This window comes from Tardiphaga sp. (genome assembly GCF_041424195.1).
Lineage (GTDB): Bacteria > Pseudomonadota > Alphaproteobacteria > Rhizobiales > Xanthobacteraceae > Tardiphaga.
The window spans coordinates 1-56,664 of the sequence record NZ_JBGMOE010000046.1 but is presented as its reverse complement, the minus strand read 5'-3'; the positions used below and the strand labels follow the sequence as shown (position 1 = coordinate 56,664).

Below are 56,664 nucleotides of genomic sequence, written 5' to 3'. Positions count from 1 at the left end.
CAACTCGGCGATCTTGCGGCGTTGGTCGGCCTTGTCGCCTGACGAGATCGCGTGCTCCACGCAATGTGCGACGTGATCGCGCAGGATCTCCTCCTCGACGCGCCGCAGCGCTGCGCGGGCTGCGGCGATCTGCGTAACCACATCAATGCAATAGCGATCGGCCTCGACCATGCCGGCAAGGCCGCGAACCTGGCCCTCGATCCGTTTGAGGCGTTTTAAACAGGATGTCTTGATCTCGTCGCGCATGAAGTCCATATACCCCCATAGGGTATATGTTTCAAGAGGCGAGGTCGCGATGGCAGAGACAACTCACACGCATACGGGGCACGCTGCCCATGGCGGTCACAAGCATGGCGCATGCTGTTCCCACGACCACCATCACGCCGAGGCTGCGTCGGCCGAAGTGCTCGATCCCGTCTGCGGCATGACCGTCGATCCCGCGACCGCCAAGAACCGCCTGATCTATCAGGGCCATGAGTATTTCTTCTGCAGCGCGCGCTGCCGCGAGCGGTTCGATGCGGATCCCGAGAGTTTTCTGAAGCCGAAGGAGGCCGCGCCGCCGGCGCCGGCCGGCACCATCTACACCTGCCCGATGCACCCGGAGATTCGCCAGGAAGGACCCGGCAGTTGCCCGATCTGCGGCATGGCGCTGGAGCCGGAGCAGGTCTCGCTCGACGACAAGCCTGATCCCGAACTGATCGATATGACCCGGCGCTTCTGGATTGCACTGGCGCTGACCCTGCCGGTATTCGTGCTGGAAATGGGTGCGCATCTCGGCCTGATGCAACTGGTGTCGCCAACAACGTCGAACTGGATTTCGTTCGTGCTGGCGACTCCGGTGGTGCTGTGGGCCGGAGCGCCGTTCTTCGAGCGCGGATGGCGCTCGGTGGTGACGCGCAATCTCAACATGTTCACGCTGATCGCCATGGGTACCGGCGTTGCCTGGATCTACAGCGTGGTTGCAACCTTTGCACCCGGCGTATTTCCCGCCGCGTTCCGCGATCATCACGGCGCCGTCGCCGTGTATTTCGAAGCGGCAGCCGTCATCACTGTTCTCGTCCTGCTTGGGCAGGTGCTCGAATTGCGCGCGCGCAATCAGACGTCAGGTGCAATCCGGGCACTGCTTGGTCTTGCGCCAAAGACCGCGCGGCGCATTGGCAAGGACGGCGATGAGGACGTCGCCCTCGATGCGATCGCCATCGGCGATCTGTTGCGCGTACGGCCGGGCGAGAAGATTCCGGTCGACGGCGTCGTCACCGAAGGGCGTTCGTCGGTGGATGAATCCATGGTGACCGGCGAATCCATGCCGGTGAGCAAGGCTGAGGGCGGGCGTCTCATCGGCGGCACCGTCAACCAGAGCGGCGGCCTCGTGCTGCGGGCTGACAAGATCGGCCGCGATACGATGCTGTCGCGGATCGTCGACATGGTCGCCAAGGCACAGCGCTCGCGTGCGCCGATCCAGCGCCTCGCCGATCGTGTCGCCGGCTGGTTCGTACCGGCTGTGCTGGCCGCGGCGGTAATGGCATTCATCGCCTGGGCGACATTCGGGCCGGAGCCGCGGCTCTCGTTTGCGCTTGTGGCTGCGGTCACCGTGCTGATCATCGCGTGCCCCTGTGCGCTCGGTCTCGCAACACCCATGTCGATCATGGTCGGCGTCGGCCGCGGTGCCCATGCCGGCATCCTCGTGCGTGATGCGCAGGCGCTGGAGCGGTTGGAAAGCATCGACACTATCGTGATCGACAAGACAGGTACGCTGACGGAGGGAAAGCCGAAGCTGGTCAGTATCATGCCCGCGGACGGGTTCAACGAGGGTGACCTTCTGCAGATTGCCGCGAGCATCGAGCGTTCGAGCGAACACCCACTCGCGCAGGCTATCGTCAACGAAGCAAAGCAACGCAATGTGACGCTGAGCGATACCAGTGACTTCGCATCGCCATCGGGCAAAGGCGCCTCGGGCGTCGTCAATGGCAAGCGCGTCGCGCTGGGCAATGCGATGTTGATGAGCGAATTGAAGGTGGATACGACGCGCTCTGACGGCGTCGCCGAGCTGGCGCGGCAGAATGGTGCGACGGCCATCTTCGTTGCCGTCGACGGGAAGGTCGCCGGGGTGATGGCAATTGCCGACCCCGTGAAGCCATCGGCGCTGGACGCGTTGAAGAAGCTGCGCGCCGACGGTCTGCGCATCGTGATGCTTACCGGCGACAATGCGACGACAGCCAAGGCCGTCGCCAGGACGCTGGGCATCGATGAGGTCGAGGCGGGTGTGTTGCCCGAGCGCAAGAGCGACGTAGTCATGCGTTTGCGCAACGAAGGCCGCAGCGTCGCCATGGTCGGCGATGGCGTCAACGATGCGCCGGCGCTCGCTGCTGCAGATGTCGGTATTGCCATGGGAACGGGCACCGATGTGGCGATCGAGAGCGCTGGCGTGACGTTGCTGACCGGTGATCTGATGGGGCTCGTACGCGCGCGCGCACTATCAAAGGCTGTGATGAGCAATATCCGTCAGAACCTGACATTCGCCTTTATCTATAATGCGGCTGGGGTGCCGATTGCTGCCGGTGTGCTGTATCCGATTTTCGGCATCCTGCTGTCGCCGATGGTCGGCGCGGCAGCTATGGCCCTGTCGTCGGTGAGTGTGATCGGGAATGCGCTGCGCCTGGCGAAGGTAAAGCTGGACTAGATGAAAGTGTAGGATGGGTGGAGCGTCTTCGCGAAACCCATCAATCACACGCACTGTCGTGATGGGTTTCGCTCCGGCGTGAACCGCGCCTGCGCTCTAACCATCCTGCAAAATCAAAATCAAAAAAAAGCCGGACTCAAACGAGTCCGGCTTTGAGGTATTGGCCTCGAGAGGCCGACACAATCACCTTCCAAGAGGGATTACTGAGACTTCGCACCACTGGAGGAGGGGGACAAATGCGCAGCGCAAAATCTCAGCGTCTGGGAAGTATGATCCCTGCAGGTGGCATGCAGCAACGCATCACTTGGCATGTCTGACATGCCGGAAGCGTGGGCATGTCTGCCCTGAAATATTGCGGGTTAGGACGGCCAGCGCTGCGCCTTGCTGACGATGAAGTCGCGGAACACCTGCACACGGGCGACCGTCTTCAACTCTTCCGGATAGACAAAATAAGTATCGAGTTGAATCGAGTCCGACTCGCTGAAGAGCTGAACCAAGCGATCGTTCTCTTCGACCAGATAGTCCGGCAATGCTGCAATGCCCAAGCCCTGCTGGCAGGCACGCATCAAGCCCAGGATATTGTTGACCTTGAAGTAGGGCTCGCGCGGCCCCGAGCCGTTGCGCCCTGCATCGATCAGCCAGCTGCGATTTTGCAGGTGCGGGGACACCTGCGCGTCGCTCAGCATGATGATGCGGTGCCCGTCGAGTTCGTCGAGGGTGCGCGGGGTGCCGAAATGCTTGATATATTCCGGCGAGCAATAAGCGTGGAAGCCCATGGCGAACAGCTTGCGCTGGATCAGGTCCGGCTGGGTCGGCTTGCGGGTACGGATGGCCACATCGGCCTCGCGCATCGAAAGGTCGAGTTCCTCGTCGGTAACGATCAGCGAGATGCGGATTTCCGGATAGAGTGCGGTGAATTCACCAAGGCGCGGGATCAGCCAGTTGATGCCGACGCCCGGAGTGGTGGTGACCTTGAGATCGCCGCTCGGTCGCTCGCGGCTGTCGGTCAGCTTCGCGCGTGCCGCCTGCAGCTGCATGAACACGTCATGGGCGGTGCGGAACAGCAGATCGCCCTGTTCGGTGAGGATCAGGCCGCGGGCGTGGCGGTGGAACAGCGAGACCGCCAGTTCCTGCTCCAGCGCGCTGACCTGTCGGGAGACTGCCGATTGCGACAGGCCCAGTTGCTCGCCTGCATGCGTGAAGCTCCCCGCTTCCGCCGCCGCGTGAAACACCTTCAGCTTGTCCCAGTCCATATCTGTAAATCCGTCGCGGGTTCGTTTCATCATTATTCGGCCGCTGCGCGGTCATGAGCATGCGCCGCCAGATAGCGTTCAGCTTCCAGGGCGGCCATGCAGCCCATACCGGCGGCGGTGACCGCCTGCCGATAGGTTTCGTCCGCCACGTCGCCTGCGGCGAACACGCCGGGCATTGATGTTGCGGTGGAATTCGGAGCCACTTCGACATAGCCCGAGGGCTTCAGCTTGATCTGGCCCTTGATGAGTTCGGTCGCGGGCGCATGCCCGATGGCAATGAAGACGCCATCGGCCGGAATCTCGGTGGTGGCGCCGGTCTTGACGTTCTTCAATCGAACATGCGTGACCTTGGCCGGACCTTCGGTGCCGCAGATCTCGTCGAGCGCCGAGTCCCAGACCACCTTGATCTTCGGGTGCTTGAACAATCGTTCCTGCAGGATGCGCTCGGCACGGAAGTGGCCGCGGCGATGGACGATGGTGACCTGGGAAGCGAAATTGGTCAGGAACAAAGCTTCCTCGACGGCCGTATTGCCGCCGCCGACCACGATCACTTCCTTGTTGCGATAGAAGAATCCGTCGCAGGTGGCGCAGGCGGATACGCCGCCGCCCTGGAATTTCTCTTCCGACGGGATGCCGAGCCAGCGCGCCTGCGCGCCAGTGGCCAGGATCACGGTCTCGGCGAGATAGACGTCGCCGCTGTCGCAGGTCAGGCGGAACGGGCGCTGGCTGAGGTCCATATCAGTGACCAGATCGGTGACGATCCTGGTGCCGACATGATGAGCCTGCTTCTCCATCTGCTCCATCAGCCAGGGACCCTGGACGACGTCCGCAAAGCCCGGATAGTTCTCGACATCCGTGGTGATGGTGAGCTGGCCGCCAGGCTGAATCCCCTGGATCAGGACGGGCTCGAGCATCGCGCGTGCGGCGTAAATAGCGGCAGTGTAGCCAGCCGGGCCTGAGCCGATGATGACGACTTTGGCATGGGTGGGGGCGGCCATGGTCGAGTCCCTTTCTGAAGGGAAATTGGTCATTGCTGAGGCGAAATGTGCCGGCGAACACGCCGCTGCGGCGTCGAAAGTCTTGTCTGCTAGTCTAGAATATCTGGCGAGCCATGCAAGAATTGCAATTCATCCCGGCAATTTTTCCCCCGGAGACACTTAATTTCTGCGATGCACGCGCAATAAAATTGCGCAAGTTGCGGCTCCTGCGCTAAGAGAGTTCAAACGGTTTCTTTGAATACCAGCCAGGATCCGCGCCGCGTGCCGAAAAGCCTAGACGACATCGATCTCAAGATTCTCAGCGAAATCCAGGCCGATGGCCGAATCACCAATGTGGAACTCGCCAAACGCGTCGGCATTTCGCCGCCGCCCTGCCTGCGGCGGGTCCGGACCCTGGAAGAAGCCGGCTATATCCAGGGCTATCGCGGGTTGCTGGACCCCCGATTGCTCGGTTTCGACGTGACCGTGTTCGCCTCGGTTCACCTGTCAAGCCAGGCCGATGCGGACCTCAAGGCGTTCGAGGACTTCGTTCGCAAGGAGCCTCTGGTGCGGGAATGCTGGATGCTGTCGGGCGAGATCGACTTCATCCTGAAATGCGTGGCGCCTGACATGGCGACCTTCCAGGATTTTGTCGGCCATCTCACGGCCGCGCCGCATGTCCGCAACGTCCGCACGTCGCTGGTTCTGCAGAATTCGAAATACGCCGCCGCCGTGCCGCTTGAGTTGAAGGCGGCGGACTAAGGGCCGCTGCCACAAGAAAAGGGCGCCCACCTAGCGGTGAGCGCCCTTTTTATTGTCGTATTAATGTCGAGCTCAGCTCTTCTTGCGCAGCATCGCGTCGAGGCTGATCGGGCCTCCGCCGGCGAAGGCAAGATACAGGAAGGTGAAGCAGAACATGATGGCGAGGCTGCCATTGTTCAGGATCGGGAAAAAGCCGCGCGGCGCGTGACCCATGAAATAGGCGAACGCCATTTCGCCGGCCACGATGAAGGCCACTGGCCGGGTGAACAGTCCCAGCACGAGCAGAATGCCGCCGATCAGTTCGAGCGATCCGGCAGCGCCATAGAGCGAGAACAGCTCGACCTTCTCGAACATCGGCACCGGCGGCCACTTGAATAGTTTTGCCAGGCCGTATTGCAGGAACAGCAAGCCGGTCACGAAGCGCAGCAGGCTCAGCACGACAGGTTGGTACTTGGCGGTGATGGTATCGAAGTTCATTGGTAGTCCCCCAGTTAGAAATAGCGAAGGAATGATCAGACGCTACGATGCGTATTTCACGCTTTGGTCCGACCACGGATGAAGGCACTTTTCAAGCCAAGTGCATTCGGAAGTTCCCCCTATACAAACACAGCCGCGTGACAATTATTTCGAATTCTTTCGCAATTGTTTGATCGAGCAACGACGGGGCGGTCAACGCACTGCAATAGAAGAAGCACTGCAACAAAAAAGCCGCGCATCACGCGCGGCTTTCCATCTACGGCAGGCGCTGTCGATCAGCGCCACTCGACCTTCGCGATTTCATAGGCCTTGGCGCCGCCCGGCGCGACCACTTCGACCGACGTGCCCTTGCTTTTGCCGATCAGCGCCCGGGCGAGCGGCGAGGTGATCGAGATGCGGCCCTTCTTGGCGTCCGCTTCGGGTTCGCCGACGATCTGCCAGACGGTCTTCTTCTCGGTGTCTTCGTCGATCAGGGTCACGGTGGCGCCGAACTTGATGGTATCGCCGGAGAGCTTCGAGATATCGATGATATCGGCACGCGCGAGCTTGTCCTCGATCTCGCTGATGCGACCCTCGTTATGCGACTGCTCTTCCTTGGCGGCGTGATATTCGGCGTTTTCCGAAAGGTCGCCGTGAGCGCGTGCTTCGGCAATCTGCTCGATGATACGCGGGCGATGGACCGACTGACGTTCTTTCAGTTCGACCTCCAGCGCGGCAAATCCACCGGCTGTCATCGGGACCTTCTCAACCATTCTCTTCGTCCTTTAACGTCATGCGGCACGCGGCAGCGCGCGCATGAAACCATTTGTTCTGCAAGATGTCGGCTTGGCTGCGCTTGCAGCCAGTTTTTAGATGCCGGCTTCGCGTGCCGAAACAAAACAAAGACGCGACCGGCGAGTTCCGGTCGAGCCCTGCTTATTCCCGATCTCGTCGGACCTGCAGTCCGCCCGAAGTCAGGTCTCGGAAAAGTAACTCTGCAATGTGCGGACCTCAAGGTCCCCGCCCAGATAGGCCCGGACGCCCTGTGCAGCCGCCACGGCACCCGAAAGAGTGGTGTAATACGGCACTTTATGCAAGAGGGCAGCCCGCCGCAGCGAGCGGCTGTCGGCAAGCGCCTGCGGTCCGTCGGTTGTGTTCAGCACCAGGTGGATTTCGCCATTGGTGATCGCATCGACGATGTGCGGCCGGCCTTCCAGCACCTTGTTGATCTTTTCGGCTGGCACGCCGTTGTCGACCAGGAAGCGTTGGGTGCCCGAGGTCGCGAGTACCTTGAAGCCGTTCGACGAGAGCAATTTGACCGCGTCGAGAATGCGGGTCTTGTCGCTTTCACGCACGGACACGAAGACGGTGCCCTTGCGCGGCACGCGGGTGCCGCCGCCGAGCTGGCTCTTGGCGAAGGCGATTTCAAACGATGAGTCGATGCCCATGACTTCGCCGGTTGAGCGCATCTCGGGACCGAGCACCGTATCGACACCCGGGAAGCGCGCGAACGGGAAGACCGATTCCTTGACGCCGACATGGTTGAGCTTGCGCTTCTTCAGATTGAAGTCGGCGAGCTTCTCGCCGGCCATGATGCGCGCGGCGATCTTGGCCACCGGCATACCCACCACCTTGGCGACGAACGGCACGGTGCGCGACGCGCGCGGATTGACTTCGAGCACGTAGATCTCGCCGTCCTTGATGGCGAACTGCACGTTCATCAGCCCTACCACGTCGAGGCCGAGCGCCATGTCGCAGGTCTGCTTCTCAAGCCGTTCGATCATCGCGGCATCGAGCGAATGCGGTGGCAGCGAGCAGGCGCTGTCGCCGGAGTGGATGCCTGCTTCTTCGATGTGCTCCATGATGCCGACGACGAACGTGTCCTTGCCATCGCACAGACAGTCCACGTCAACCTCGATTGCGTCCGACAGATAGCGATCGAACAGCAGCGGATTGGTGCCGAGCACGGTGTTGATCTGGCCGGTCTTGTCGTTCGGATAGCGCGCCTTGACGTCGCCGGGCACCAGCTCCGGCAGTGTGCCGAGCAGGTAGTCGCCGAGCTGACTCTCCTCGCGGATGATCTGCATCGCACGGCCGCCGAGCACATAGGACGGACGGACCACCAGCGGCAGGCCGAGATCGGCCGCGACGAGGCGCGCCTGTTCGACCGAATAGGCGATGCCGTTCTTGGGTTGCTTGAGCTTGAGCTTGTCGAGGATGCGCTTGAAGCGATCGCGATCTTCGGCGAGATCGATGGCATCCGGCGAGGTACCGAGGATCGGCACGTCGGCGGCTTCCAGCGCGCGCGCGAGCTTCAGCGGGGTCTGGCCGCCGAACTGCACGATCACGCCATGCAGCGTGCCGTTCTGACGTTCGGTGTCGATGATCTCGAGCACGTCTTCGGCAGTCAGCGGTTCGAAATACAGACGATCCGCGGTGTCGTAGTCGGTCGACACGGTCTCCGGATTGCAGTTGACCATGATGGTCTCGTAGCCGGCATCGGCGAGCGCGAAACAGGCGTGACAGCAGCAATAGTCGAACTCGATGCCCTGACCGATGCGGTTCGGACCGCCTCCCAGGATAATCACCTTGTTCTTGTCCGACGGCTGGCTTTCGTCGGCGAAGGCACCGGCGAAGGACGACTCATAGGTCGAGTACATATAGGCGGTCGGCGAGGCGAATTCGGCGGCGCAAGTGTCGATGCGCTTGAACACCGGGCGCACGTTGAGCGAACGGCGCAGCGCCTTCACGTCGGCTTCGGTCTTGCCGGCGAGCACCGCGAGGCGCCCGTCGGAGAAGCCCATGGCTTTCAGCGTACGCATGCCGAAGGCGTTGCCCGGCAGGCCGTTGGCCTTCACCTTGGCTTCCATGTCGATGATGCCGCGCATCTCGGCGAGGAACCACGGATCGATCTTGCAGGAGTTGAAGATCTCCTCGTCGGTCCAGCCCAGACGCATGGCCTGGCCCACCTGCAACAGGCGGTCCGGTGTCGGCGTGCCCAGCGCAGCGCGGATCGCATTCTTGTCGTCGCCGCGGCCGAGGTCCTCGATCTCGATTTCATCCAGACCTGTCAGGCCGGTCTCCAGACCACGTAGCGCCTTCTGCAGCGATTCCTGGAACGTGCGGCCGATGGCCATCACTTCGCCGACCGACTTCATCGAGGTGGTCAGGGTGCGCGAGGCGCCCGGGAATTTTTCGAAGGCGAAACGGGGAATCTTGGTGACGACATAGTCGATGGTCGGCTCGAACGACGCCGGGGTCGCACCGCCGGTGATGTCGTTGGCGATTTCATCCAGCGTGTAACCGACGGCAAGCTTCGCCGCGACCTTGGCGATCGGGAAACCCGTGGCTTTCGAGGCCAGCGCCGACGAACGCGAGACGCGCGGATTCATTTCGATTACGACCATGCGGCCGTCGGCAGGATTGACGCCGAACTGCACGTTGGAGCCGCCGGTCTCGACGCCGATCTCGCGCAGCACCGCCAGCGAGGCGTCGCGCATGATCTGGTATTCCTTGTCGGTCAGCGTCAGCGCTGGTGCGACGGTGATCGAGTCGCCGGTATGCACGCCCATCGGATCGAGGTTCTCGATCGAGCAGATGATGATGCAGTTGTCCTTCTTGTCGCGGACGACTTCCATCTCGAACTCTTTCCAGCCGAGCACTGATTCTTCGATCAGCACTTCGTTGGTCGGAGACGCGTCGAGGCCGCGCTCGATGATGTCGAGGAATTCTTCGCGGTTATAGGCGATGCCGCCGCCGGTGCCGCCCATGGTGAAGGACGGGCGGATGATCGCGGGCAGGCCGATTTCGGAGAGCGCCATCAATGCCTGGCCGAGGGCGTGCTCCTGATAGCGCTTGCGGCGGTCGCCTTCCTGCAGGATCCATTGACGTTCGTGCTCGGCAAGCGCGTCGCCGCTGAGCTTTTCCTTCTCAGCGTTGTGCTTGTCGCGATACTGCTTCTTGAGGTCCGACGCGTTGGCGAGACGCGACTTCGGCGTCTCCAGCCCGATTTTCGTCATTGCCTCGCGGAACAGCTGGCGGTCCTCGGCCTTGTCGATGGCTTCGGCAGTGGCGCCGATCATCTCGACGTCGAATTTCTCCAGCGTGCCCTGCTTGCGCAGCGACAGCGCGCAGTTCAGCGCGGTCTGGCCGCCCATGGTCGGCAGCAGCGCGAAGCCCTTGGAGCGATCTCCGCGCTCTTTTTCGATGATCTTGGCGACGATCTCGGGCGTGATCGGCTCGATATAGGTCGCGTCCGCAAGCTCCGGGTCCGTCATGATCGTGGCCGGATTGGAATTGACCAGAACGATCCGGTAGCCCTCTTCCTTGAGCGTCTTGACAGCCTGCGTGCCCGAATAATCGAACTCGCAGGCCTGGCCGATCACGATAGGACCGGCGCCGATGATCAGGATGGTGGATATGTCGGTGCGTTTTGGCATTGAAACTCGCGGTGGTGACAAATCGGCACAAAAAAAGGGCGCGCATATGCGCGTCCCTCGGGCCCGGGCGCCAGACCAGCCAAAGGCTGATCCTCGCGCGCGGCTGTCTTTAGACCACTATAACGGGGCGGGGAAGGCTTTTGAAGGTGCCATCAACCGGCAATTGCTCAGTGATTTGCCATTCATGCGCCATCCGGCGTGTTGGAGGCCCAGCCTGGACTTGAACCAGGATAAAGAGCGATGCATCGCCCCCGCGTAGACATTTCCGCCACCGGGCCGAGCACAGTGTTACCGATCACGGGCCGGTCATCTACCTGAAGTTTCGTGAACCTTTTGTTAACCCTAACATTCCGGGCGACGGTGCCTGGAAACCGTCAAAAGGCGTGGTGGGCGACGAAGGTCATACGCGACGAGTTGTGGCCGATATTGACCGGTGCCCGTGACGCCTGGAAACCGGCCGCCGTCAGTTTGGCCAGCATTTCCGTCTCGCTGTACCGCTGCAGGCCAACTTTGGTGCGCAATTGGCGGTAATCGGAGAGGGCCGTGCGCACCAGGCCGATGAGCGCATCCCAGAGAAAGCCGTGTTCCCGGGCGAGTTTCAGCAGCGCGATGACATCGGTCGCCATGCCGACATCGGGCTGCAGGATGTCGCCGACCACCAGCTTGCCGCCGGGCGCCATCAGCCGCTTGACCACCGCCAAGGCTTCGTCGAGTTCGGGGCTCGTCATGTACTGGGCCACCGAGTTCATGACGACCAGATCGATCGACTGCGCCGTCATGTTGCGCAGCTCTTCCAGCGATCGGACCCGGATTTTGGTGTTGGGCGCGAAGCGGGCGACCAGCCGGCCGCGAACGCCGGGAGCAGGCTCCGCCAGGATCAGCTTGCTGCAGGCATCGGCCACCCTGGCGGCCGAGAGCGCCTCGCCGCAGGCATAGTCGAGCACGACAGCATCTTTAGAGGCGATGTAGCCGATGATGTCGCGGGCGATGACCTCGAAATGCACGTCCCGATGCAGTTTGCTCGCGTAAATCGTATGCGTGGAATCGTAATAGTCGATCCAGTCTTCCATCGTCTGCCCGGCCCGATTGTTGTTCCCGTATCGGGAACCCCTATATTTTTGATGCGTTGGAGTGGTCTAGAGCGTTTTCAGGCGGGGGGGAAACCGCCTTTCCCTCAAGAACCGCAGTTTTCGAGAATTTGCCGCGCTTTCAGCCAAGACCACTCCCTTTTTTCCTGAAATCCTCCGCCCTGAAGACAATCCTCCAGCCATGAAGCCATTCGACACAGGAAGGTAAGTAACGTGAGCACCAAAACACCGAAAATCGCCGCCGAGATGAACACCCCGACCGACCTCTCAGCCGATGCCGTGGACAAGGTTGCCAAGGCGTTGAACGGGTTGCTCGCCGACGCCTTCGCGCTTTACCTGAAGACCAAGAATTTCCACTGGCATCTCAGCGGGCGCCATTTCCGCGATTACCATTTGATGCTCGATGAGCAGTCCGACCAGATTTTTGCGACCACGGACCCGCTGGCGGAACGCGTACGCAAGATCGGCGGGCGCACGCTGCGTTCGATCGGCGAGGTCGCCAAATTGCAGACCATCAAGGACAACGACGAGGCCTATGTGCCGCCTGTGGAGATGCTGCGCGAACTGATGAACGACAACAAGAAGATGGCGGCGGCGATGCGCAAGGCCCACGAGGTTTGCGACGATGCCAAGGACGTCGCCAGCGCCAGCCTGCTGGAAAACTACATCGACGATACCGAGCGTCGCACCTGGTTCCTGTTTGAAGCGTCCCGTCAGGAAGGCGGCAACGAGGCATAGGCCTCGTTCTCGATTGAATGCGTCAAAGCGCCCGCTTCACAGCGGGCGTTTCCATGTTGAGATGCTGTCGTTGAGCGATGGAGTGCAGTGATGGTGCAGTCGATCAAGACCTTCCTGATGTTCGAGGGCAATGCCGAAGCGGCGATGAATTTCTATGTGTCGCTGTTCGGTGATGCGGCCGTCACCCAGGTGAGACGCTATGGTGCCGGGGAGGCTGGCCCCGAGGGATCCGTCTATCAGGCGCACTTCACCATCAAGGGCCAGCCCTTCATGTGTATCGACAGTCCGGCCAGGCACGGCTTCACCTTCACGCCATCGATGTCGTTGTTCGTGGATTGCGATGACGCAGCGGAGGTCGACCGGTTGTTCGCGGGACTGTCAGATGGCGGGCAGGTGATGATGCCGCTGGATGCCTATCCGTTCAGTCCGAGGTTTGCCTGGGTGGCTGACAAATTCGGCGTGTCATGGCAGTTGCATCTGCCCCCGGGCTGAGAGGCGGAGGCAGGCCGAGCGAATATCCCGTGGGCATGAAAAAGGCCTCGCGCGATGTGCAAGGCCTCGGAAGCATGTCTGCAGGATTTGGCAGCCAGAAAATATACGTCAACGCGGCGCCGCCGCCGACTGGCTAGTGACGACCCGTGGCAAAACACGCGTCATCGGTGACATCCGCGAGCGCCGTCCCGGATTCCTGAACGCAGACCTCGATCGGGAGTACCCGGAATCCCTCAAGCAGCCGCAGTGGTCGGCTGGTCGGGTCAAGCCTGATGTCAGGCTCTCCTTCGTTAAGCCGCCGGTCACGGCGCTTCGGCCGAAGACTCTCGTCGGCCTGACGTCGCTCGACGTGACCCGCGCCGTCGCGCAGGTACCCACAGACAACGGCCACCGGGCCGCTTGCAAGACGCTCACAACGGTGCGCTCGGCTGCGAACTCCTCGCCACCTTAGTGCATACAGAGATTTTCTCGCCTCGTAGGAGCCAGCGCTAAAGTTAGCAAGATTCGTTTTTATTCAATGAGCTCCGGCGCCGCTCCCTTTCACTTTGCGTGTCAATAAAACCGCCGCAGCAGCGAGCACGAGCACCGCGCTAATTACAGCAAAGGTGTCGCTGAAAGCCATCACAAGCGCCTGGTGCTTGACGGCCTTGCCGAGCGCAATGATGGATTGCTCACGTGCCGCCGCAGTGTCCGGTACGCCATGTGCCATGAAGTAGTCGGTCATCTGCGCGATCCGATTACGGATTTCCTCCCGGCCGAGCGTCACCGATTGGCCGATGATGTTGGAGTGAAACTGTTGGCGCTTGGTAATCACCGTGGCCAGGGTCGCTGTGCCGATGGCGCCGCCGAGATTGCGCAGCATGTTGCTGATGCCCGATGCCGCGGCCACGTCCTGTGGCGCGATGTCTCCGGTGGTGACCGAGGTGAGTGGTGTGAGCACCATAGCCTGGCCGATAGCGCGCACAATATTCGGAATCCAGAGTTGGTCACCGGCATAGTCGGGCGACATGGCTGTATTCATGAAGCAGCTATAGGCAAAGATGGAAAGCCCAACGACGGCGATGTAACGGGTGTCAAATCGCTTCATCAATCGCGGCACGAGCGGGATCAGGACGAGCTGCGGCAACCCCGTCCAGGCCAATACCGCACCGATCTGTTCGGCATTATAGCCCTGCGCCTGCCCAAGATAGGCCGGCAGGATGTAAACCGAGCCAAACAGCGCGAACCCCAGCAGCGTCATGGCGATGGTGCCGAAACCGAAGTTTCGGCCCGTCAACAGCCGCAGCCGGATCAGCGGTTTTTCGACGGTCAGCTCGATCCATACGAACGCTGCCAGGCTGACAAGCGCTATGGCGGCGAGGCGCAGAATGAACGACGACGCGAACCAGTCATCCTTGTTGCCTTCCTCGAGCACTGTCTGCAGTGCCGAAAGGCCTACGGCCATGGTGAAGATTCCCGCCCAGTCCCCCTCCTTGAGGAGGCCGAGTTGCATCGGCTTGTGTTCCAAGGTCAGGGCGAGCGCGGTCACCATCACGATAGTTGGCAGTACGTTGACGAAGAAGATCGTCTGCCAGCCGTAATTCTCCGTCAGATAGCCCCCGATGGTTGGCCCAATCGCCGGAGCGAACGTTACCGACAAGGCAAAGATCGCCAATCCGATCGGCTGCTGCGCCTTTGGCAGTTTCGTAAGCACCAGAGTAAATGCCATCGGGATCAGAACGCCACCGGCGAAACCCTGCAGGCCGCGCATGGCGATCATCGATGGCAGGTCGTGGGTGAAAGCGCAGGCAACTGAAAAGAGCGCGAACGATGTCGCGCTGGCCAGCATGTAGCGCCGGAACGAGAACACACGGCTGAGATAGTCGGTGAGCGGGATGACAACGATCTCGCCGATCAGATAGGAAGTCGAGATCCACGACCCGTTATCGACGCCAGTGCCGATACCTCCTTCGATATTGAGCAACGAGGCGTTGGTGATCTGAATGTTCAAGATCGCCATGAACGAGCCGATCATAGAGGCCAATACCGCGACCCAGATCGTCAGACTGGCGCGGTCAGGATCGGCCGCAGGCTCAAATCTGCCGCGCGAAGTCGGCAATGCGGCGATCGAGGCTGAGGGGATCGGATTTGACATGACACGAGGCTCCAGAGATTTTGGATGACGTTTTGGTCGTCGCCACGGTTTGACCGTCCCGTGCGGAGCCTCGCGTCTCAATGGTCGGGATCACCGACATGCCTGGTCGCAACTCGATCAGTGCGCTGTTGCCGCGATCCAGCGCAATCTTCACCGGAATTCGCTGCACCACCTTGGTGAAGTTTCCGGTGGCGTTGTCGGGTGGTAGCAACGCGAATTCCTGGCCGCTCGCAGGTGCAATGCTGTCAACATGACCGTGCACGACATGACCCGGAAACATGTCGACCTCAATATCGACAGGCTGGCCCTTGCGCACATCGGTCAGCTGGGTTTCCTTGAAGTTCGCGACGACGTAGGCGCCGTCGAGCGGCACCACCGACATCAGCTGTGTCCCGGCTTGCACATATTGGCCGGTGCGCAGCGAGCGGTTGCCGACGACGCCGTCCACGGGAGCTACGATAGCGGTGTAGCCAAGATTAAGCCGGGCCTGGCCTTGAAGCGCAATAGCGCGCGCCCGGCTCGCGGTGGCCTGGACGATCCCGGCATTGAGCAGGTCGACCTGCTTCTGCGCGGATACCAGATTGGCCGCATCTCGTTCCAGCACGGCTTGCGCGCTGGCGATGCGCGACTGCGCTTGCTGCGCGTTCTGCAGGCTCCCCGAACCGGTGGCGGCGAGGTCGGTGTATCGCTTGCTATCTTGCGCGGCGAAGGTCAACGCCGCACGATCGACGCCAAGGGTCGCGATGGCGGCGTTGATGACGGCCTGCTGCACTTCAAGCTGTGCCCGCTTGCTGGCGATTGCCGCTTCCGCCGCGGCGACATCAGCATCTGCTTGGTCGAGTGCGATCTTGAAGTCGCGGTCGTCGATCCGTGCCACGATCTGGCCAGCCTTCACGCGCTCGTTGTCGCCAACCAATACCTGATGCAGATAGCCTGAGACCTTGGGGGCGACAGTGGTGTTGTCCGCCTTGACGTAGGCGTCGTCGGTTGAGACCAGATACTGGCCGACGGTCCAGTAGTTCCAGCCATACCACGCCGCTCCGGCTACCACAGCCAACGCAGCGCCTGTCATTAGCAATCGGCGAAGGTTGAGTCTGGCAGCACCCGGCGCGGTAGTGGCATCATCTGCCATTTTTTCGGTGACGGGCTGCAGGCTGCGGGCCGCGTCGCCGGAGATTGGGCCGTCGATTGTGGGGAAAGATGGCGAATGACTGTTCATGGCGGTTGTTCCTGGAGCTTCTGTCCGTCCGACGCTTGAGCCGGATATTTAGGAAACTTGATATTTTCCAAACTAGGATTTATCTTTCAGGTGTCAATGGAATGACAGGCATCATTTAAAAGCATGGCTCGTACCAGAACTCCCTCTGATCGGCGCGACCGGGGGCGGCCGCAACAGCGGCCGGACGACGAGACGCGCAAGGTCATCTATGAGAGCGCGCGACACGAATTTGCGCGCAGCGGGTTTGCTGCCACCAGCATGGAGGCCGTCGCTCGCCACGCGGGCGTCTCCACCAAAACTCTGTACCGGTTGATTCCCAGCAAGGCCGCTCTGTTCGAGGGCATGGTGTCCGAGCGCCTTGATCGCGTCCTGACTAGCGTCAGCCTGCCGACGGGCGCGCATGCGGGCCTCGAGCACGCCCTTCGTCATGCGCTGACGGTTTGCGCAGAGTTGGCTCTAGACAAAGAGGTGGTAGCTCTGCAGCGCATGGTGCTGCAGGAAGCGGGCAAATTCAGCGATATCGCGGGTACGTTCTATCGCAACGGAATGCAGCGCATGGTCGATTCCCTGGCAGGCTGGCTACGGGTACAACGTGACTGCGGCGCCATCGCCCTGGAAGACGTCGATGAAGCTGCCGGAATTCTCATAGGGATGATCGCGTCAGCGCCGCAACGCGCTGCTATTTTTGGTGGCGCGCCGCTTCCGCCGCGCCGGGAGATCGAGGCCCGCGTCCGTACCTGTGCCGCTCTCTTTCTGAGGGGGTGCGAGGTTCGGAAGACGTAAGCAAGATCAAAAATCCAGGACTTCGACCTTCCTCGACAAAAAGTCTTCGCGAACGCCTGTCACGACGGCTGCTGGGATCGGTCCAAATCGATCTTCGGTCCCGCACAATAAGCGGCGCCAATCAGGCGTGTGGGTCAAGCACTACGACGCCTTGCACCTCGCGCCGCTCCAGCAACCCGTGCGCCTCGGCCGTACGGCTGCCTAATCAGAGCAGCGTGTTGCAACGGGTTCTGGTTTGGTCAGCGGACGCCGGACTATGTGTCAGCCCGTGACCCCCTTGGCATGGCTGCTCGTGGCCCAAACCGCCTTTGAAATGTCGCGCGCCCGGCAGGTGGAGCGGGAGGGGGTCCGAAATCGCCATTGACAGGTTCTAAAAAAGAACTGACTAATCCAGGCGTCGGCGCTCAGCCGAAAATCGCGATCCAATGATCGCATGCCGCCGTACCTGTCACTCGGCGAGCTTCAGGGGAGGATTACGATGCGTCGAATATCGACTGCGTTAGCGATGTCGCTTGCCTGCTTGTTTGGCTGCGTGGAGGCCCGCGCGGCAGACGCTCCCGGCATCACGTCCGGAGAGATAAAGATCGGAGGCGTATACCCGTTCAGCGGTCCAGCCTCCTCCATCGGACTAACGGGCAAAGGCTTGGTCGCCTACGTCCAATCGATCAACGATCGCGGAGGCATCAACGGCCGAAAGATCAACTACATCGCTCTCGATGATGCCTACAGCCCGCCGAAAGCCGTCGAGCATGTCCGGCGTCTCGTCGAGAGCGACGAAGTGTCCTTCATCTTCGGCCAGCTCGGGACAGCGGGAAATACTGCCGTCGCCAAGTACCTCAAAGGAAAGGGCGTACCCAGCATTGCCGTGGTGAGCGGTTCAAGCAAGTTCACCGATGGGAAGGAGTTTCCGCTGACCACAACCGGCCTGGTCAGCTACGACACCGAAGGTAAGATCTACGCGAAGTTCTTGAACAAGGCGCTACCGACGGCGAAATACGCGATCCTTTACCAGAACGACGACTTGGGGAAGGACTACGTGAACGCTTTCCGCTCGTTCATGAAGGCGGATTTCGACAAGCGCGTCGTAACTGCTGCTTACGAAGTATCGGAGCCGACGGTCGACTCGCAGGTCGTCAATCTCAAGAGCTCAGGTGCCGAAGCGCTCTTCATCGCCGGCACGCCGAAGTTCGCCGCACAGGCCATCCGAAAGGCTTCCGAGATCGGCTGGAAGGCGACGGTTGTCATCAATTTTCCGTCAAGTTCGGTCGGAGGCACGCTGCGTCCGGCGGGACTGGACAAATCCGTAGGCGTCGTCGTCGGCACCATCAGCAAAGACCCTTCGGACGTGCGATGGGAGAACGACGAAGGTGTGAAGGCTTACAAGGCCTTTTTCGAAAAGTATCTGCCCGGCTCGGATTACAGCAACACCAGTTACCTGACGGGTTACATGCAGGGCATGATATTGGAGCGGATCCTCAAGCAATGTGGTGACGATCTGTCGCGGAAGAACATCGTGATACAGGCAAAGGCCATCCGCGACATGGCGTTGCCGGTGGCCGCACCCGGCATCCGGATCAACACCAGTCCAACCAATAACATGGTCTGGACACAGCTGCAGTTACAGCGCTGGAGCGGGACGAGCTGGGAGCCGTTTGGCGAGGTGCTGGACGCAAGCTCGGAGTGACCGGGCTATTTCCTTGGTCCGTCCCAACAGCGGGCGGATGGGCCAAGGAATCAAGCGGCGCTTGCTTTAGTCTTTCTTCCTTTGGATGCAACGGCCTCGCGAGCTCCGGGACCTGGATGGACGTGGACTTCCTTGGCGAGCACCGGCTCACCGCACTCCGAGCAAATCATAAGCGGGTCGAAATACTTGCCGCATGTTTTGTGTTCATGAAGCATCGGCCTGCCGCGCGAGTCGACCATATGGATGTTGCCCCAATGGACGATCGACATGATGATCGGGTAGAGGTCGAGACCCTTCTGCGTCAGAATGTATTCGTACCGCTTGGGTGCTTCCATATAAGGAATGCGTCGCAGAACGCCGAAGCGAACGAGCTTCTTGAGCCGGTCGGCCAGCAGATGCCGCGTGATGCCGAGCGACGCCTGAAAAGCATCGAACCTGCGCTTGCGCAGAAAGCACTCGCGCAAAATCATCAGGCTCCAGCGGTCGCCAATGACTGCGACAGTGCGTGCCAGCGAGCACGGCTCCTCCTCAAGTGCATCCCATTTCATTTAGTCTCTCCGGACAGCGTATTCGATACATTCTATTTTGGTACGTACCTCAAAACAATAGAGATATTGCCCTCGTGCCCCGGTAATGGTTCTGTCGATTGACAGTTCTAAAATAGAACTATAGCGTGAATGTAAGGGCGGACGCTCGATCGCGCCCACGAAGATCGAAGAGGAGGCGTGTGTGACCGACCGATTGAAGCCAGAATTCCATTTCGATTTTGGTAGTCCGAATGCCTATCTTGCAGAGGCAGCGCTGCCTGGCATCGAGCGTCGCACCGGCATTAAATTCGAGTACGTTCCCGTCCTGTTAGGGGGCATTTACAAGGCCACCGGCAACATGTCGCCCGCAGAATCCCTGCGCGGTATCAAGAACAAGCCTGAATACCAGAAGCTGGAGTCGGAGCGGTTCATCCGGCGGCACGGCATTACGAAATTCAGGAGCAACCCTTTTTTTCCGGTCAACACGCTGATGTTGATGCGCGGCGCGGTCGCGGCCCGGTTCGAAGGCGTGTTCGAGCCGTATTTTACCGCGGCCTACCATCACATGTGGGAAGAGCCGAAGAAGATGGATGACCCCGACGTCTTTGTCGCGGCCTTCAAGTCCTCCGGCATCGACATCGACAGGTTGATCGCCCGGGCGCAGCAGGACGACGTCAAGCAGAAACTCATCAAGGACACGAATGACGCGGTTGCTCGCGGGTCGTTCGGGTCGCCAACCTTCTTTGTCGGAAGCGAGATCTTCTTCGGTAAGGACAGTCTCAGGGACGTCGAAGAAGCGATCGTCGAGCAGAGGTCCGCGCTCAGGTCGAGAACAGCCTAGGTCATTCAATCACCGATAGAGGCCGCGCCAAAGCGGCTCTTCCCAGGGAGGACAAAAATGTTGAAGACGGTTGAGCCGGACGACGCGACCCGCATACTTGCCTCGCTACCTCGCCGCATCCACAGCGTCATCGATCGACATGCAGCGGAAACGCCGACCCGGGTCGCGCTGGTCGACGATGGGGGATCCTGGACCTACGGCCACCTGCGCGACGCGGTCGCCGACATCGCGCGGGATCTGACGAAAATCGGCATGAGGCCGGGCGATCGCCTGATGATCGTCAGTGAAAACAGCATTGCTCTCGCTGGCCTTCTTCTGGCGGCGAGCCGTCTCGATGTCTGGGCCATCGTCGTGAATCCGCGGCTGTCCGCACGCGAACTGGATCAGATCAGGGATCACAGCGGCGCCAGGCGCGTGCTGCTTACCGTCGGCGTTTCGAAGGAAGCGGCCACCCATGCCACGCGATACGAGGCTCAGGTCCAGACAATTGGCCCTCTTTCCGAGGTCGCGATCACGGCACTTAATGAGGAGACGTCTCCCGAACCGGTCGAGGAACGCGCGAAGGACCAGGTCGCCGTCCTGATCTACACGTCGGGCACGACCGGCACGCCGAAGGGCGTGATGCTGACGCATGAGAATCTCCTCGTCAGCGCAAAGACGACGGCCGAAATTCGTCGCATGACACCCGCGGACAAGCAGTACATCGTGCTGCCGATCTCGCACATCGTCGGGATATCGTTGCTGGTCATGACGCTGATGACCGGCGCCACTGTCAGGCTGGTCGCCAAATATGATCCAGCCGCGCTGGCGAAGGCGATCGCGGAAGAGGGCATCACCATCCTCAACGGCGTTCCTGCCACCTATCAGCGGCTGTTGGAGTACAAAGCTGTCAACGGTCTGGAGAGGCTCGATCCAGGTTCGCTGCGCCTCATTGCCGTGGCCGGGGCGCCGCTTGATCTCGAGCTCAAGTCCCGAGTGCAGCAGGAGCTCGGGCTTCCGTTGCTGAACGGTTACGGGATCACCGAGTGCTCGCCCGGCCTGTCGGGGGTACGCATCGATGCCCCGCGCGACGACCAGGCTGTGGGGCCACTGTTGCCTGGCATCGAAGCGAAGATCCTGGGAATGGATGGCGCGGCGAAGCCCGCGGGTGAGGTCGGCGAGCTTCATGTCCGTGGTCGCAACGTGATGCGCGGCTACTACCGCGCGCCTGACCTCACGGCAAAGGCGATCGATCCGGACGGATGGTTCAACACGGGTGACTTGGCGCGCTTCGAAGGCGACTGCCTTTATATCGTAGGCCGCACGAAAGAAATGATCATCCGGTCAGGCTTCAATGTCTACCCGGCGGAGATCGAAGCGGTGCTAAGCACGCATCCCTCCGTGGTGCAATGCGCGGTCGTCGGCCGACCCGTCGAGGGCAACGAGGAGGTCGTGGCCTTCGTGCAGCTTCTTCAGGGTACCGAGACGACCGCCGACGACCTGATCGCACATGTCAGCCCTCAACTGACATCCTACAAACGCCCCTCCGAGATCATCGTGCTGCCGGCGCTGCCGGCCACGTCCACTGGCAAGATCCTCAAACACAAGCTGGCGGAGTCGCTGCGCAGCTAATCAGATCGCGGCGGCTGTCGTCGCGCCAAACTCGCTTCCGGGAGAACTCAGTTGGAAAAACGCAATGCAACGGTCGCCGTCGTCGGCGCCGGCGACTTCATCGGCGGTGAAATCGCCAAAAAATTCGCAGCCGAAGGCTTCACGGTATTCGTAGGCCGGCGCCAGGGTGAGAAGCTGGAGCCGCTGATCAAGGAGATCGAGGCTGCCGGTGGGACCGTGTTTGGACGGGCTCTCGATGCGCGCAAGGAAGATGAGATGGTGAAATTCATCTCCGATGCCGACGCCCATGCTCCTTTGGAAGTGTGCGTTTTCAATATCGGCGCCAACGTCAATTTTCCGATCGTCGAGACCACGGAGCGGGTGTTCCGCAAGGTCTGGGAAATGGCGTGCTATTCGGGATTCCTCGCTGGGCGCGAGGCAGCCCGGGCAATGCTGGCACGCGGGAAGGGGAACATCTTCTTCACCGGAGCGACGGCAAGCCTGCGCGGCGGCAACGGTTTCGCAGCCTTCGCGAGCGCCAAGTTCGGTCTCCGGGCCGTCGCGCAATCGATGGCCCGGGAACTCGGGCCAAAGAACATTCATGTCGCGCACCTGATCATCGACTCTAGCGTGGACACGGAATGGGTGCGGCAGTTGATCACCAGCCGCGAAGGGCCGAAGGCGATGGAAAACCTCGATCCGAACCGGCTCATGCGGCCGGCGGCGGTCGCCGAGGCATACTGGTCCCTCTACCAGCAACCGCGCGACGCGTGGACCTTCGAGCATGAGATTCGTCCATTCGGCGAGAAGTGGTAGCTCGCCATGGAGCTCAACCTCTCGGCCGAAGACGCGGCATTCCGTGACGAAGCTCGCTCCTTCATCGCAGAAAACTACCCGAAGGAAATGCGTGTCGCGAATCCCGAGACGGATCTCACGAAAGAGCAATCGCTCCTTTGGCACAGGATCCTCCATCAGAAGGGCTGGATCGCGCCGCTCTGGCCGAAGGAATATGGCGGCCCCGGTTGGTCGCTGACCCAGCGCTTCATCTGGGAGCAGGAGACCTCGCGTACGGGAACGCTTCCGCCGCTCGCCTTCAGCGTGACCATGGTCGGCCCGGTCATCTACACCTTCGGGACGGACGCGCAGAAGGCGAGGTTCCTGCCACGCATATTGTCAGGCGAGGACTGGTGGTGCCAAGGTTACTCGGAGCCGGGTTCGGGGTCGGATCTAGCGTCCGTCAGGACCAAGGCGGTTCGCGACGGCGATCACTACGTCGTCAACGGACACAAGACATGGACTACTCTCGCGCAGCACGCGGACTGGATCTTCTGTCTCGTCCGCACCGATCCGTCCGCAAAGCCCCAGGCGGGTATCTCCTTCCTGTTGATCGACATGAAGACGCCCGGCGTCACCGTGCGCCCGATCATCACCATCGACGGCTCACATGAGGTCAACGACGTCTTCCTTGAGGACGTGCGGGTGCCGATCGAGAATCTGATCGGCGAGGAGAACAAAGGCTGGACCTACGCAAAATTCCTCCTCGGCAACGAACGCACCAGTATGGCGGGTATCGGTCGTTCGACCCGGTACCTGCGGCGGCTCAAGGACATCGTCAGGGCTGAAATTCCCGAGGACGATCCGAGTTTCGCGGAGTTCATCCGTGAGATCGCCCGTGTCGAACTGGATGTGCTGGCCCTCGAAGCGACGGAATTGAGGGTCGTCGCGCAGATGTCGCGCGGTATCGATCCCGGCGCGGCCGCATCGCTCTTCAAGATCAGAGGCACCGAGATCTTCCAGCGCATTACCGACCTCACGCACCGCGCGATGGGCAACTACGGCGTCGCTCTTCGGGAGCATCCCGTCAGTAGCAACCGTTTCATGCCCGGGCCTGAGTATGGGCATACGTCGGCTGAAAAATACCTCAACTCGCGCAAGCTCAGCATCTACGGCGGATCCAACGAGATTCAACGCAACATCATCGCGAAAGCCGTGCTCGGTCTTTGACCCGCACCAGGAGAGGCGTCCATGGACATCGAACTGACCGTAGACCAGGAATTGCTCCGCAACAGCGTGCAACGCTTCCTGAAGGATGAATACGGCTTCGATGACCGAGCGAAGATCGTCGCGGGCGAAGATGGTTGGAGTCGCGCGGTGTGGGCAAAGTTCGCCGACCTCGGTCTTCTGGCGGCACCGTTCGCGGAGGAACATGGCGGCCTTGGAAACGGCCCGTTGACGACCATGATCGTCATGCAGGAGTTCGGCCGCAGCCTTGTCGTCGAGCCATATTTCGAGACCGTCGTGCTGGCGGGAGGGCTGATCGAGGCTTTGGGCACCGATGGTCAACGCCAGGAGTTGCTCGCCGAGATCGCCGCGGGGGAAGCGACATGGGCGCTGGCCTGGGCCGAACCCGGATCTCGCTACAATCTCAACAAGGTGTCGGTGTCCGCCGACCGACGTGGCGATGACTACGTCCTGTCGGGAACAAAAGCCGCCGTGATCTGTGCTCCGTGGGCCGACCGATTGATCGTCTCCGCAAGGACGTCCGGCCGGGACGGCGATCGCGACGGCGTGTCCCTCTTCATCGTCGACAGCCGGGCGGCCGGTCTGCACATGCAAGGCTACCGGACGATCGACGGCAGGCGGGCGGCCGAGATCACGCTGAAGGATGTCCGAGTCCCGGCGAGCAACCTGCTCGGACGCGAAGGCCAGGGGAGTGCTGCACTCGAAAACTGCCGCGACCGGGCCATCGGCGGATTGTGTGCCGAGGCCATAGGCGCGATGACCGAATTGAACGCGGCGACACTCGACTACAGCAAGACCCGCAAGCAGTTCGGGGTGACGCTCGGATCATTTCAGGTGCTGCAGCATCGAATGGTCGACATGTTCATCGCGCTGCAGGAATCCGTCTCACTCATGCAGCATCTGACCCTGACGCTGGCGTCCAACGACGCCGATGTCACGAAGCTCGCCTCCGGTGCGAAGACAAAGGTCGGATATGCTGCGCGCTTTATCGGCGAACAGGCGATCCAGCTGCACGGTGGCATGGGCATGAGCGACGAGCTCAAGGTCGGTCACTATTTCAAGCGGATCGGCGCCATCGACATCCAGTTCGGCGACCCCGCTTTCCATCTGATGCGATTCGCCCGCGCAGCGTGACACTCAGTCACGCCCGTTCCATGCAGCAAAGGAAATAGTAAATGACCGAAGCCGTAATCGTATCGACCGCTCGCACCCCGATCGGAAAGGCCTACAAGGGCGCGCTCAACAATACCGAAGGTGCGACCATGATGGGACACGCCATTTCGGCGGCGCTCGCTCGTGCGAACATCGTCGGGGGAGAAGTCGAGGACGTGGTGATGGGATGCGCCATGCAGCAGGGCACGACGGGGTCGAACATCGCGCGTAAGGCTCTGCTTCGCGCCGGTCTTCCCATCACGGTCGCCGGCACCACCATCGACAGACAGTGCGCGTCGGGGCTTCAGGCGATCGCGCTTGCCGCTCGGTCGGTGATCTTCGATGGCGTGGAGGTCGCGGTCGGTGGAGGCGGTGAATCCATAAGCCTCGTCCAGAATGAGCATATGAATCAGTGGCACGCGGTTGACCCAGAGCTGCTGGCGATCAAAGGCGACGCTTACATCGCCATGCTGGATACGGCCGAAAACGTCGCAAAACGCTACAACATCTCTCGGGACGCGCAGGACGAATACAGTCTCGAAAGTCAGCGCCGTACCGCGGCCGCGCAGCAGGCCGGCCGCTTCAATGACGAACTGGCGCCGATCAAGACGACGATGGCCGTGACGAACAAGGAGACCGGCGCCATCTCCTACAACGAGATCACGCTCTCGACAGACGAGGGCCCGCGTCCCGACACCACCGCCGAGGGGTTGGCCAAGGTGAAGCCCGCGAAGGGCCCCGGCTACACGATCACCGGCGGCAACGCGAGCCAGCTATCGGATGGTGCCAGCGCCACCGTTATCATGAGTGACAAGCTCGCCGCCCAGAAGGGCCTGAAGCCACTCGGGATCTTTCGTGGCTTCGTCTCGGCGGGTTGCGAGCCCGACGAGATGGGCATCGGTCCGATCTTCGCCGTCCCGCGTCTCCTCAAACGTCATGGTCTTACGATCGACGACATCGACCTTTGGGAATTGAACGAGGCATTCGCGGTTCAGGTTATCTACTGCCGCGACAAACTCGGCATTGATCCCGAGAGGCTCAACGTCAACGGCGGCTCCATCGCGGTCGGTCACCCCTATGGCATGACCGGCGCGCGATTGACGGGTCATGCGTTGATCGAGGGGCGTCGTCGCAAGGCGAAGTACGCGGTGGTGACGATGTGCGTCGGCGGCGGGATGGGTGCCGCGGGTTTGCTCGAGATCGTTCACTGATAATCAGAAACCTAAACAGCGAGAGTCGGAGACGATCATGAGAACCGCGATCACAGACCTGTTCGGGATCGAACATCCCATCATTCAGGGCGGCATGCACTATGTAGGCTTTGCCGAACTCGCCGCGGCCGTCTCGAATGCCGGCGGCCTCGGCATTATCACCGGATTGACCCAGCGCACGCCCGAGAAGCTCGCGAAGGAGATCGCGCGCTGTCATGACATGACCGACAAGCCGTTCGGTGTGAACCTGACATTTCTTCCGACGTTCGACGCGCCGCCCTATCCAGAATACATCGCCGCCATTAAGGAAGGTGGCATCAAGGCGGTGGAGACCGCAGGTCGAAGCCCTGAGCAATATATGCCAGCCCTGAAAGAGGCGGGGATCAAGGTCATCCACAAGTGCACTTCCGTTCGCCATTCGTTGAAGGCGGAGAAGATCGGCTGCGACGCCGTCAGCGTCGACGGCTTCGAATGCGGCGGCCATCCCGGCGAAGATGACATGCCAAACATGATTCTGCTGCCGCGTGCTGCCGAAGAGCTGAAGATCCCGTTCGTTGCATCGGGAGGGATGGCCGACGCGCGTAGTCTGGTTGCGGCGCTCGCGATGGGCGCTGCGGGCATGAACATGGGCACCCGGTTCGTGGCAACCAAAGAGGCGCCGGTCCATCAGAACGTCAAGGATGCGATTGTGAAGGCGTCGGAACTCGATACGCGTCTGGTGATGCGCTCGCTGAGGAATACCGAGCGCGTTCTCAATAACGCCGGAGTCGAGCGGCTGATCGCAACCGAACGCGTTAAGGGCGACTCATTGGTCATAGGCGACATCATCAACGAAGTGGCGGGCGTGTATCCGAAAGTCATGGTCGACGGTGACATGGACGCCGGCGCCTGGAGCTGCGGCATGGTTGCGGGCCTCATCAACGACATCCCGACCGTCAAGGAACTGATCGATCGCATCATGGCGGACGCCGAAAGCATCATCCGCCAGCGCTTGACCGGTTTTCTCGACGCCTCTGCCCGCGAACCCCTGCGCGCCGCAAGCTGAGGACCATGGTATGACGGATCATGTGAAGACGGACGTCGTCGATGGCGTGATGACGCTCACGATCTCGCGCCCCGAGAAGAAGAACGCGCTGACCGGAGCGATGTACAACGCGATGTCGGAAGGCCTCGAACGCGCCGAAAGGGATCCCGCCGTCAAGGTCGTTCTGTTTCAGGGCGATGGCGACAGCTTCACCTCCGGCAACGACCTGGCGGACTTCGCGGCCCAGTCCAAGGCAAACGAAACCAGCGACAGTCCCGCTTTCCGGTTCATCGGCAATCTAGCAAAGGCGACCAAGCCGCTTGTCGCGGCCGTCCAGGGAAACGCCGTCGGGGTCGGAACCACAATGCTCCTGCATTGCGATCTCGTATACCTGGCGGACAATGCGCGCCTCATCACGCCTTTCGTCAATCTGGCGCTGGTGCCCGAAGCCGCGTCGAGTTGGTTGCTCCCTTCGCGGATCGGGCACGTGAGGGCCTATGCCATGTTCGCGTTGGGAGAGCCGATGGATGCCGCAACTGCACTTCAATGCGGACTTGCCAATGCCGTTGTCCCTCTCGGCGAGGTTCGTGGGAGGGCGGCGACCGCCGCCCTGACATTGACGCAGCGTCCGACGGGCGCACTTCGCCATACAAAGCTTTTGATGCGGGAGCAGCAGGAAATGGTCGAAAGGATTGCGGAGGAGAGCGCTCTTTTCAAGGAGCGGCTTCAGAGCGCGGAAGCCCGCGAGGCCTTCTCTGCCTTTATAGAGAAGCGAAAGCCCGATTTCACGAAAGTCTAAAGATCTATCGGATTCCGGACACGCGCCATTCCTGGAGGAAGCGCAGCGGTTCAACCGTGACCTGGCCGATTTTAGGGAAGCGATCTCGACGCGCTAAAGATAATGGTGAGGGTGGGCTGACGGATCCAAGCTGTCAGCCACCTCGGTACAGCGCAAAAATGCAGAAAACCCGCTCGGTGGCAGGCTTCCTAAGATACTGTGAACAAAGGAGAAAATTGGTAGCGAGGAGTGGACTCGAACCACCGACCCCAGGATTATGATTCCCGTGCTCTAACCAACTGAGCTACCCCGCCACGGTATCCGGAGGGGACAAATTGTCCCCCGGCGAATGCGCGGCATATAAGAAGTCGGGGGACTCGATGTCAAGCAAGGCAGCGTCTGAAATCGGTGCCTGAAATCGATGTTCCTGCCACCCGGCCTCCGATTTTGGGGCCGGGCCGCTATCGCCGCCCGATCAGGCATTTATGACCGGGATCTAGCCGCCATCGAAGGCCTTTTTCAGCGCGGGCAGGTCGAGTTTGACCATGCCCATCATCGCCGTCATGGCGCGTTTCGACCCTTCGATATTGTCGCTGGCGACCATCTCCGTGAAGCCCTTGGGCACGATCTGCCACGGAACGCCCCAGCGGTCGTTAAGCCAGCCGCATTGTTGCGGCTTGCCGCCATTGGCGAGGAGGGCATCCCAGAGCCGGTCGGTTTCTGCCTGATCGTCGCAATGGACGGTGAAGGACACCGCATGGCTGAACTGGGCGGGCGAGCCACCATTCAGGCCGATGAAGCTTTGACCGGCCAGTGTGAAGCCGACCACGAGGACGTCACCGGCCTTGCCGGACGGCGTGTCGATCGGGCTGCGCTGCACGGTGTCGACAGACGAGTTCGGCAGTAGCGAACAGTAGAACTTCGCGGCCGCTTCGGCCTCGTTCACGTACCAGATGCAGGGGGAAATCTTCGACATCGTCGTTCCCTTTCTTGCTTGCTCAGTCCGCCATCGCAGCCTGCGCCGCGGCCATGTCCATCCACATCACTTCCCAGATATGGCCGTCCGGGTCCTCATAGCTGCGGCCATACATGAAGCCTAAATCCTGCACCGGCGTCGGATCCAGGCCGCCGCCGGCGGCCTTCGCCTTGGCGACGAGGCCGTCGACTTCGTCGCGGCTGTCGGCGGAGAGGCAGATCAGAACTTCGCTCGATGTCTTCGCATCGACGATCTTTTTCGAGGTGAACTGGCGATACTTGTCATGGGTCAGCAGCATCGCGTGGATGGTGTCGGAGAACACCATGCAGGCAGCGGTGTCGTCGGAGAATTGCGGATTCTTGGTGGCACCCACCGCTTCATAGAAGGCGACGGCGCGGGGCAGGTCGGTGACTGGCAGGTTGACGAAGATCAGTTTGCTCATCGGAAGGACTCCAGTGGGTATGCGTTCTGAATGTTCTCTTTAGCGATTGTCCTGCAAAGGACGTTTGGGCCGGCCGCGATCCGACATCGCCCGTGACATTCTTTCAGTTATTTTTGCAGGCGGAATTTCTCTCCGCCGCGATCAATATTCCAGTCCGGCGATCTCCGCGTGCAGACGGAATGTCGCATGGTCTATGCGCATTGCGAATTGCGGCGGCGACCAAATCATCGTTGATTGCAAGTGACGCCAGACGCGTGCGCAGTCGGTTCGGAAACATGTCCTTTTCTTGGGTTTGTTCCGCGCTAGACTGAACGACGACAATAAAAATACAGCCGGTCCGGGCATCACCCCGGAATCGCAGAGGGAGAAATACATGTTGCAACGCAATCGCTTTGCTTTGTCCGCTGCCGTCGCGCTCGCCGCGGCCGCCACCATGTTCGGCGGTGCAGTCCAGGCACAGGAATATCCCACCAAACCGATCACGCTGATCGTGCCGTGGCCGGCCGGTGGCTCCACCGACATTTCGATGCGTGCGATTGCCGATGCTGCGTCCAAGCATCTCGGCCAGCCGATCGCCGTCGACAACAAGGGCGGCGGTGGCGGCACAGTCGGTCCCGCGACCATGGCGGCCGCGGCGAAGCCGGATGGCTACACCATCTCGCAGATTCCGATCACGGTGTTCCGTCTGCCGCTGATGCAGGAGGTGTCGTGGAATCCCGACAAGGATTTCAGCTACATCATCCATCTCACCGGCTATACTTTCGGCATCACCACCAATGCGGAGTCGCAATTCAAGACCTGGAAGGACGTGGTCGATTTCGCCAAGGCCAATCCCGGCAAGGTGACCTATGCGACGCCGGGGACCGGCACCTCGTTGCATGTGGGCATGGAGCAGATCGCCGCATTGGCCGGCATCAAGCTCACGCAGGTGCCGTTCAAGGGCGGCGCGGAAACCAATGCCGCCGTGCTCGGCAATCACACCATGCTGCAGGCGGATTCCACCGGCTGGCGGCCGCTGGTCGATGCCGGCAAGCTGCGCCTCCTGATGGTATGGACCGACAAACGTTCGCCGAACTTCCCGGATGCGCCGACCTTGAAGGAGAGCGGCTACCCGATGGTCTACGACTCGCCGTTCGGCATCGCCGGGCCGAAGGGCATGGATCCGAAGATCGTCGCCAAGCTGCACGACGCCTTCAAGAAGGCCATCGACGATCCCGCTGTCATTGCGACGCTGGCGAAATACGACATGGTGCCGAACTACAAGAACACCGAGGACTACAAGAAGTTCGTCGTCGAGGTCACCAATTCCGAGCGCAAGGTGATCGAGAGCATCGGCCTGGGCAAGAAGGCGAATTGATCGTCGCGTAACGACATCGGGCGCATGCGATGAAACCATCGCATGCGCCTTCATTTCAATTTGATTTCCCGGGACAGAAGCGATGACTGACCAAACCCGCCCGCCATTCCGGCTCAACAATTCCGAACTGTGGACCGGCGTGATCGGCATTGCGCTTGGCGTGTTCGTCATTCGCTCCGGCCTCAAGCTGAAGCTCGGTACCATCAACGACCCCGGCTCCGGCTTCATGCTGTTCTATATCGGCCTGCTGATGTGCGCTTTCGCCGTGACCATCGTGCTCGCTTCGATCACGGAAGGCGGCCCGACCTTCGGCTCGCGCTGGGAAGGCGCAAGCTGGAGCAAGCCGGTCGCGATCATCGTCATCCTCTCGGCCTATGCCTTTGCGCTTGAGCCGCTCGGCTTCCTGATCTCGACCATTCCGTTGATGCTGCTGCTGTTGCGCGTCATCGATCCGGTGCGCTGGACGCTGGCGATCCCGCTCGCGGTGCTGGCGCCGCTCAGTGTGTGGTGGGTGCTGAAACACGCCCTGCTGATCCAGTTGCCTTCGGGCATGTTCGAAATCGGCTGACGGGAAACACGGATCATGGATGTTCTCGTCAATGTCATGCACGGCTTCGGCATCGCGCTGCAGCCCGTCAATATCCTCTATTGCTTCATCGGTGTGTTCATCGGCACGCTGGTCGGCGTGCTGCCGGGCATCGGCCCGATCTCGGCAATGTCGCTGCTGTTGCCTGTCACACTGTCCGGCACGCCGGAGTCCGGCATCATCATGATGGCCGGCATCTATTACGGCTCGATGTATGGCGGCTCGACCACCTCGATCCTCGTCAACATCCCCGGCGAAGCCGCCTCCGTGGTCACCTGCATCGACGGCCACCAGATGGCGAAACAGGGGCGTGCCGGCCCGGCACTCGGCATTTCCGCGCTCGGCTCGTTCATCGCCGGCACCTTCGCGCTGGTGATGCTGATGCTGGTGGCGCCGTCGCTCGCCTCGGTCGCCATTGCCTTCGGCCCCGCCGAATATGCCAGCCTGATGGTGCTTGGCCTCGTCGTCCTGACCTTCCTCACCCAGGGCTCGATGGCCAAGGCGCTGCTGATGGCCTGCATCGGTATCGTGCTCGGTCTTGTCGGCCTCGACAGCATCACCGCGCAGCCGCGGCTGACCTTCGGCCGCATCGAACTGATCGACGGTATCGGCCTCGTACCTGTGGTGATGGGTCTGTTCGGGCTCGGCGAAGTGCTGCTCAACACCGAGCAGGCCATCAAGCGCGACATCATCAATGCGAAGATCACGCAGCTTCTGCCCGACAAGGAAGACTGGAAAGCCAGTGCCGGGCCCATCGGGCGCGGCACCATCCTCGGCTTCTTCCTCGGCATCCTGCCGGGTGGCGGCGCGGTGGTCGCATCCTTCGCGTCCTATGCGCTGGAGAAACGTCTGTCCAGAACGCCGGAGCGTTTCGGTCATGGCGCCATCGAAGGCGTCGCCGGACCTGAGGCCGCGAACAACGCGGCGGCCGGTGGCGCGTTCATTCCGCTGATGACCCTCGGCATTCCGCCCAATGTGGTGATGGCGCTGCTGCTCGGCGCCTTCGTGATCCACGGGCTGCAGCCCGGCCCGCTGCTGATCACGCAGAACCCCGGCCTGTTCTGGGGCATCGTCGCCAGCATGTATATCGGCAACGTCATGCTGCTGGTGCTGAACCTGCCGCTGATCGGCATGTGGGTGAAGCTGCTGAAGCTGCCTTACAACGTGCTATTCCCGCTCATCATCCTGTTCACCATCATCGGCGTCTATTGCAGCAGCAACAATGTGTTCGACGTCTATGTCATGGTCGGCTTCGGCGTTATTGGCTACTTCATGCGCAAGTTCGGCTATGAGCCGGCGCCGCTGGTGCTGGCCTTCGTGCTCGGTCCGTTGCTGGAGAACAATCTGCGCAAGTCGCTGATCCTGTCGCAGGGCGATCTGATGACCTTCGTCGAGCGGCCGATCTCGGCGGCCTGTCTCGTGCTGGCCGTCGTGCTGCTGATCGCGCCCTTGCTGCCGGCGCTGCGCAGGAAGCGCGAGATGGTCGCACTCGACGAGGGCGCGTAGCCGGAGAGCGTCATCATGGATACCGAACTGGCCAGGACATTCCTTGCGGTGGTGAGCGCGGGGAATTTCGCGGCCGCGGCGGACAAGCTCCATGTCACGCAGTCGACGGTGAGCGCGCGGATCCAGACGCTGGAGCAGTTGCTGCGCGTGACGCTGTTCGTGCGCAACAAGGCGGGGGCCGCGCTGACGCCGGCCGGCCGCCAGTTTCAGAAACACGCGTCCACGCTGGTGCGCACGGTGGAACAGGCGCGGCAGGATGTGGGCATCGCCAGGGGGTTCAGCGGTACGCTGACCGTGGGCGGTCGAATCGGATTGTGGGAGGAGTATCTGCTGCACTGGTTGCCGCTGATGCGCGCGAAACATCCGGATATCGCGATCCGCGCCGAGAGTGCCCTCGAACCCGAATTGATGCAGGGCCTCGTTGAAGGTCGTATCGATATCGGTGTGATGTATACGCCGCAGAGCCGGCCCGGGCTCAAGGTCGAGCAGTTGTTCGAGGACCATCTCATCCTGGTGTCGACCAGCAGGAACAGCGCGCCGTTGCCGCAGCCGGGTTACGTCTATATCGACTGGGGTCCGGAATTCTACGCGCGCCACATGGCGCTGTTTCCGGATTTCGCAGGGCCATCGCTCACTGCCAATATAGGCTGGCTCGGCTTGCAGCATGTGCTGGAGAATGGCGGCTCCGGATATTTTCCGCGACGCATCGTTACGCCCTTGCTGAAGGCTCGGCGATTGCATGTGGTCGCAAACGCGCCGGTGTTTTCGATGTCGGCTTATGTCGCCTATCCCGGGGATCGCGACGACACGGTCATTGCCGAAGCGGTCACACTCATGCATCGCCTCGCGCGTGACGCGGCCAACAATAAGCCCGCGCCTGCAGGGCAGGCGCGAGCGCCGAAACGTCCGGCAAGGAGGACGTGATGCGAGGCGTCGGTTCGGCTAGGCGCCGGACGGATGTCCCGATGTCGCAACGATTGCCGCGATCTCATCGGCATTGTGCCGAGATCCTCGGGCATTGGTCAGGCGTGCGACGACCGCCGCAGCAAAGGCGAACAGCGCGAGAGCGACCGATACGTCGGGGCGAATGATCATTTTCATGGTCGGCTCCTGCATGATCGAGGGGCGGGCGTCGCCGCCCCGGAGTGCCACCAAGCCTAGGTCCGCCCTGAATTTTGACAAACGAATGTTATTGGTGCTTGCAATCGGATTTCCCGATTTGAAATGAGCCGCTCACGCGGCTGTGGGCGCCCGCATCGGGGAGCCGGGCATCAGATCAAACGGCTGCTCGATGACGATGCTCGGACAGCGCAGCGACGCTGCGACCTGGCTGGTCGAGGCAACCACGGCATGGTCGATCTGCGAGCCGGGAATTTGGGCGACGATCAGCTGCGCAATGCAGAGCTGGTTGCAGCCGCGCAGGTCGAGATCGACGCGGTAGGCAAACAGCGCATGGACGATGTCGCGCCGGTCGCGGATCACGATCAACCCGTTGTCGCCGGAATCGGCATCGGTCCGCCGGCGCACGAAATCCAGCCATGCATCCAGCGTAATGCTGGCATCGTGCAGATAGACGAGCGGATAGGCGGCCCGGGCATCGGCCCAAGTCATTGGTTGCGCCTGATATTCCTCATTCATGGCTGGATTCCCGCATGGCCGGCAAAATTGGCGGGGATGGGCTGTTCCGGCATTGATATGGGTCAAAGCGTCCGGGATTGATCCATGTCAAATGGTGTAGAGTGATTATCAGCCTCGCAAGACGAAACCAGAGATGGACACTGCCATGACCTTCGCAGAGCCAGCGGTCGAGACCTGTGCCGGAGAGCACGACTGCAAGCACGGCCGCGGCGGAAACGGCTGCGACGACTGCAAGGTGCGCCTGTTCAGCGTCTGCGGCGCCCTGGAGCCGGCGGAACTCGACGAGCTCGACCGCCTCAGCCAGGTCAAGAATTTCCCGGCCAAGACCATGCTGTTCGACCAGGGCGCCTTGGCCGGCAGCGTGTTCAATGTCACCGAAGGCATCGTCCGGCTGTACAAGTCGCTGCCCGATGGCCGCCGTCAGATCGTCGGCTTCGCGCTGCCGGGCGACTTCCTCGGACTTGCGCTGATGGACCGCTACGGCGTCGCCGCCGAGGCCGTAACGCCCGTGCGCGTCTGCCGCTTCAGCCGCGCCGCTTTCCTGACCTATGTCGACGGCAAGCCGCATCTGCTGCGCCGCCTGCATGAATTCGCCGGCCATGAACTCAGCCTTGCGCAGGACCAGATGCTGCTGCTCGGCCGTCGTACCGCCGACGAGAAGGTCGCCGCCTTCCTGCTGAACCTGCAGGCCCGCTATGGCCGCATCGGCGCGAAATCGGTCAACATTCCGCTGCCCATGAGCCGGCAGGACATCGCCGATTATCTCGGCCTGACCATCGAGACCGTCAGCCGCACGCTGACCAAACTCGCCAGGGAAAAGACCGTGGTCGTGGTGCCCGATGGCGTGCGCCTGCTGTCCACCGACCGGCTGGATCAACTCGCCGCGGCCTAGCTTCGTTTTCTTACCTCGCCCCGCTTGCGAGGAGAGGTCGCCTTTCATGCGAAGCATGTGGAGGGCGGGTGAGGGGGAGTCTCAACTGAAACTCCCCCTCACCCGTCTCGATCCACCCTCTCCCCGCCTAGCGAAGCTTTGCTTCGCGCGGCGGGGCGAGGGCAGCGCCGCATCTCCCACCGCAATCTTGATCCATCTCAAATGCGTAGGATGGGTAGAGCGCAGGCGCGCTTGCGCCGGAGCGAAACCCATCATTTGTACGCAAGAAAGCGATGGGTTTCGCTTCGCTCACCCTATCCGACGTGGTGCCGCTTCAAACATACGCCTTTGACCCATCTCAAGGCGCAGTCATCGCGCGAGGCTCACACTCTTCTCCATCACTCAGGGAGAAGAGAAATGCCTTTCGACAGTATGCTGGTTGCCGCCGCCGTGGTCGCAATGTTCGTCTGTTTCGCCGTCCCGCTGGCATGGGTCTCGCACCGGACCTTCGGCCGGTCCTGAGCCCCGTTGCGGGCCACAGGCGCCTCGCAAACAGCTGATTTGTCCTCCAAAACATGCCAAGAGTCCTGATCCCCGGCGGCGGCTCCGCCGCTTCAGGGCTCTAGCTGTACGAAGGAGAACAAATGGCTGCCCATGTGAGTCCGCTGGCCGGCAAAACCATCGATCCGTCCCTGCTGGTCAACGTGCCTCGGCTGGTGACGGCCTATTTCGCCGGCAAGCCGGACCCCACGATTCCCGCCCAGCGCGTTGCTTTCGGCACCTCCGGCCATCGCGGCTCCGCGCTCCATAATTCCTTCAACGAGAACCACATTCTCGCCATCAGCCAGGCGATCTGCGATTACCGCAAGAGCGCCGGCATCGACGGCCCGCTGTTCATCGGCATCGACACCCATGCGCTGGCTGAACCGGCGCTGGTCAGCGCGCTGGAAGTCTTTGCCGCCAATGGCGTTCATGTGATGATCGACGCGCAGGACGGTTACACGCCGACGCCCGTCATCTCCCATGCCATCCTCACCTACAACAAGGGTCGCACATCGGGCCTCGCCGATGGCGTCGTGGTCACGCCGTCGCACAACCCGCCGGAAGATGGTGGCTTCAAATATAATCCGCCGAATGGCGGCCCGGCCGATACCGACATCACCGGCATCATGGAGAAGGCTGCCAAAGGCTTCCTCGAGCGCGACTTGGCCGGCGTCCGGCGCATCCCGATCGCGCGCGCCCGCAAATCCGAATTCGTGAAGCGCTACGATTTCATCACGCCCTATGTGAGCGACCTCGCCAATGTCGTGGACATGGACGCGATCCGCGGCTCCGGCGTCAAGATCGGCATCGATCCGCTCGGCGGTGCCGGCGTGCATTACTGGCAGCCGATCATCGAGCGCTACAAGCTCGATGCGACCATCGTGAATACCGCGATCGATCCGACCTTCCGCTTCATGACGCTGGACTGGGACGGCAAGATCCGCATGGACTGTTCATCGCCCTATGCGATGGCCAAGCTCATCGGCATGCGCGACAAGTTCGACGTCGCTTTCGCCAACGACACCGATGCCGACCGCCATGGCATCGTTACCCGCACCGGCGGGCTGATGAATCCGAACCATTATCTCGCAGCAAGCATCGACTATCTGTTCGTACACCGCCCGAACTGGCGCAAGGATGCGGCGGTGGGCAAGACCATCGTCTCCAGCGCCATCATCGATCGTGTGGTGAACAAAATCGGTCGCAAGCTCGTCGAGACGCCGGTCGGATTCAAGTGGTTCGTCAACGGTCTCGTCGACGGTTCGTTCGGCTTCGGCGGTGAGGAAAGCGCCGGCGCCTCGTTCCTGCGCAAGGACGGCACCGTGTGGGCCACCGACAAGGACGGACTCATCTTGGGCCTGCTCGCCGCCGAGATCACCGCGGTAACCAAGCAGAATCCAAGCCAGCGCTTTGAAAAACTCACAGAGGAATTCGGCGTGCCCTATTACGAGCGCATCGACGCCGCGGCCACGCCCGAGCAGAAAGCTGTGCTGAAGAAGGTTACGCCGGAGCAGATCGGCATGCTTGAGCTCGCCGGCGATGCGGTGACCAGGACCGAGAGCAAGGCGGCGGGCAACGATCAGTCGTTCGGCGGCATCAAGGTGTCGACCGCGAATGGCTGGTTCGCCGCGCGGCCGTCCGGCACGGAAGACGTCTACAAGATCTATGCGGAGAGCTTTCGTAGCGAGGATCATCTCAAGCAGATCCAGGCAGACGCGCAGGCGGCGATCTCGAAGGTGTTTGCGAAATAGCCCAACACACGCAATCACAAACTCGTCGTTCCGGGGCGCGCGCCTCTTCGCGCGCGAACCCGGAACCTCGTGGTGTTTGGCGCGATCAGAGATTCACGAAACGACGAGTATGTTTCTCAATGCCCGCTCGTCCGCCATCGCAGCAGTCGCGCCTCGACCAGCGACATGGCCAGTGCGGTGACATAGCCGATCACGCCGAGCAGGATTACGCCGGCGAACAGATCCGGCGAACGAAACGCGCGCGCCGACAGCAGCACCCAGTGGCCAAGTCCGTCGAGCCCCGCGAGGATTTCGCAGACCACCGCCAGGATCAGCGACACGGTCAGGCTCAGCCGCATGCCGGAAATGATGTCGGGGCTCGCAGATGGCAGAGCGATCTTGAAGATCACAGCAAGGCGCGACATGTGCAGCGAGCGCGCGACCTCATAGAGGCGCGGCTCCACTGCACCGAAGCCGTGAACGGTCGCAAGCAGCATCGGCCAGATCGCGCCGAAGGCGATGACGAACAGTGCCATACCCTGGGTCAGCCCGAACAGCGCGATGGCGACGGGAATGATCGCCGATACGGGCAGTGGCCGCAGGAATTCCAGCGACGGGGCGACATAGCTGCGCATCGCCTTCGACGAGCCGATCATGGCGCCGAGTGCGATGCCGACGACGGATGCGACCAGCCAGCCATAGAACATGTGTTCGAGAGTGCCGATCGTCTTGTCCAGCAGCGTGCCATTGCTGAAGCCGCGCATCAGCGCGGCCCAGGCGCGATCGGGGCCCGGCAGGAACACCGGCGAGACCAGTTTCAGATTGGCGATCAGCTGCCACAGCGCAATCAGGCCTGCAGCCACGGCGAAGCTGGCAAGGCGCCAGAGGGTGAGTGTCCAGTTCATCGGACCTCTCTCGCCAGCGCTGCGGGGCCAAACAGGTGCTGCTGCGCGGCCAGCAATCCGGCATTGAGCGCGTAGCCGATCAGGCCGATCCACAGCAGATAAGCGAGCATCAGGTCCGGGCGCAGCGCCTGCTGCGCGATCATGATGCCCGCGCCGAGCCCGATGGGATTGATCGCGATTTCCACGGTCACCGCGACGATCAGCGCGATGCCGGCGGCGAGGCGGAAGGCGAGAAAGATGCGCGGCAGTGCCGCGGGAATGATGATCTTGCGGATACGGTCGCCTGGCGACAGCCGCAGCGCGCGGGAGACTTCGATCAGTCGCGGCTCGATGCTGCGCACGGCAGCGCGGCTGAGGATCAGGATCGGCCACACGCAGGCAAAGGCGACGATCACAATTTCCATGGGATAGCCGAAGCCGAGCGCGATCAGCGCGATGGGTAGCAGTGCGATGGAGGGGATCGGCCGCAGGGACTCGATGGTGACTTCCATCAGCCGATCCAGCGGCTGGAAGATACCCAGCGCAATTCCGAGGAACAATCCGATGGCGCCGCCGACCACGAGGCCGGCAAAGGCCGAAGCCAGCGTGTCACGTGTGGCTGACAGGATGGAGCCGTCGCCGAACGCCTGAAACAGCGCCAGCATCACGGCGCTTGGCGGCGCCAATGCATCGCTGTGGATGTCGACGGAGCGCGCCCAGGCTTCCAGCACGATGAGCAGGCTCATCGGAAGGATCGCCGCTTTCAGGCGTTCGGATCTCATGCTTCCGATGCCTTGATGAAGTCGAACAATTCGCGGCGCAGCCGCAGGAATTCCGGGTTCTCGCGCGTGGTCAACTGATCGCGCGGGCGCGGCAGGTTGATCGGAAGATCGATGCCGATGCGGCCGGGATGCGGCAGCAGGCCGACCACGCGGTCGCCGAGATAAATGGCTTCTTCGAGATCGTGAGTGACGAAGATCACCGTGGCCTTGCTGGCATCGAGCAGGGACAGCACCTCGTCCTGCAGGCCCTGCCGGGTCATCGCATCCAGCGCGCCGAACGGTTCGTCCATCAGCAGCGCTTTCGGCTCCTGCGCCAGACATCGCGCGATTTGCAGTCGTTGCTGCATGCCGCCGGACATCTCGGCGGGATATTTCGCGGCGTGATGGGGCAGGCCGACTTTCTTCAGCAACGCGTCGATGCGCGCCGGGCGCTGGGCCTTGGGCATGCCGATGGTTTCCAGCGCCAGCGCGACATTTCCGGCGGCGGTGCGCCATGGCAGCAGTGCCTTGCCGTAATCCTGAAACACGATGGCGACATCGCGCCGCGGCGCGCGCATCGGCTCGCCGTCGAAGCTGACGTGTCCGGATGTCGGCTGGTACAGGCCGGCTGCGAGGCGAAGCGCCGTGGTCTTGCCGCAGCCCGAAGCGCCGATGATGCAGAGAAACTCGCCGGGCTTCACGTCGAGGCTGATGTCTTCGATAATCGTCTTGCCGCCCAGATCCAGCGTGACATGGGAAAACGCGATCTGCGATTTTTCGAGTTGGGTGGACGGCATGTCTTTGCGAAGGGCAATGGATGTCATCGCGCTCAATCTCCCTGTCCGGGCGGATAGACGTAAGCGAGCGTCGAGTGCAGATGCGACGTCAGCATCGCCTGTGCGCGACCGGTCTCGCGAGCAAGCACGCGATCGGCCAGAAGCTGATGGGCTGCGACAAAGCGGCTGCCGCTGTCGAAGCCGCGCATCATCACCCGGCGGTAGCGATAGGCCTGATCGTAAAGCTCCGAATGCGCCGCGAGCAGGCGCTTCGATCCGCATGCCGCCAGCAGGGCGGTATGAAATCCCTTATGGAGCTTGTCGAAATCCGGTGCTCCTTCGCGGAATTCATCGCCGGTCCGGTCGATATGCCTGCGCATCTGGTGAAGCGCGCCGAGGATACCGGCCTCCCAGGCATCATCGCCATGTTCGATGGCCAGCCGCAGCGCCTCCATCTCCACCACGCTGCGCATCCGTGTGATGTCGGCCAGGTCCTCCCGGCTGATGTCGGCGACGCGAAAACCGCGCTGGCCGATGCCGATAATCAGGCCGCGTGAGATCAGGCGCGACAGTCCTTCGCGCATCGGCGTGGCGCCGATCTCGTAGCGCTGCACGAGATCGACGATGCCAAGCCGCGTTCCCGGGGCGAGATTGCCGGCAATGATGTCATGCTGAAGCAGTGTCGCTGCACGTTCGCTCAGCGTATCCGAGCCGGATACATCGATTGGACTGCTAAGGGACTGGCCCGCCATTCAGTTCGCCCTATTTCAGAATCAATTTGTTGAGATCGAGCCTGGTCTCCAGCATTTTCTGCGAGGACATGACATCGATCCACCATGCCAGTTGCTCGGGCTTCAGCACCGGCTCCGACTTGTTCGGCGGCGAGGCCTTCACCAGTTCGATGGTCTGTTTGGTGAATTTGGCAATCGCGGCCGAGGTCTTATCCTTGTCGCTGTTCACGATCGCCGCAGCTTCGGCGATGGCAGCGCGAAATTTCCCGATGGTGTCGGTATTCTTCTCGGCCCATTCGCGCGAGGCCGCATAGAAGATGATCGGCTCGGTGCGCTCGAGCTCCGATGCGTAGCGCGCGCCGATGCTGCCGCTGCCGGCCGCCAGCATGCGCGATACCGTCGGCTCGGCAGTCAGCACGGCATCGACACCGCCGGACTTGATGATGTCCGGCATGGTCGGGAAAGTCACTTCGACGAAATTGACCTTCCTGGGATCGACGCCCTTGTCGACCAGCCATTTGACGAACAGCACGTGAAGAAACGCACCGAGGCCCGGTGCGCCGACCTTCTTGCCGATGAAATCCTTCGGCTCCTTGATCGTGATGCCGTTACGCACGAAGGCGGTGATATTGGCGTTCGATATCGGGCTCATCACCGTTGCGCCGGCGACCGCGACGAGATCGAGGCCGCCGTCGGCAGCCTGCAGGAAGACGGTGGAGGTCGGTCCGCCGATCTGGATCGAGCCGGACAGAATGGCCGCCGGGATATTGGAATTGATGCCGATGGGGATCATCTCGGCATCGAGCCCGTGCTTCTTGAAGATGCCGTCATCGACCGCGACCATGGCCGAGGCGCAGTCCGTTGTTGCAGTGCAACCGATCTGGAGCTTGCTTTGGGCATGCGCGGTGCCCGTCACAGCGAGCGTGGCCAACAGGGCTGCCACCGTCCATCTGGTCATGGTCGTCTCCCTCACCGAGCATTTTTCGATCCCGAAGCAATCTTTGCGATCGCCTCTTGTTTATCGATATTTTTTTTGATCATATATTTTATCGAAGAACAAAAGCAAGTGGGAGACGCCAGTGAAACTCGCGACATTTCGTGCCGGTGGTCAGGACAAGGTCGGTATCGTTCACGCCAATGACGGCAGGCTGTTCGATCTCGCCGGCGCCGCGGCCCGCGATGGCGGAAATCCCGCCTTCGGGTCGATGCTGGCCCTGATCGATGCCGGCGAGGCCGCACTCGATGCGGCGCGCAGCGTATTCGAGAAACATGGCAGCGATGCATCGTTGTCAGTGAATGTCGCCGGCACAGACATTCTCGCGCCATTGCCCGAGCCGCGGCAGATGCGCGACGGTATGTCGTTTCCGCTGCATATCCTGCAGGCGCCGCGCGGCCAGTTGAAGCTGGCCGCCCGTGCGAAGGGGGACATGGAAGAGCTGGCCCGGCTGGAAGCCGAGCCGCTCGGCGAACTGCCCGAAGTCTATCGCCGCCAGCCGATCTACTACATCACCAACCGCTTCAGCGTGCGCGGCACGAATACGACGGTGAAGTGGCCGCGCTACAGCAAGGTGATGGATTACGAACTCGAATTCGGCATCGTGACCAAAAACAGGGGCGCGAATATTTCCGCGGCCAGGGCGAAGGATCACATCTTCGGCTACACCATCTTCAACGATTTCTCGGCGCGCGATGCCCAGCGGCTGGAGATGGAGGGCCGCCTGGGTCCCGCCAAGGGCAAGAGCTTCGACGGCGGCAATGTGCTGGGCCCGTGGATCGTGACGCCCGACGAGATCGGCGATCCCTACAGACTGAAGATGGAATGCCGCGTCAACGGCAAGGTGCGTTCGTCCTCGACCAGCGAGGGTATGCTGTTCTCCTTCGAGGAGATCATCGCCCATGTGACGCAGGACGAGACGCTGATGCCGGGCGAATTCATCGGCTCCGGCACCGTCGGCAACGGCTGCGGCCTCGAACTCGGCTGGTATCTCGAACACAATGACGAGATCGAACTCGAGGTCGAGAAGATCGGTGTGTTGAAGAACAAGGTGGTGCGGCAGGACGTGTGAGACGGCGTCGTCACATTGGCGCGCGCCTGCCACATACTGTCATTCCGGGTTCGGCCTCGTCGCCCTCGGCGCCGGCCCGCCCCGGAATGACGACAAAATCAAAAGAACAAAACCAACGAGGAAATCCCATGGCGCGTCGCCTCATTGATATCTCCGTCCCCCTGCAGAACGACGTCCCTGCCGATCCGCCGGGCAATCATCCCACCATCAATTATGTCGATCACCAGCAGGGCCTGCCGCGGATGCTGCAGTTCTTCGACGGGCTGAAGAAGGACGACCTGCCGGATGGCGAGGGCTGGGCGGTGGAGCTGGTGCAGCTCTCGACCCATAACGGCACGCATCTCGATGCGCCCTATCATTTCCATCCCACCATGAATCGTGGCGAACGGTCATGGACCATCGACGAGGTGCCGCTGGACTGGTGTTTTCAGCCCGGCGTGAAGCTCGACTTCCGGCATTTGCCGGACGGCTATGTCGCGACGGCGAAGGATGTCGAGGACGAGCTCACGCGCATCGGCCATACGTTAAGCCCGCTGGAGATCGTCGTCGTCAACACATCCGCCGGCGTCAAATACGGGCAGCAGGACTACGTCACCTCCGGCTGCGGCATGGGCTATGAGGCCACCATGTATCTGCTGGAGAGGGGCGTGCGCCTCACTGGCATCGACGGCTGGAGCTGGGACGCGCCGTTTGTCTACACTGCGAAGAAATATGCCGAGACGAAGGATGCCAGCCTGATCTGGGAAGGCCACAAGGCCGGTCGCCATATCGGCTATTGCCATCTCGAGAAGCTGCATAATCTTGAGCAGCTGCCGTCCACCGGTTTCATGGTGTCGTGCTTCCCGGTGAAGATCGAGAAGGCGTCGGCGGGATGGACAAGGGCGGTGGCGATTATTGACGGGTGAACCACACACTGTCATTCCGGGTCTGCACTCCAGCCTGCTCCGCAGTCTTACGTGCATCCCGGAATGACGAGCGTGTGGGCTCAAGGCAGAAAAGCAGCCGCGCCGCTACACCGCCGCCGCGTCCTCATGCCCGAAATAGGCCCGCTCCAGCCGCTGCGGCAGATTCGCTTCCGACGTCGTCGCCTCCAGCACGATCCGCCCCTGCGACAGCGCATAGACGCGATTGGCAGCAGCCAGCGCCTTCTCCACCAGTTGCTCCACCAGCAGCACGGCAGTTCCCTGCTTCTGCAGTTGTGCAATCACGGACAGGACACGGTCGACCAGCACCGGCGAGAGTCCTGCAGAGGGCTCGTCCAGCATCAGCAGCCGTGGTCGCCGCACAAGCCCCTGCGCGACCGTCAGCATCTGCTGCTGTCCGCCCGAAAGCGACGCCCCGCGTTCATGGCGCTTCTGGGCGATCTCCGGAAAGAACGAAAGCGCCTCATCGACGCGGGCATTGCGCTCGCCGCGCGGCAGGTCATAGGCGGCGAGCAGCAGGTTTTCGGTGACCGTTTGCTGCGTAAACACGCGATGGCCTTCGATGACATGCACGAGGCCCGCACGCGCAGCCTCGCGCGGCGTGCCGTTGCTGATGTCACGGCCGTCGAAACGGACGCTGGCGGCGTTGACCGGGAGCAGGCCGGAGATGGCGCGCAGCAGCGTCGACTTGCCGGCACCGTTGGGGCCGAGCAGTGTGACGACCTCGCCTGCGGCGATATGCAGGTCGATGCCATGGAGCACGCGGATCTTGCCGTAGCCGGATTCCAGCGCGGTGACCCTGAGCAGCGGTTCAGCCTCCGAGGTAAGCACTGACCACCTCCTTGTGAACGCGGATTTCGGCCGGCGTGCCGGCGGCGAGGATCTTGCCGAGATTCAGCACCGTCACCTGATCGCAGATGTCGAAGATCAGGTCGGCGTGATGCTCCACAAGCAGCACGCCGGTGCCGCGGCGGCTGATGGCCTTGATCAGCGCACCCAGCCTGATGATCTCGTCGCTGGAGAGACCGGCGGCAGGCTCGTCGAGCAGCAGGAAGTCGGGCTGCAGCATCAACGCCCTGGCGATCTCGATGAAGCGCAATTCGCTGTGTTGCAGGCGATCGGCGCGGACGTCGGCTAGGGATTCCAGCCCGACCACGCCGAGCATGGCGCGTGCCTGGGCCGTCAACTTGCGTTCGTCGCGATGATGCCGCGGCAGCGACAGCAGCGCCTCGGCAAATGTCGCCTGACCCTCGATGGTGCCGCCGACCATGACATTCTCAAGCACCGAGGCCTCGCCGATCACCCGCGGGGTCTGGAAGGTGCGGGCGATGCCCATGCCGGCGCGGAGCTCCGGCATGCCGGGCGGCAGCGCGTCGTCGCCGAGCGTGATGGTGCCACCTTTGGCCGCGTAATAGCCGGAGATCACGTTCAGCGTGGTGGTCTTGCCGGATCCGTTGGGCCCGATCAGGCCGTGGATCTGGCCGGGTTTCACATCGAGATCGAGGCCGTCGATGGCCCGCACATTGCCGAAGGTCAGGACGACATCGCGTAGCGTGAGCGTGCTGGTGGTGGCCGTCTTGCGCAGCACCTCGGAGAGCCCCGCGATGCGTGGCACGATAGCGCGATTGCTCGCGAGCGGCCGGCGGTTCTTGAAATCCAGCAGCGCCGCGATGCCGCCGGGCATCACCAGCACGATCAGGAGTAGCAGCACTGCATAGAGGAATGTCGACCACGCGGCCAGAGGGGCCGCTATCTCCGGCAGGATGGTGAGGATGATGGTGCCGAGCATCGGGCCGAGTATCGAGCCGCGGCCGCCGATCAGGATGGCGATGAAGAACAGGACCGACAGATCGAAGGTGAAGGCATCCGGGGTGATATAGGTCTGCAGGCTGGCGAACAGCCCGCCGGCAAAGGCCGCCATGGCGCCGGCAAGCAGGAAGACCGACACCAGCAGTTTCGGCTTGGAGATGCCGGTGGCTTCCGCGGCCACATCCGCATCGCGGATCGCGATCAGCGCGCGGCCGAACCGGCTATAGGCGATATTGGCGCTGAGCCATGTGGCCACCGCCGCGAAGCCGATGCACAGATAATAGAACCCCCATGGCGTATTGAACGGTGCGCCGAATTCCGGCCCGACAATGCCGATGCCGCCGCCGGTCACGCTCTGCCAGGCCAGTGCGATCTGCGTCACGATGGTGGCGAAGCCGAGGGTGGTCATGGCGAAATAGAAGGTGCGCAGCCGCATCGCCGGCAGGCCGACGATGACGCCGAATACGGCGCCGACGGCGCTTGCGGCGATCAGTGCGACAAAAATCGGGACGGGCGGCAGCACATTGCCCGCGACAAGCACGCTGGTGGTATAGGCGCCGAGCGTCAGCAACGCGACATAGCCGATGGCGAGATGACCGGCGAAGCCCACCACCAGATTGAGCCCGGCGACCAGCACCCAGTAGATCGCGGCGCGGGTGCCGATCAGCGCCCAGTAGTCGTTGCTGACAAAGGGCAGGATCATGGCCAGCGCGAAGACGCCGACGAATGGCAGCAGCGCCGGCAGTACGGAATGCTTCGTCGTGATCTCGGGGGCTGCTGATGTGTCGGTCATCACTGTCATCACACCCTCCGCGCCGTGGCGGAGCCGAACAGGCCCTGCGGCGCCGCCAGCAACACGATGATGAAGATCGCGAATACCGCGACCGAGGAGAAGATGCCGCCGACCAGGAAATTCGCCGCCTGCTGGAACAGGCCGAGCGCCACGCCGCCGATCAGCGCGCCGCGATTGTTGCCGAGGCCGCCGAGCGCCACCGGCACGAAACCGTAGAAATTCAGCAGCGCGCCATTGGCGAAGAAGGCGAGCATCAATTCGCCGCCGGCAAAGCCCGCGACGCCGCCGATCACGCCGGCCAGCGCGTAACTCGCCACGCGCAGGTTGCGCTCGGGCAGGCCGAGCGCACGCGCCGCGAAGTTATCTTCGGCGATGGCCATGAAGGCGTGGCCGACCAGGGTGCGGCGATAGAGATATTCGAGGCCGAGAATAGTAAGGCCGCAAGCCACCACCGGCAGCCAGAATTTCTCGTCCCAGATTCCGGTACCCAGTCCGACGATGCGCGGGAACGGTTGCGGCTCGGTGCCCCATTTGATCGCGGTGACCTGCTGGATCATCAGTGCGAGCGCCAGCGTCGACAGCACATAGAGATGCTGCTCGAGGCTTTTCAGCACCGGCCGCACCGCGACGAATTCGGTGATGACACCGATGATCGCGCAGGCGATCAGTGTGAGGGCAAAGCCGACCAGCGTCGGCATCCCCATTTTCAGCATGAACAGCGAGCCGAACACGCCGCCGAGCATGGCAAGTTGCCCGGCGGTGAAGCTCATCACCCGCGAGGTCGAGAACATGGTGTTGTAGGTGATGCCGACGAGCGCGTAGATCGCACCCGCCGCGAGGCCGGAGGCTATGATCGAGCCGAGCATGGCGGGTGCCCTCCCGCCGGCCTATGAGTAGCCGGGGGCGAGGGCGAAGGTGCCGTTCTTGGCAGAGCGGGCTTCCGACATCACGATCTCGTCGGTCGGATAGCCGTTGTGCTGGGTGGGCGAGAACGAGTAGTTGCCGAAATAGCCGGGATATTTCGACAGCGAGTTCCAGTATTTGACGATCCCCTCGCTGTCGGTCGATCCGGTGGCCTCGACGGCCTTGGCGATCAGTTCGACGGCGTCGATGCCGCCGGCAACCCACCACAGCAGCGTGTCGTTGAGCGCGACCTTCGCCTTGGTGAGCCGGTCGACCAGATCCTGGCTCTTGGGCGGTAGCTTGCCGGCGGAGTCATAACTGCAGCTCTTGTAGCCGATGGCATAGACCTTCTCCCAGTTGGCGGGTTTCTCGACCAGGCTGGCCAGTTCGCCGGAGGCCAGCGAGGGATGGCCGACAAAGGCGACGTCCCAGCCCATCGATGCGCGGGTGTTGAACATGCGCGCTTCCATGCCGGTGGAGACGCTCCACACCACGATCACCTGCGATCCCGCATTCTTGGCGCGCAGCATGTCGGGCGTCATGTCGGGCTGCGTGGCGTCGATATTGGCACTGTAGACCACATCGGCGCCGTCTTTCTTGAAGGCCTCGACCGAGGCTTTCACCGCAGTGACGCCATAACCTGTCGTATCGCCGATCACCGCGATCTTGCTGACCTTCAGCACCTTGAGGCAGTAGTTGCGCACGGCATCGTCCCACTGGCCGTTCGACGGCGCGATGCGGAACGCAGCCGGGAATTTCGCGGGATCGATCAGCGTGTCGACGACGCAGGGATGCAGGTCGGGCATCTTGGCACGCGCCATCAGCGGCGTGGTCGCCAGCGCCTCGCCGGAATTCACCGGCCCCCAGATCGCATGGACCTTGGCCTGGCTGATCAGCTCCTGCGTGGCGTTCACGGCCTTGGTGGGATCGCCCTGCGTATCGCGGGTGATGATCTCGATCTTGCGGCCCTTGACGCCCCCGGCGGCATTGATGGCTTCGGTGGCGAAGACAACGCCGCGGTTGAAGCCGACGGTCGGCGCCGAACTCGGCCCGGTCATGGCCGCGAGCCAGCCGATCTTGATCGGTTCGGACGATTGCGCGATGGCGGGACGTGCGAGTGGAAAAGTTGCCGCGCCGAGTGCGCCTGCGCCGCCCAATAGAATACCACGACGAGAAATGCTCATCTTGACTTCCTCCCTGTGTTTTCCCTTGCGGTGCCTGTCATTGATGCAGGCATCCGTTTCGTCCGCCCGGTCGCTGCCGGATATTCGTGATCGTTGGTCGGTCAGATACTCCGGATCGTCATGACGTGTGTTGATGACGTGCAGCGGCACAGCGCGAGGTGCTGATCCATCGCCATCGCTTCAGGCTGGCCTGTCGCGATGGGTTTGGCAATCGGCTTGTGATCTTTGACGATAGCACCGGCGTTGCCAAGGGCTTGGGAGTTGCAAGTCGCACTCGCTGCCGCGCCCGCACTCTTCTGTTGCAGCGCAATGATGCGCGGGTGTTGTCAGGTTGCGCTGAAGCCGCCATCCGCCGACAATACGTGGCCGACAATATAGCCGGCGTCGTCGGAAGCCAGCCACACCACGGCTTCGGCGACTTCATGCGGCTGTCCCATGCGGCGGATTGGCAGGCCGGCCGCGACCGCCGACATATCAGCTATGCCGGAAGCCAGCATCATATCGGTCACCACGCGGCCCGGCGCCACCGCATTGATGCGGATACCGCGCGGCCCGCATTCCATCGCCGCGGAGCGCATCAGCGAGATCACGGCCGCCTTCGATGCGGAATACAGCGCGAGGCCCGGATTGGGGTTGCGGATGCCGCTGACCGACGCGTTGATGACGATGCGGCCGCCGCCATTCAGCTCCATGGCAAGGATCTGATACTTCAGGCTGAGAAACACCGAACGGACATTGGCGTCGAACACGGTGTCATAGACCGCGCTCGTCTGCTGCTCGACCGGCGCGCGCCGTTCCTGATGTCCGGCATTGTTGAAGGCCACATCGAGCCGTCCGAATTCGTCCATCACTGTTCGGACGAGGCCGGCGACCTCCGCCTCATCCGTCACGTCGGTGCGCACGAACAGCGCTTTCGCGCCAAGCCGGCTGCATTCATCGGCCGTCGATTGTCCTTCGGCTTCGCGGCGGCCCGCGATCACGACGGCAGCGGCGCCTTCCTGCGCCATCAACAGTGCCGCCGCCCGCCCGATGCCGCTGCCCCCGCCGGTGACGAGGCAGATGCGCCCGGCCATGCGGGCATAGGGGCGGCGTTGGACAGCGCTGGTTGTCATGGTCATTCCCTGCACGGATTATGCTAACACCGGCCTCATTCACCACGGTTAATATAGTTGTATTATGCAACTATCGTCAAGGAGCCCGCGATTGCCCGATATCGACGCCGATCTGATCGATCACATCCGTGCAGCGTCGCGCCTGATGGTGCGCGAGCTTGGCTTCATGCAGGCGACCGTTGCCGCCACCGATTATCCGCCATCGGCTGTTCACGCGCTGCTGGAGATCGGCGAGCGCGAGGCGATGACGGCAGTCGAATTATCGGTGTTTCTCGGTCTGGAAAAATCGAGCGTCAGCCGCATGATCCGCAAGCTGATCGAGGCGGGTGAGCTCAGGGAGGCTGCCAGTGCCGGCGATGGCCGGATCAAGCGATTGCTGCTGACCGCCAAAGGCAGGCGGACCCGCGAAGCCATTCAGGCTTTTGGACGTCAGCAGGTGACGAACGCACTGGCGCGCCTGACGCCTGCGCAGCGCCAGAAAGTGGCCGAAGGCCTTGCGCTCTACGCCCAGGCGCTGGAGGCGCATCGGAAGGCGTAAGCGGGCACACCCGACCTGCGGTCGGTCAGGCTCCGTTATCGTCAGTCGCTGAGATATTCCGGATGTCGCATCCGGATTTTGTCGACGTCGCGCAGCGTGCCCGACAAATGCGCGCGCAGATGCTTCTGCGCCTCGTCGGGCTGGCCCGTCGCGATGGCTTTGGCAATCAGCTTGTGATCCCGCACGATCGCCTGTGCCTTGCCGAGAGACGGCAGATGCAGGCGACGCAAGCGGTCGATATGTCCGCTGCGGCTGCGGATCAGATCCCACAGACCGCGCTTGTCGGCTGCGTCATACAGCTTCTGGTGAAATTCCGTATCCGCCGCCATGAAGCGGGCGAAGTCGCCGGCCTTCGCAAATTGTTGCTGCAGCGTAATGATGCGGTTCAGATCGATGATGAGCGCGGCGTCAGGCTGCAGCGCGAGGATTCTGACAATTTCGAGTTCGAGCGCCTGACGCAGAAAATGCGCCTGTTGCGCCAGGCCGACATCGACCTTGGAGACCACCGTTGCATATTGCGGGAAGACCTCGACCAGGCCTTCCTTGTCGAGCCGCATCAACGCGTCGCGGATCGGCGTCGAGCTGACGCCGAACTGCTCCGCGAGTGCTGCGCGCGACAGCGCAGAGCCCGGCGGCAGGGCAAGAGAGATGATCAATTCGCGCAATCGCTCGAATACCTGCGGCGCCGCCTGACGGTCGCGGTCGAGCCGCTCGGCAGAGCGCGGTGCAGTACGGCGGGACGCGGTGGTCGGTGCAGGCATGATGAAGCCACTGAAATGCGAATGCGAAAAAAGGGGTCACAGAGAAATAAACAGCCGCAGCTTGACCTTCGATGCACTAATGTATTAGTGCCTTGGGTCAAGACGGTCAACAACGTCAACACAGCGGAGGATACGATATGAACAAGATGTGGGCTGCCTGTTCAGGCGCCGTGGCGGCGCTCGGCCTCGTGATGTCGGTATTTCCGGCGCAGGCGCAGCAGAAGACCGAGATTTCGCTGTCGCGTCAGCCGGGTATTTTCTACATGCCGACGCACATCATCGAGAAGCAGAAGCTGATCGAGAAACATGCCGCGGCGCTGGGCCTGCCTGGCATCACCACCAAATGGATCACCTTCAGCGGCGGCGGCGCGCAGACCGATGCGCTGCTGGCCGGCGGTGTCGATATCCTCAACACCGGTACCGGCAATCTGCTGCTGCTGTGGGACCGCACCAGAGGCGGGGTGAAGGGCATCGTCGCCACGTCGGCGCAGCCGATGACGCTGATCAGCCGCGACGCGCATATCAAGTCGATCAAGGATTTCGGGCCGGGCGACAAGATTGCCGTGCCGACGGTGAAGATCTCCACCCAGGCGATCGTGCTGCAGATTGCTGCATCCGAGGCCTTCGGTGCCGATCAGTGGTCGAAGCTCGATGCCAACACCGTGCAGCTCGGCCATCCCGACGCTTATGCCGCGCTGTCGAATACGCAGCACGAAGTGCGCAGCCACTTCTCGATTCCGCCGTTCACCTTTCTTGAAATGAAGAACGTGCCCGGCGCGCACGTGGTGCTGAATTCGCCTGACGTGATGGGCGGGCCGCTGAGCCAGTCGCAGTTCTTCACCGCCACCAAATTTGCCGATGCCAACCCGAAAGTGATTCAGGCCGTCCGCGATGCCGCCAAGGAAGCGCAGGACCTGATCATGAACGACACCAGGGCGGCGGTGGAGATCTACAAGGAAGTCACCGGCGACAAGACGCCGACAGATGACATCCTCGGCTGGCTCAAGGAGCCCGGCATGATGGAATACAATCTGGCGCCGCAGGGCACCATGAAGTTCGCCACCCATCTGTTCAAGACCGGGACGCTGAAGACCCAGCCGAAGGCCTGGACCGATTACTACCTGCCTGCTTCGGCCGATCTCAAGGGTAACTGATGTCTGCACTTCTCGACGTCAGCGGCGTGACGCTGCGCTACAAGACTTCCAGCGTGGTTGTCACCGCTACTGACAAGGTCAGTTTCGAAGTCAATCGTTCCGATCGCTTCGTGCTGCTTGGTCCATCGGGCTGCGGCAAGTCCACGCTGCTCAAGGCTGTCGGCGGGTATCTGGCGCCGAGCGAAGGCAAGATGCGGATCAAGGGGCGGGAGATCACCGAGCCCGGCGCCGACCGCATGATGATCTTCCAGGAGTTCGACCAACTGCTGCCGTGGAAGACGGTGCTGGAAAATGTGATGTTTCCGCTGCTGATGACGCGGAAGCTGAACAAGAAGGACGCCGAGGCACGCGCCCGCGCCTATATCGAAAAGGTCAGCCTGACGCGTGTGGTCGACAGCTATCCGCACACATTGTCAGGGGGCATGAAGCAGCGCGTCGCCATTGCGCGCGGCATGGCAATGGAGCCGGACATCCTGCTGATGGACGAGCCGTTCGCCGCACTGGACGCGCTGACCCGCCGGACCTGTCAGGATGAATTGCTGCAGCTCTGGGAAGAGACCAAGTTCACCGTGCTGTTCGTGACCCATTCGATTGCCGAAGCGATCAAGATCGGCAACCGCATCCTGCTGCTGTCGCCGCATCCCGGCCGCGTCAAGGCCGAGATTATCGACGTCGATCAGGTGTCCACCGAAGACGGCAGCGCCGGACGGCTGGAGAAGCAGATCCACGATCTGCTGTTCGCGTCCACCGACACTGCGCATTGAGGAGACCCGCCATGGGCGAAGCCAAAATCCTGATGCGCGACGAGGCGGCGGTTGCGACCCTCGTTAAACCCGCGGAGCTCGAGCGAAAGCTGAGCGTTCTCGAATTGCTGTGGAATGATGGCTTCGTCCGCAAGACGGCGATTATCATCTTCCTGTGCGCCGTGTGGGAAGCCTACGGCGTCTATCTCGATAATCCGCTGCTGTTTCCGACCTTCCACGACACCGTCCTGACCATGTTCGACAAGGTCAAGGACGGCACCATTCCGATGCGCGCCTGGGCGTCGCTGAAGGTCCTGTTCATGGGCTATGGGACCGGCATCGTGCTGGCCGCGGTCTTCACGATCCTTGCCATCAGCACCCGCATCGGGACTGACTTTCTCGAAACCATGACAGCCATGTTCAATCCGCTGCCGGCGATCGCGCTGCTGCCGCTGGCGCTGATCTGGTTCGGGCTCGGCAATGGCAGTCTGGTGTTCGTTCTGGTGCATTCGGTGCTGTGGCCGGTGGCGCTCAATACCCATTCCGGCTTCAAGAGCGTATCGAACACGCTGCGGATGGTGGGCCGCAATTACGGCCTGCGCGGCCTGCCCTATGTGGGCCGCATCCTCATTCCCGCAGCCTTCGGCTCGATCCTCACCGGCCTCAAGATCGGCTGGGCCTTCGCCTGGCGTACGCTGATCGCGGCCGAGCTGGTGTTCGGTGTGTCGTCGGGGCAGGGCGGTCTTGGCTGGTTTATTTTCGAGAACCGGAATTTGCTCGACATCCCCGCCGTGTTCGCCGGCCTATTGACGGTGATCGTCATCGGACTGATCGTGGAAAACCTGATCTTCCGCACCATCGAGCGTAACACCGTACAGAAATGGGGCGTGCAGTCGTGATTTCCCTGAAGGTGCTGACATGAGCCACAAGAAAAAGACCCCCGATCAACTTCGCAGTGCGCGCTGGTTTGCACCTGACGATCTCCGCGCCTTCGGTCATCGTTCGCGTGCGATGCAGCAGGGTTATGCGCCGGTGGAGTGGAAAGACCGTCCGGTCATTGCGATCCTCAACACCTGGTCGGAAGCGCAGCCCTGCCACATGCACTTCAAGAGCCGCGTTGACGACGTCAAGCGCGGCATCCTGATGGCTGGTGGCTTCCCCATGGAGCTGCCGGCGCTGTCGCTGTCGGAGAGTTTCCTGAAGCCGACCACCATGCTCTATCGCAACATGCTGGCGATGGATGCTGAGGAATTGTTGCGCGGCCATCCCGTGGATGGCGTGGTGCTGATGGGCGGTTGCGACAAGACCACGCCGGGGCTGCTGCTCGGCGCCACCAGCGCCGGCTATCCCGCGATCTATCTGCCCGCAGGCCCGATGCTGCGCGGCAACTGGAAGGGCAAGACGCTCGGCTCTGGCTCCGACGCCTGGAAATACTGGGACGAACGCCGCGCCGGCAAGATTTCCGACAAGGAGTGGGTGGAGGTCGAAGGCGGCATCGCCCGGAGCTACGGCACCTGCATGACCATGGGCACCGCGTCCACCATGACGGCGATCGCGGAATCGATCGGCATGACGCTGCCCGGGGCGTCGTCGATCCCTGCGGCCGATGCCGGTCATATCCGCATGGCCAGTGAATGCGGCCGCCGCATCGTCGAGATGGTGTGGGAGGATCTCACCCCGCAGATGATCCAGACGCGCAAGGCCTTCGAGAATGCCATCACCGTGGCAATGGCGATGGGCTGCTCGACCAATGCGATCATTCATCTGATCGCGCAGGCGCGCCGCGCCGGACAGGATATCGGTCTCGACGATTTCGAGATCGCCAGCCGCAAGGTGCCTGTCATCGCCAATGTGCGGCCGTCGGGCGACAAATATCTGATGGAAGACTTTTTCTATGCCGGCGGCCTGCCGGGGCTGATGAGCCGCATCAAGGAGCATCTGCATCTCGATGTGATGACGGTTACCGGCAAGACGCTGGGCGAGAATATCGCCGGCGCCGAAGTCTATAACGACGACGTCATCCGCACGGTGAAGGACCCGATCTATGCGGAGGGCGCGCTGGCCGTGTTGAAGGGCAATCTCGCGCCCGATGGCTGCGTCATCAAGCCGTCGGCCTGCGAGCCGCGCTTTCTCAAGCATACCGGCCCGGCACTGGTGTTTGACGACTATCCCAGCATGAAGAAGGCGATCGACGACGAGAGCCTCGACGTCACAGCCGATCACGTGCTGATCCTGCGCAATGCGGGTCCGCAGGGAGGGCCGGGTATGCCGGAATGGGGCATGCTGCCGATCCCGAAGAAACTGGTGAAGCAGGGCGTGCGCGACATGGTGCGCCTGTCGGATGCGCGCATGAGCGGCACCAGCTATGGCGCCTGCATCCTGCATGTCGCGCCGGAGTCTTACATCGGTGGCCCGCTGGCGCTGGTCGAGAATGGCGACATGATCACGCTCGACGTGGATGCGCGCACCATCAATCTCGACATCTCCGATGCGGAGATGGAGAAGCGTCGCGCCGCTTGGAAAGCCCCGGAGCGCAATTACGAGCGCGGCTATGGCTGGATGTTCACCAAACATATCCAGCAGGCCAATGAAGGCTGCGACTTCGACTTCCTGCGCACCGACTTCGGCGCGCCGGTCAAAGAACCCGTGATTTATTGAGTGAGTGATCCCATGACCAAACTCAGCGACGCGACCCGCGCCAAACTCAAGACCATCTCCACCGCCACGGTGGCCACCGCGCTCTACAAGCGCGGCTTCCGCAATCAGTGCGTCCAGGATGTCCATCCGCTCGGGCCGGACCAGCCGACGCTGGTCGGCGAGGCCTTCACATTGCGCTACATGCCGGCGCGCGAGGATCTCAACAAGCTCGACGTGTTCCGCGATCGCAGTCATCCGCAGCGCAAGGCCGTGGAGGATTGCCCGCCCGGTGCCGTGCTGGTGATGGACAGCCGCAAGGATGCGCGTGCGGCGTCCGCCGGCGCCATCCTGATCAACCGGCTGGCGCAGCGCGGCGTTGCCGGTGTCATCACCGATGGCGGCTTTCGCGATTCCGCCGAGATCGCCAAGCTCGGTTTTCCTGCCTATCACCATCGCCCGAGTGCGCCGACCAATCTGACGCTGCATCAGGCCATCGAGATCAACGGTCCGATCGGCTGCGGCGACGCGCCGGTGTTTCCCGGCGACGTGATCCTCGGCGACAGCGACGGCGTCATCGTGATCCCGGCACATCTCGCGGATGAGATCGCTGATGAAGCCTTCGAGATGACGGCGTTCGAGGATTTCGTCACCGAGCAGGTCCAGAACGGCAAGGGCATCTTCGGGCTCTATCCGGCCACCGACGAGCAGACGCTGGTGGATTTCGCTGCGTGGCGGAAGGTGAAGGGGCGATAGGGCGCGCGTCGCCGGCGATGCCGGCAGAACGCGACTTCAGCCGCTCCAAGCGGAGTGGCTGAAGTTTGGTCCCGTCTCCTGCGGCGCCGTCCCGCCCCCGGCATACCAATTGGTGTGCCGGGGATGACGCGTGTGGGCTGCAAGACAGCACCAAAACATTTTTTCCTATCTCTATTGACAGTATCCCCATCTTGATTATTTTCCCCCTCGTCCTGCCCCACCGAGAGGGGCGATCGCGATCGTCACGATTGCGGGGCGGGATGCGGTGGACGCCGGAGATGCGGCGTCACGGGATGTGTGGGTACCGGCTGTCTGCGGGCAGGCCGCATCGCCTGTGGTCAGGATACCACTGGGACAGGCGGCACGGCCTGGTTGCGGATGGAACGGGCCCGCGGATCAAGTGACGGACGACCAGATTCGAAACGCGTCCGGCCCAAGAGCTGCGCTCCCCCGGCCCTGTCGCGCAGGGCCAAACAAGGGTGACCTTGATCGGTTGCTTGGGCAAGCATCGGCAAGCCGACAAAACACCGCAGGCGGAACGCCGGGCAGTCGCCCGTGCTTTCCGAAAGTCCTGATGCATACCCTTGCGGACGACCGCATCGGCATCAGGCCCAGGGGTGCATCGGGCACCCGGCGT

General features: G+C 62.0%; 54 protein-coding genes and 1 tRNA gene (1 of these 55 only partly in view). 29 read left to right on the top strand and 26 right to left on the bottom strand.

The genetic code is table 11. From position 1 onward, the window contains the following. On the bottom strand, nt 1-246 hold the 5' portion of the coding sequence (locus ACEK02_RS06890; protein ID WP_371421111.1) for a metal-sensitive transcriptional regulator. 30 nt of this gene lie to the left of the window's left edge; only the first 246 of its 276 coding nucleotides appear in the window; it begins with the start codon at nt 244-246; the stop codon falls past the left edge of the window. A 49-nt stretch (nt 247-295) separates the two neighbouring features. Between ACEK02_RS06890 and ACEK02_RS06885 the strand changes: the two genes are divergently transcribed. After that, on the top strand, nt 296-2,680 hold the full coding sequence (locus ACEK02_RS06885) for a heavy metal translocating P-type ATPase (protein WP_371421053.1): 2,385 nt from the start codon (nt 296-298) through the stop codon (nt 2,678-2,680). A gap of 359 nt (nt 2,681-3,039) precedes the next feature. Here the strand turns inward: ACEK02_RS06885 and ACEK02_RS06880 are convergent, their stop codons facing one another. Beyond that, nucleotides 3,040-3,963 carry a LysR family transcriptional regulator gene (locus ACEK02_RS06880; RefSeq protein ID WP_371421110.1) on the bottom strand — a complete coding sequence of 308 codons (924 nt, stop codon included), beginning with the start codon at nt 3,961-3,963 and terminating at the stop codon, nt 3,040-3,042. A gap of 2 nt (nt 3,964-3,965) precedes the next feature. Continuing rightward, on the bottom strand, nt 3,966-4,931 hold the full coding sequence (trxB, locus tag ACEK02_RS06875; protein ID WP_371421052.1) for a thioredoxin-disulfide reductase: 966 nt from the start codon (nt 4,929-4,931) through the stop codon (nt 3,966-3,968). 261 nt (nt 4,932-5,192) lie between these two features. Here trxB and ACEK02_RS06870 point away from each other — a divergent pair, with 261 nt between their 5' ends. After that, nucleotides 5,193-5,672 carry an Lrp/AsnC family transcriptional regulator gene (locus ACEK02_RS06870; RefSeq protein ID WP_092146177.1) on the top strand — a complete coding sequence of 160 codons (480 nt, stop codon included), beginning with the start codon at nt 5,193-5,195 and terminating at the stop codon, nt 5,670-5,672. A 72-nt stretch (nt 5,673-5,744) separates the two neighbouring features. Here ACEK02_RS06870 and ACEK02_RS06865 read toward each other — a convergent pair whose 3' ends face one another. The 4 genes from ACEK02_RS06865 to ACEK02_RS06850 form a co-directional block, all read right to left on the bottom strand. Then, entirely contained in the window at nt 5,745-6,149 is a 405-nt protein-coding gene (locus tag ACEK02_RS06865; protein ID WP_371421051.1) for a DoxX family protein, read from the bottom strand. A gap of 275 nt (nt 6,150-6,424) precedes the next feature. Then, nucleotides 6,425-6,901: a transcription elongation factor GreA gene (gene greA / locus ACEK02_RS06860; protein ID WP_371421050.1), complete on the bottom strand. Its 477-nt coding sequence runs from the start codon at nt 6,899-6,901 to the stop codon at nt 6,425-6,427. A gap of 201 nt (nt 6,902-7,102) precedes the next feature. Beyond that, a complete protein-coding gene (carB, locus tag ACEK02_RS06855; protein ID WP_371421049.1) occupies nt 7,103-10,567 on the bottom strand; it encodes a carbamoyl-phosphate synthase large subunit in 3,465 nt (1,154 codons plus the stop codon). Nucleotides 10,568-10,941: 374 nt separating this feature from the next. After that, nucleotides 10,942-11,637 (bottom strand): class I SAM-dependent methyltransferase, encoded by a 696-nt coding sequence (locus ACEK02_RS06850; protein WP_371421048.1) that lies wholly within the window; start codon nt 11,635-11,637, stop codon nt 10,942-10,944. Nucleotides 11,638-11,901: 264 nt separating this feature from the next. Between ACEK02_RS06850 and ACEK02_RS06845 the strand changes: the two genes are divergently transcribed. From ACEK02_RS06845 to ACEK02_RS06835, 3 genes are all read left to right on the top strand, one after another. Continuing rightward, the gene (locus ACEK02_RS06845) at nt 11,902-12,393 is read left to right on the top strand and encodes a Dps family protein (RefSeq protein ID WP_371421109.1); all 492 of its coding nucleotides are present in this window, start codon (nt 11,902-11,904) and stop codon (nt 12,391-12,393) included. 90 nt (nt 12,394-12,483) lie between these two features. Continuing rightward, on the top strand, nt 12,484-12,885 hold the full coding sequence (locus ACEK02_RS06840; protein WP_371421047.1) for a VOC family protein: 402 nt from the start codon (nt 12,484-12,486) through the stop codon (nt 12,883-12,885). 136 nt (nt 12,886-13,021) lie between these two features. Beyond that, complete coding sequence (locus ACEK02_RS06835) at nt 13,022-13,336, top strand: hypothetical protein (RefSeq protein WP_371421046.1); 315 nt, start codon at nt 13,022-13,024, stop codon at nt 13,334-13,336. A 63-nt stretch (nt 13,337-13,399) separates the two neighbouring features. On the opposite strand, the gene ACEK02_RS06830 is transcribed toward ACEK02_RS06835, so the two are convergent. Together ACEK02_RS06830 and ACEK02_RS06825 are read right to left on the bottom strand one after the other, a co-directional pair. Then, nucleotides 13,400-15,019, bottom strand: a complete 1,620-nt coding sequence (locus tag ACEK02_RS06830; RefSeq protein WP_371421045.1) for a DHA2 family efflux MFS transporter permease subunit — start codon at nt 15,017-15,019, stop codon at nt 13,400-13,402. Then, on the bottom strand, nt 14,958-16,238 hold the full coding sequence (locus ACEK02_RS06825; protein ID WP_371421044.1) for an HlyD family secretion protein: 1,281 nt from the start codon (nt 16,236-16,238) through the stop codon (nt 14,958-14,960). Before ACEK02_RS06825 ends, ACEK02_RS06830 begins: the two co-directional genes overlap by 62 nt. Before the next feature lie 123 nt (nt 16,239-16,361). Here ACEK02_RS06825 and ACEK02_RS06820 point away from each other — a divergent pair, with 123 nt between their 5' ends. Together ACEK02_RS06820 and ACEK02_RS06815 are read left to right on the top strand one after the other, a co-directional pair. Further along, nucleotides 16,362-17,021: a TetR/AcrR family transcriptional regulator gene (locus ACEK02_RS06820; RefSeq protein WP_371421043.1), complete on the top strand. Its 660-nt coding sequence runs from the start codon at nt 16,362-16,364 to the stop codon at nt 17,019-17,021. Nucleotides 17,022-17,499: 478 nt separating this feature from the next. Beyond that, the gene (locus ACEK02_RS06815) at nt 17,500-18,705 is read left to right on the top strand and encodes an ABC transporter substrate-binding protein (protein WP_371421042.1); all 1,206 of its coding nucleotides are present in this window, start codon (nt 17,500-17,502) and stop codon (nt 18,703-18,705) included. A gap of 50 nt (nt 18,706-18,755) precedes the next feature. Here ACEK02_RS06815 and ACEK02_RS06810 read toward each other — a convergent pair whose 3' ends face one another. After that, entirely contained in the window at nt 18,756-19,253 is a 498-nt protein-coding gene (locus tag ACEK02_RS06810; RefSeq protein WP_371421041.1) for a winged helix-turn-helix transcriptional regulator, read from the bottom strand. Nucleotides 19,254-19,434: 181 nt separating this feature from the next. Here ACEK02_RS06810 and ACEK02_RS06805 point away from each other — a divergent pair, with 181 nt between their 5' ends. From ACEK02_RS06805 to ACEK02_RS06770, 8 genes are read left to right on the top strand one after another with little or no spacing between them, the layout of a single operon-like run. Further along, nucleotides 19,435-20,073 (top strand): 2-hydroxychromene-2-carboxylate isomerase, encoded by a 639-nt coding sequence (locus tag ACEK02_RS06805; RefSeq protein WP_371421040.1) that lies wholly within the window; start codon nt 19,435-19,437, stop codon nt 20,071-20,073. A gap of 57 nt (nt 20,074-20,130) precedes the next feature. Continuing rightward, nucleotides 20,131-21,684, top strand: coding sequence for a class I adenylate-forming enzyme family protein (locus tag ACEK02_RS06800; protein ID WP_371421039.1), 1,554 nt, complete (start codon nt 20,131-20,133; stop codon nt 21,682-21,684). Nucleotides 21,685-21,735: 51 nt separating this feature from the next. Next, on the top strand, nt 21,736-22,479 hold the full coding sequence (locus ACEK02_RS06795) for an SDR family NAD(P)-dependent oxidoreductase (RefSeq protein ID WP_371421038.1): 744 nt from the start codon (nt 21,736-21,738) through the stop codon (nt 22,477-22,479). A 6-nt stretch (nt 22,480-22,485) separates the two neighbouring features. Then, on the top strand, nt 22,486-23,667 hold the full coding sequence (locus tag ACEK02_RS06790; protein WP_371421037.1) for an acyl-CoA dehydrogenase family protein: 1,182 nt from the start codon (nt 22,486-22,488) through the stop codon (nt 23,665-23,667). Nucleotides 23,668-23,688: 21 nt separating this feature from the next. After that, nucleotides 23,689-24,819, top strand: a complete 1,131-nt coding sequence (locus ACEK02_RS06785) for an acyl-CoA dehydrogenase family protein (RefSeq protein WP_371421036.1) — start codon at nt 23,689-23,691, stop codon at nt 24,817-24,819. 41 nt (nt 24,820-24,860) lie between these two features. Then, the gene (locus ACEK02_RS06780; protein ID WP_371421035.1) at nt 24,861-26,048 is read left to right on the top strand and encodes an acetyl-CoA C-acyltransferase; all 1,188 of its coding nucleotides are present in this window, start codon (nt 24,861-24,863) and stop codon (nt 26,046-26,048) included. Nucleotides 26,049-26,085: 37 nt separating this feature from the next. Beyond that, nucleotides 26,086-27,093, top strand: coding sequence for an NAD(P)H-dependent flavin oxidoreductase (locus tag ACEK02_RS06775; RefSeq protein ID WP_371421034.1), 1,008 nt, complete (start codon nt 26,086-26,088; stop codon nt 27,091-27,093). Between the two features lie 10 nt (nt 27,094-27,103). Continuing rightward, on the top strand, nt 27,104-27,871 hold the full coding sequence (locus ACEK02_RS06770) for an enoyl-CoA hydratase (protein WP_371421033.1): 768 nt from the start codon (nt 27,104-27,106) through the stop codon (nt 27,869-27,871). 216 nt (nt 27,872-28,087) lie between these two features. Here the strand turns inward: ACEK02_RS06770 and ACEK02_RS06765 are convergent. The 3 genes from ACEK02_RS06765 to ACEK02_RS06755 all read right to left on the bottom strand — a co-directional run bounded on the left by ACEK02_RS06765 (nt 28,088) and on the right by ACEK02_RS06755 (nt 29,268). Continuing rightward, a tRNA-Met gene (locus ACEK02_RS06765) sits at nt 28,088-28,164 on the bottom strand. 182 nt (nt 28,165-28,346) lie between these two features. Beyond that, the gene (locus tag ACEK02_RS06760; RefSeq protein ID WP_371421032.1) at nt 28,347-28,826 is read right to left on the bottom strand and encodes a VOC family protein; all 480 of its coding nucleotides are present in this window, start codon (nt 28,824-28,826) and stop codon (nt 28,347-28,349) included. 22 nt (nt 28,827-28,848) lie between these two features. Further along, nucleotides 28,849-29,268 (bottom strand): VOC family protein, encoded by a 420-nt coding sequence (locus ACEK02_RS06755; RefSeq protein WP_371421031.1) that lies wholly within the window; start codon nt 29,266-29,268, stop codon nt 28,849-28,851. 373 nt (nt 29,269-29,641) lie between these two features. On the opposite strand from ACEK02_RS06755, the gene ACEK02_RS06750 reads away from it, so the two are divergent. From ACEK02_RS06750 to ACEK02_RS06735, 4 genes are all read left to right on the top strand, one after another. Then, nucleotides 29,642-30,625, top strand: coding sequence for a tripartite tricarboxylate transporter substrate binding protein (locus ACEK02_RS06750; RefSeq protein WP_371421030.1), 984 nt, complete (start codon nt 29,642-29,644; stop codon nt 30,623-30,625). A gap of 82 nt (nt 30,626-30,707) precedes the next feature. Continuing rightward, nucleotides 30,708-31,193 carry a tripartite tricarboxylate transporter TctB family protein gene (locus ACEK02_RS06745; protein WP_371421029.1) on the top strand — a complete coding sequence of 162 codons (486 nt, stop codon included), beginning with the start codon at nt 30,708-30,710 and terminating at the stop codon, nt 31,191-31,193. Between the two features lie 15 nt (nt 31,194-31,208). Further along, on the top strand, nt 31,209-32,717 hold the full coding sequence (locus ACEK02_RS06740; protein WP_371421028.1) for a tripartite tricarboxylate transporter permease: 1,509 nt from the start codon (nt 31,209-31,211) through the stop codon (nt 32,715-32,717). Nucleotides 32,718-32,732: 15 nt separating this feature from the next. Next, complete coding sequence (locus tag ACEK02_RS06735; protein WP_371421027.1) at nt 32,733-33,641, top strand: LysR family transcriptional regulator; 909 nt, start codon at nt 32,733-32,735, stop codon at nt 33,639-33,641. Between the two features lie 18 nt (nt 33,642-33,659). Here the strand turns inward: ACEK02_RS06735 and ACEK02_RS06730 are convergent, their stop codons facing one another. Continuing rightward, nucleotides 33,660-33,818, bottom strand: a complete 159-nt coding sequence (locus tag ACEK02_RS06730) for a hypothetical protein (RefSeq protein ID WP_371421026.1) — start codon at nt 33,816-33,818, stop codon at nt 33,660-33,662. Nucleotides 33,819-33,950: 132 nt separating this feature from the next. Next, nucleotides 33,951-34,355, bottom strand: coding sequence for a hypothetical protein (locus ACEK02_RS06725; protein WP_371421025.1), 405 nt, complete (start codon nt 34,353-34,355; stop codon nt 33,951-33,953). A 133-nt stretch (nt 34,356-34,488) separates the two neighbouring features. Between ACEK02_RS06725 and ACEK02_RS06720 the strand changes: the two genes are divergently transcribed. Further along, nucleotides 34,489-35,247, top strand: a complete 759-nt coding sequence (locus tag ACEK02_RS06720; RefSeq protein WP_371421024.1) for a Crp/Fnr family transcriptional regulator — start codon at nt 34,489-34,491, stop codon at nt 35,245-35,247. 623 nt (nt 35,248-35,870) lie between these two features. Further along, a complete protein-coding gene (gene pgm / locus ACEK02_RS06715) occupies nt 35,871-37,520 on the top strand; it encodes a phosphoglucomutase (alpha-D-glucose-1,6-bisphosphate-dependent) (protein WP_371421023.1) in 1,650 nt (549 codons plus the stop codon). Nucleotides 37,521-37,636: 116 nt separating this feature from the next. Here pgm and ACEK02_RS06710 read toward each other — a convergent pair whose 3' ends face one another. From ACEK02_RS06710 to ACEK02_RS06690, 5 genes are read right to left on the bottom strand one after another with little or no spacing between them, the layout of a single operon-like run. Next, nucleotides 37,637-38,404, bottom strand: coding sequence for an ABC transporter permease (locus ACEK02_RS06710; protein ID WP_371421022.1), 768 nt, complete (start codon nt 38,402-38,404; stop codon nt 37,637-37,639). Further along, nucleotides 38,401-39,165 (bottom strand): ABC transporter permease, encoded by a 765-nt coding sequence (locus ACEK02_RS06705; protein WP_371421021.1) that lies wholly within the window; start codon nt 39,163-39,165, stop codon nt 38,401-38,403. Before ACEK02_RS06705 ends, ACEK02_RS06710 begins: the two co-directional genes overlap by 4 nt. Beyond that, on the bottom strand, nt 39,162-39,968 hold the full coding sequence (locus tag ACEK02_RS06700) for an ABC transporter ATP-binding protein (RefSeq protein ID WP_371421020.1): 807 nt from the start codon (nt 39,966-39,968) through the stop codon (nt 39,162-39,164). The genes ACEK02_RS06705 and ACEK02_RS06700 overlap by 4 nt, the downstream gene beginning before the upstream one ends. A gap of 5 nt (nt 39,969-39,973) precedes the next feature. Next, nucleotides 39,974-40,672: a GntR family transcriptional regulator gene (locus tag ACEK02_RS06695; protein WP_371421019.1), complete on the bottom strand. Its 699-nt coding sequence runs from the start codon at nt 40,670-40,672 to the stop codon at nt 39,974-39,976. 10 nt (nt 40,673-40,682) lie between these two features. Next, entirely contained in the window at nt 40,683-41,609 is a 927-nt protein-coding gene (locus tag ACEK02_RS06690) for an ABC transporter substrate-binding protein (RefSeq protein ID WP_371421018.1), read from the bottom strand. A gap of 121 nt (nt 41,610-41,730) precedes the next feature. On the opposite strand from ACEK02_RS06690, the gene ACEK02_RS06685 reads away from it, so the two are divergent. Together ACEK02_RS06685 and ACEK02_RS06680 are read left to right on the top strand one after the other, a co-directional pair. Next, nucleotides 41,731-42,717, top strand: a complete 987-nt coding sequence (locus tag ACEK02_RS06685; RefSeq protein ID WP_371421017.1) for a fumarylacetoacetate hydrolase family protein — start codon at nt 41,731-41,733, stop codon at nt 42,715-42,717. Nucleotides 42,718-42,845: 128 nt separating this feature from the next. Beyond that, on the top strand, nt 42,846-43,622 hold the full coding sequence (locus ACEK02_RS06680) for a cyclase family protein (RefSeq protein ID WP_371421016.1): 777 nt from the start codon (nt 42,846-42,848) through the stop codon (nt 43,620-43,622). Between the two features lie 105 nt (nt 43,623-43,727). Here the strand turns inward: ACEK02_RS06680 and ACEK02_RS06675 are convergent, their stop codons facing one another. From ACEK02_RS06675 to ACEK02_RS06655, 5 genes are all read right to left on the bottom strand, one after another. Then, on the bottom strand, nt 43,728-44,471 hold the full coding sequence (locus tag ACEK02_RS06675) for an ABC transporter ATP-binding protein (protein WP_371421015.1): 744 nt from the start codon (nt 44,469-44,471) through the stop codon (nt 43,728-43,730). After that, nucleotides 44,452-46,251 carry an ATP-binding cassette domain-containing protein gene (locus tag ACEK02_RS06670; protein ID WP_371421014.1) on the bottom strand — a complete coding sequence of 600 codons (1,800 nt, stop codon included), beginning with the start codon at nt 46,249-46,251 and terminating at the stop codon, nt 44,452-44,454. Before ACEK02_RS06670 ends, ACEK02_RS06675 begins: the two co-directional genes overlap by 20 nt. Beyond that, complete coding sequence (locus ACEK02_RS06665) at nt 46,251-47,108, bottom strand: branched-chain amino acid ABC transporter permease (protein WP_371421013.1); 858 nt, start codon at nt 47,106-47,108, stop codon at nt 46,251-46,253. The genes ACEK02_RS06670 and ACEK02_RS06665 overlap by 1 nt, the downstream gene beginning before the upstream one ends. Nucleotides 47,109-47,129: 21 nt before the next feature. After that, nucleotides 47,130-48,329: an ABC transporter substrate-binding protein gene (locus ACEK02_RS06660; protein WP_371421012.1), complete on the bottom strand. Its 1,200-nt coding sequence runs from the start codon at nt 48,327-48,329 to the stop codon at nt 47,130-47,132. Between the two features lie 326 nt (nt 48,330-48,655). Further along, a complete protein-coding gene (locus ACEK02_RS06655; protein ID WP_371421011.1) occupies nt 48,656-49,441 on the bottom strand; it encodes an SDR family NAD(P)-dependent oxidoreductase in 786 nt (261 codons plus the stop codon). A 64-nt stretch (nt 49,442-49,505) separates the two neighbouring features. Here ACEK02_RS06655 and ACEK02_RS06650 point away from each other — a divergent pair, with 64 nt between their 5' ends. Further along, the gene (locus ACEK02_RS06650; RefSeq protein ID WP_371421010.1) at nt 49,506-49,979 is read left to right on the top strand and encodes a MarR family winged helix-turn-helix transcriptional regulator; all 474 of its coding nucleotides are present in this window, start codon (nt 49,506-49,508) and stop codon (nt 49,977-49,979) included. A 41-nt stretch (nt 49,980-50,020) separates the two neighbouring features. Here ACEK02_RS06650 and ACEK02_RS06645 read toward each other — a convergent pair whose 3' ends face one another. Continuing rightward, entirely contained in the window at nt 50,021-50,740 is a 720-nt protein-coding gene (locus ACEK02_RS06645; protein WP_371421009.1) for a GntR family transcriptional regulator, read from the bottom strand. Between the two features lie 146 nt (nt 50,741-50,886). Here ACEK02_RS06645 and ACEK02_RS06640 point away from each other — a divergent pair, with 146 nt between their 5' ends. Genes ACEK02_RS06640 through ACEK02_RS06620 form a run of 5 tightly spaced genes read left to right on the top strand, consistent with a single transcriptional unit; the run spans nt 50,887 to nt 56,027 of the window. After that, complete coding sequence (locus ACEK02_RS06640) at nt 50,887-51,894, top strand: ABC transporter substrate-binding protein (RefSeq protein WP_371421108.1); 1,008 nt, start codon at nt 50,887-50,889, stop codon at nt 51,892-51,894. Further along, nucleotides 51,894-52,658, top strand: coding sequence for an ABC transporter ATP-binding protein (locus ACEK02_RS06635; protein WP_371421008.1), 765 nt, complete (start codon nt 51,894-51,896; stop codon nt 52,656-52,658). The genes ACEK02_RS06640 and ACEK02_RS06635 overlap by 1 nt, the downstream gene beginning before the upstream one ends. A gap of 11 nt (nt 52,659-52,669) precedes the next feature. Next, entirely contained in the window at nt 52,670-53,536 is an 867-nt protein-coding gene (locus tag ACEK02_RS06630) for an ABC transporter permease (protein ID WP_371421007.1), read from the top strand. A gap of 19 nt (nt 53,537-53,555) precedes the next feature. Continuing rightward, entirely contained in the window at nt 53,556-55,295 is a 1,740-nt protein-coding gene (gene araD, locus ACEK02_RS06625; protein ID WP_371421006.1) for an L-arabinonate dehydratase, read from the top strand. A gap of 12 nt (nt 55,296-55,307) precedes the next feature. Next, the gene (locus tag ACEK02_RS06620) at nt 55,308-56,027 is read left to right on the top strand and encodes a ribonuclease activity regulator RraA (protein WP_371421005.1); all 720 of its coding nucleotides are present in this window, start codon (nt 55,308-55,310) and stop codon (nt 56,025-56,027) included. Nucleotides 56,028-56,664 lie beyond the last annotated feature (637 nt).

Bases quoted from the DNA above. Each gene is read 5' to 3' on its own strand.
- ACEK02_RS06730 (WP_371421026.1), bottom strand. From the start codon at position 33,818: ATGAAAATGATCATTCGCCCCGACGTATCGGTCGCTCTCGCGCTGTTC.
- ACEK02_RS06775 (WP_371421034.1), top strand. From the start codon at position 26,086: ATGAGAACCGCGATCACAGACCTGTTCGGGATCGAACATCCCATCATT.
- ACEK02_RS06695 (WP_371421019.1), bottom strand. From the start codon at position 40,672: ATGGCGGGCCAGTCCCTTAGCAGTCCAATCGATGTATCCGGCTCGGAT.
- ACEK02_RS06845 (WP_371421109.1), top strand. From the start codon at position 11,902: ATGAACACCCCGACCGACCTCTCAGCCGATGCCGTGGACAAGGTTGCC.
- ACEK02_RS06750 (WP_371421030.1), top strand. From the start codon at position 29,642: ATGTTGCAACGCAATCGCTTTGCTTTGTCCGCTGCCGTCGCGCTCGCC.
- trxB (WP_371421052.1), bottom strand. From the start codon at position 4,931: ATGGCCGCCCCCACCCATGCCAAAGTCGTCATCATCGGCTCAGGCCCG.
- ACEK02_RS06635 (WP_371421008.1), top strand. From the start codon at position 51,894: ATGTCTGCACTTCTCGACGTCAGCGGCGTGACGCTGCGCTACAAGACT.
- ACEK02_RS06690 (WP_371421018.1), bottom strand. From the start codon at position 41,609: ATGACCAGATGGACGGTGGCAGCCCTGTTGGCCACGCTCGCTGTGACG.
- ACEK02_RS06735 (WP_371421027.1), top strand. From the start codon at position 32,733: ATGGATACCGAACTGGCCAGGACATTCCTTGCGGTGGTGAGCGCGGGG.
- ACEK02_RS06665 (WP_371421013.1), bottom strand. From the start codon at position 47,108: ATGCTCGGCTCGATCATAGCCTCCGGCCTCGCGGCGGGTGCGATCTAC.
- ACEK02_RS06660 (WP_371421012.1), bottom strand. From the start codon at position 48,329: ATGAGCATTTCTCGTCGTGGTATTCTATTGGGCGGCGCAGGCGCACTC.
- ACEK02_RS06820 (WP_371421043.1), top strand. From the start codon at position 16,362: ATGGCTCGTACCAGAACTCCCTCTGATCGGCGCGACCGGGGGCGGCCG.
- ACEK02_RS06680 (WP_371421016.1), top strand. From the start codon at position 42,846: ATGGCGCGTCGCCTCATTGATATCTCCGTCCCCCTGCAGAACGACGTC.
- ACEK02_RS06620 (WP_371421005.1), top strand. From the start codon at position 55,308: ATGACCAAACTCAGCGACGCGACCCGCGCCAAACTCAAGACCATCTCC.
- ACEK02_RS06815 (WP_371421042.1), top strand. From the start codon at position 17,500: ATGCGTCGAATATCGACTGCGTTAGCGATGTCGCTTGCCTGCTTGTTT.
- greA (WP_371421050.1), bottom strand. From the start codon at position 6,901: ATGGTTGAGAAGGTCCCGATGACAGCCGGTGGATTTGCCGCGCTGGAG.
- araD (WP_371421006.1), top strand. From the start codon at position 53,556: ATGAGCCACAAGAAAAAGACCCCCGATCAACTTCGCAGTGCGCGCTGG.
- ACEK02_RS06810 (WP_371421041.1), bottom strand. From the start codon at position 19,253: ATGAAATGGGATGCACTTGAGGAGGAGCCGTGCTCGCTGGCACGCACT.
- ACEK02_RS06790 (WP_371421037.1), top strand. From the start codon at position 22,486: ATGGAGCTCAACCTCTCGGCCGAAGACGCGGCATTCCGTGACGAAGCT.
- ACEK02_RS06865 (WP_371421051.1), bottom strand. From the start codon at position 6,149: ATGAACTTCGATACCATCACCGCCAAGTACCAACCTGTCGTGCTGAGC.
- ACEK02_RS06770 (WP_371421033.1), top strand. From the start codon at position 27,104: ATGACGGATCATGTGAAGACGGACGTCGTCGATGGCGTGATGACGCTC.
- ACEK02_RS06700 (WP_371421020.1), bottom strand. From the start codon at position 39,968: ATGACATCCATTGCCCTTCGCAAAGACATGCCGTCCACCCAACTCGAA.
- ACEK02_RS06760 (WP_371421032.1), bottom strand. From the start codon at position 28,826: ATGTCGAAGATTTCCCCCTGCATCTGGTACGTGAACGAGGCCGAAGCG.
- ACEK02_RS06850 (WP_371421048.1), bottom strand. From the start codon at position 11,637: ATGGAAGACTGGATCGACTATTACGATTCCACGCATACGATTTACGCG.
- ACEK02_RS06650 (WP_371421010.1), top strand. From the start codon at position 49,506: ATGCAACTATCGTCAAGGAGCCCGCGATTGCCCGATATCGACGCCGAT.
- ACEK02_RS06710 (WP_371421022.1), bottom strand. From the start codon at position 38,404: ATGAACTGGACACTCACCCTCTGGCGCCTTGCCAGCTTCGCCGTGGCT.
- ACEK02_RS06725 (WP_371421025.1), bottom strand. From the start codon at position 34,355: ATGAATGAGGAATATCAGGCGCAACCAATGACTTGGGCCGATGCCCGG.
- ACEK02_RS06745 (WP_371421029.1), top strand. From the start codon at position 30,708: ATGACTGACCAAACCCGCCCGCCATTCCGGCTCAACAATTCCGAACTG.
- ACEK02_RS06755 (WP_371421031.1), bottom strand. From the start codon at position 29,268: ATGAGCAAACTGATCTTCGTCAACCTGCCAGTCACCGACCTGCCCCGC.
- carB (WP_371421049.1), bottom strand. From the start codon at position 10,567: ATGCCAAAACGCACCGACATATCCACCATCCTGATCATCGGCGCCGGT.
- ACEK02_RS06780 (WP_371421035.1), top strand. From the start codon at position 24,861: ATGACCGAAGCCGTAATCGTATCGACCGCTCGCACCCCGATCGGAAAG.
- ACEK02_RS06720 (WP_371421024.1), top strand. From the start codon at position 34,489: ATGGACACTGCCATGACCTTCGCAGAGCCAGCGGTCGAGACCTGTGCC.
- ACEK02_RS06705 (WP_371421021.1), bottom strand. From the start codon at position 39,165: ATGAGATCCGAACGCCTGAAAGCGGCGATCCTTCCGATGAGCCTGCTC.
- ACEK02_RS06840 (WP_371421047.1), top strand. From the start codon at position 12,484: ATGGTGCAGTCGATCAAGACCTTCCTGATGTTCGAGGGCAATGCCGAA.
- ACEK02_RS06825 (WP_371421044.1), bottom strand. From the start codon at position 16,238: ATGAACAGTCATTCGCCATCTTTCCCCACAATCGACGGCCCAATCTCC.
- pgm (WP_371421023.1), top strand. From the start codon at position 35,871: ATGGCTGCCCATGTGAGTCCGCTGGCCGGCAAAACCATCGATCCGTCC.
- ACEK02_RS06885 (WP_371421053.1), top strand. From the start codon at position 296: ATGGCAGAGACAACTCACACGCATACGGGGCACGCTGCCCATGGCGGT.
- ACEK02_RS06740 (WP_371421028.1), top strand. From the start codon at position 31,209: ATGGATGTTCTCGTCAATGTCATGCACGGCTTCGGCATCGCGCTGCAG.
- ACEK02_RS06630 (WP_371421007.1), top strand. From the start codon at position 52,670: ATGGGCGAAGCCAAAATCCTGATGCGCGACGAGGCGGCGGTTGCGACC.
- ACEK02_RS06655 (WP_371421011.1), bottom strand. From the start codon at position 49,441: ATGACAACCAGCGCTGTCCAACGCCGCCCCTATGCCCGCATGGCCGGG.
- ACEK02_RS06830 (WP_371421045.1), bottom strand. From the start codon at position 15,019: ATGTCAAATCCGATCCCCTCAGCCTCGATCGCCGCATTGCCGACTTCG.
- ACEK02_RS06800 (WP_371421039.1), top strand. From the start codon at position 20,131: ATGTTGAAGACGGTTGAGCCGGACGACGCGACCCGCATACTTGCCTCG.
- ACEK02_RS06785 (WP_371421036.1), top strand. From the start codon at position 23,689: ATGGACATCGAACTGACCGTAGACCAGGAATTGCTCCGCAACAGCGTG.
- ACEK02_RS06645 (WP_371421009.1), bottom strand. From the start codon at position 50,740: ATGCCTGCACCGACCACCGCGTCCCGCCGTACTGCACCGCGCTCTGCC.
- ACEK02_RS06880 (WP_371421110.1), bottom strand. From the start codon at position 3,963: ATGAAACGAACCCGCGACGGATTTACAGATATGGACTGGGACAAGCTG.
- ACEK02_RS06640 (WP_371421108.1), top strand. From the start codon at position 50,887: ATGTGGGCTGCCTGTTCAGGCGCCGTGGCGGCGCTCGGCCTCGTGATG.
- ACEK02_RS06670 (WP_371421014.1), bottom strand. From the start codon at position 46,251: ATGACAGTGATGACCGACACATCAGCAGCCCCCGAGATCACGACGAAG.